Here is a 57,671-nt window from a genome sequence, read left to right as displayed (position 1 = left end):
AGATTCTGATGCGTACCCCCATTGAGGGCATGAATCGCTTGCCGCTTAACGGGGAGCAAGCCACGCTGCTGAAGCATATGCAAAATTTGACGGTGGGAATTACACGTTATGACATTCCCCCTTTCGGTATGCGCAACATACGTCATGAATTCGAGGGACTGAGCGCCGACTATCTCGGCCTGGTGTCCTGGCAGCTTAATCTGCCTGTGCAGGTCAAAATGTACGACTCGCAGGAAGAACTGTGGCAGGCGCTGGCGCGCGGTGATATCGATCTTATCCCCTCGGTCTCCGCCTTTGATGCCAACGACGCATTTGTCTTTTCAACGCCCTATGCCAGCGATAAACCGATTTTGGGGATTAACGATCGGGATACGCAGCCCCTCGCGGACGATCTTGCCAATACCGACGTCGCGATGGTCAGAGACTACCTGCCCCTGGCGCAGGTGAAAGCGGCCTATCCCAAAGCGCGCTTTCGCCTGTTTGACAGCTATCAGGAAGCGCTGAGCGCCGTTGCATTTGGGCATTCACGCGCCTATCTCGGTAATAGCTACTCGCTGAGCCGAAACTATTTAAACAATATTCATATCGAGCGCTTTTCCCGGCTTCCCAACCGTGAAGTGGGGTTCGCCCTGAGCCAGAATAATCCGCAGCTCAACCAGTTGATTAACGCAACCATCCGCGCGGTACCCGAAGAGGAAAAGCTGGATCTCTATCGACGCTGGCAGCCCGATCGGGTTGATATAGCGCAAGGAACCAAATCCCTGGACTTTACCGATCGGGAGAAAGCGTGGATCGCACGCCATCCTGTCGTGAACGTGCTTATCTACAGCCAGGACAATGCCGCGCCGGTCTCCTTTATCGATAACAAGGGCGTACTGCGCGGGGTGGTGGCAGATCTTTTTTCCGTGGTATCGCTGCGTACCGGATTGCGCTTTAGGTTTGAGACCGGCAATACCACCGATGATTTGATCGCGCAGGTCAGCCGCGGGCAGGCTGATATGCTCGCGTCAGTGACGCCGAGCGAGGTGCGCAAAGGTAAAATCCTCTTCACGCGGCCCTACTTACGCAGCGCGTTTGCCCTTGCGACATCGACCTCACGCAATGATATTAATACGCTGGCCGACCTGCGCGGCAAACGCCTGGCGCTGGTGAAAAACATCGGCGTGGAGCAACACGTGCGCGAACGTTATCCGGAGATCGAGATCGTTCATGTAGGTAATGAATCACAGCTGCTCTCCAGCATCACCAACGGTGATGCCGACGCCGCAGTTGGCATTCTGGTGATGACGGATTACCAGATCTACACCAACTTTCAGGATAAGCTGAAAGTGGTCTCGATCGTTGGCGAATCCCCCGCCTGGGTCTCCTTTGGCGTTGGCCTGGCCAGCCCGGAACTGCAGAGTATTCTGGATAAAGTCTTACTGAGCATCTCACCCATTGAGATGGAAAATCTGGCTAACCGCTGGCGGCCCAACGAGCTGGTGGTGGTCGACAGCTTCTGGTACCGCTATCGCGAAGTGCTGATTGCCACGGGCGTCTTTAGCGCCGTTCTGGTGCTGTTAGCGCTGGGATGGGCGCTCTATTTACGTCGGCAGATTGTGCGCAAAGCGGCGCTGCGCAGGCAGCTTAACGAGCAGCTCACCCAGCTGCGCGAGATGCTCACCGAGCGTGAGTCGTTGCTGGCGGAGCTGAGCGAGGCGAAAGATCGCGCCGAAGACTCTAACCGGGCAAAATCGGTGTTCCTGTCAACCATGAGCCATGAGATCCGCACCCCGATGAACGCCATCATCGGCATGCTGGACATCGTTCTGAAAAAAGGACGCCATGGTGAACACGATCTGCAGGCGCTGGAAGTGGCCTACGACTCGGCAGAAGGGCTGGTGGGGTTGATTGGCGATATTCTCGATATCTCTCGTATCGAGGGCGGGCATCTTGATTTCAACCCTGAGCCCGTACAGTTCGGAAAGCTCATCGACAACATGATGCGGGTGTTCCAGGGCGTGGCGGTTGAAAAGAATATCCAGCTCAATAAAGTCTTCCCGACTGAGGCGCTGCATGAGGTCTACGCCGACCCACTGCGTATTAAGCAAGTGCTCTCCAACCTGCTGAGCAACGCCATTAAGTTTACCGACCGCGGCAGCGTGACGCTGACCGTATCGCAACGCGAGGAGCCCGACACCGATAACATACAGTTTGTGATTGAGGTACAGGACAGCGGTGTCGGTATTGATGCCAGCCAGCAGGCCGCACTCTTCAAGCCTTTCAGCCAGGCGGACAATCGACGGGCGGGAACCGGACTGGGGTTATATATCAGCCGCACCATTTGCGAAAGCATGAATGGCACGCTTACGCTCACCAGCGAAAAGCATGTCGGTACCACCGTCAGGGCGACCTTCTCCCTGCCTAAAGTCACCCATGCCGTTACGCCCCGCGCCCAACCCGATGGAGAAGATGAAAAATTACCGGCGCTTAACGTGCTGGTGGTGGATGATAACCCCGCAAACCGTATCCTGTTAGCCAAACAGCTGGCATGGCTGGGGCAGCACGCCCATCTGGCTGCCGGTGGCGATGAGGCTCTCAAAATCTGGGCCGATACTGCCTTTGATGTGGTCATCACCGACTGCAATATGCCGGGCATCAACGGCTATCAGCTTACGGGCATGATGCGTAAGGCTGAACGTGAGCAGGGTCGGGAACCGACATGGATTATTGGTTTTACTGCTAATGCAATGCATGAGATTAAAGAGCGGTGCTTGCAGGCGGGAATGAACGATTGTCTGTTTAAGCCGTGCTCAATTGGCGATCTGGCGACGGCGCTGCGCAACAGGGAGCCTTAGGTTCTGACCGGCGGCGCTACGCTTGCACGGGCCTACAAAGAGGAGCAGGCCGGACAAGCGCAGCGCCATCCGGCCAGAAACGCGGCTTTCAGCGCAGAATCACAGCAGCTGGTCGTGCCAGAGGAACAGCTCCGGGTCTGTCTTAACGCCCAGCTTTTTCATCGCGGATTTTTTCTGGCCGCTAACCGTTTTGCGGCTCCGGCTGAACTTCTCTGAAATTTGCAGCACCGACATCCCGGAAAGGAAAAGGCGTAACACCTCCAGTTCCCGCGCAGAGAGTTGATCCAGACGGCCAATACCGTCGATGACATGCTGTTCATCTTCAACGTTACCGGGTGCAGACGGCTCGGAGATAAGATAAAACTCCTTCTCCATGCTTTCGGAGAGGCAGATATGCCCCGCCGCCACGCGGCGCACCGCCTCTACCACCTCCGAGGCGTCACGGCTTTTGCCGATATGCCCGCGCACACCGGCCTTCAGCGCCATACGAACAATGGCGGTATTTTCCAGCGTCGATGAGATCAAAATTTTCAGCCAGGGAAAATTGCTCATTAGCTGCTTAATCATCGGTAACCCGTCGATGTCTTCATCACCGAGTAAATAGTCGAGGATCAGCACATCTATACGGTTGGTACGTAAAAAATTAATCAGATCGATGCGGCTGGCAAAGCTGCCCTTCAGTTCGAAATCCGGCTCCTGGCTGAAAATAATCTCCAGCCCTTTGCGGACAATCGGATGATCGTCGAGTAAGGCGATATAAATTTTCTTTCCTGAATACTGATTCATCTGCGCTCTCTTTCTACGCCTGCTGTGTGGTTCATTATAAAAGGGCTAATTACTGCATTCTCAGCCACTGCAATAATGTTCCCGCACTGGCATAACTACGAAAAATTGCAGCGTAAGCGTCAAATCGGTTGGTGGCTTCTGCCACCTGGTTACCGTAATAATCACTTTCTGCACTCAGCACGTCCAGCAGGGTTCGTCTGCCAAGGTGGTACCATTGATCGAAGAAATCATGGCGAATGCGGTCGGATTCAAAGGCTAAGTCATGGTACAACTCAGCGCGTTCCAGCATGCTGCGGGCATCCTGATCCGCTGCGCGCACGCGGTTATCCAAATCGCGTAACTGTTTTTCAATGGTTTCTCTGCTGGCGTCCGCCCGACGCGCGGCAGAGAGTTCAGCGGCTCGCTGAGAACCGCCGCGGAAAATCGGCCAGCTCACGTTTACGCCCGTCTCCCAGGACTGTTCACGCCCCAGTTCGTCACGGCCGGTGCTTTTACCCACGTTCCAGGTCACCGTCGGGTACGATGCAGAGCGGGCAGCGTCCGCATCCGCCAGCGCCGACGCGGTTTCCGCCTTAGCCTGGCGAATCGTCGGATGGCTGTCGATGGCAGAGAGCTGCGTCGTCAACTCCCCCGGCTTAAGGTTCCAGACGGTCGCCGCAGGCAGAGGCACTTTTTTGTCCCCCAGCAGACGGTTAAGAGTGATTTCAGTATCACGTGCCCGAGAAACCGCCGTGTCCAGGGATGATTGCGCCTGAAGCAAGCGGCCCCGTGCTTGAGTCAGCTCGCTGCGGCGCCCCTGATCGACCTTCACGATCCCGTCCAGCATCTCAACCAGCTCACTCATCCGCGCCACATACTTTTGGCTCAGAGTGATGATCTGGCGCTGCTTGCTCAGTTCGACGAGTGCGCTACTCACCTGCCAGGCAATATCTTCGGCCTGGGCATTAACGTTATTTTTCGCCGCATCATGCAGCGCTTCACGGCTTTTGATCGTATTACTGGTACGGCCAAAATCGAGCAGTGTGGTTGCCATATTAACGCTGACGGCCGGACGACTGTCGCTGTAGCGACGTTCACCGCCACCAAACTGATAATTTTTGGACCGGGTGCTGACATCAATTTGCGGCCAGCGCTGACCTTTGGCTTCGTCAACGTTGGCTTCTGCCGCTTCTGTATTGTAGTTCGCGCCGCGCACTTCGGGGCTGATACTCAGCGCGGTATTTACTGCATCATTAAACAGAGCGCGGATCTCCCGTTCGCTGGGTGCCGGTGCCCTGGCCGTATTCTCACGTTTCGGCGTGGCGATGGCTTGTTTCGCCGGAGCCTGCTCCATTAACGGTGCAGCGGGCGCGGGCGGTGTGGAGGCCATCACCATGCCAGATTTTTCCACAGGGGCTGCGGGCGAAAAGGCTAATAAACCTTCATTATTTGCCGCAGTTTTAGCCGATGCCAGGCAAGCCGCGGCCGTCAGCATCGCCGCCAGGCGGTGCTGCATAAAAATAGAATAACTTTTCATATTAACGCTCGCGGAACGCTTCCTTCGCTTTGAAGATAGGTTTCAACAGGTAATCAAGAATGGTTTTTTCACCGGTGCGGATTTCAACCGTGGCAATCATGCCGGGAATGATAGGCAGGGATTTACCGCCTGCATTCAGCGTGCTGCTGTCGGTTAATACCATCACCCGGTAATAAGTGTCGTCGGGGCGACCTGCGGCGGCTTTGGCGTCATCCTTCAGCGTGTCCGGGCTGACCAGAGAAACGTGCCCTTTCAGGCCACCATAGATGCCAAAATCGTATGCGGTAATCTTCACCATTGCCGGTAAGCCGGCATGCAGGAAGGCAACGTCAGACGGTTTGATTTTCCCTTCTACCAGCAGCTGGTCTTCCAGCGGCACGATTTCCATAATGTGTTCGCCCGGCTGGATAACGCCGCCGATGGTGGTGACGCGTACGTTCTTCACCGTTCCTTTTACCAGCGCAGTGATGGTGGTCCGGCTCACGACGTCTGCACGCCCCGTCAGGCTCTCTTCAGCCTGCACCAGATCCAGCTCCTGACGAATCAGCTCGGCGTTGGCATCCGCCTGATAGCGGTTACGCCGCTCGACGATTTGCGATTGCAGTTCGTTCGCCTGACGACGCATACGCAGCAGCTCCACTTCCGAGAGAAGACCGCGCGCGGCCAGCGGCTCTGACATAGCAATTTCGCTCTGTGCCAGCCGATAGCTTTTCTCTAACGACGCCACACCCTCTTCCAGCGCCTGTTTACGGCTGTTGTAGGCGCGGGTTTCCAGGTCCACTTCGGAAGGATACTGTTTCACACGGTCGCTAAACGTCAGCGGCAGGCCGTAGGCTTCTGCACGCAGGCGGTTAACGGTCGCTTCTAGCGCCACCACTTTACGCAGCGTCTCCTGATAGCTGGATTGCGCGCGAGTGGGGTCGATTTTCAGCAGGACCTGCCCCGGCTCAACAATGTCCCCCTCGCGAACGTTCAGCTCTTCGAGAATTCCGCCTTCCAGACTCTGGATTATTTGCTCGCGGCTTTTCGAGACGATTTTCGCATCGCCTTTGGTGATCTCTTCTACTTTGGCGAAATGCGCCCAGGTTAAAAACCCGGCAAACACCGCCAGAATCAGCCATAGCACCAGACGCGACTTTGGCGTGGTCTGGGAGAACAGCGCCTCCTGAATATCACTCATCCAGGCGGCATCACGTGCGGATAATGCTTTGTTATTTTTACGTTTTATGAATTTCATGCGCTGGCCTCCACGGGCTGTTTTCCTGTAGCGGCTTTTGCAGGGGTACTGTCATTTGCTGGTGTACCGTTCAGTGCGGCCAGCACCTGCTGTTTAGGGCCATCGGCCACAATTTTGCCGTCATCAATAATCACCATGCGATCGACCAGCGCCAGCAGCGACGGGCGATGGGTCACCACCACCAGCGTGTGCCCGGCGGTCGCGATTTTCAGGTGCTGTAAGAAAAGAGCCTCCGTCTGGGAATCCATCGCGCTGGTCGGTTCGTCCAGCAGCAGCAGATTGGGTTTCGCCAGCAGCGTACGCGCCAGGGATACCAGCTGACGCTGACCACCTGACAAACTGTTGCCCTGCTCGCCCACTGGCATATGGATACCGCGCGGGTGACGCGCCGCAATCTGATCCAGCCCGGTCAAACGCAGAACCTGGAGAAATTCGTCAGAAGAGGCGTTCTGGCGGCCAATCATGATGTTTTCACGCAGCGTGCCGTAAAACAGACGCGCGTCCTGGCCTACAAAGCCCACGTTATTACGCCAGTCGGACGGCTCAATCTGGTTTACATCCAGACCGCTGCTGAATATTTGTCCTTTCACCGGAGTATAAAGACGCGCGATGATGCGCAGCAGGGTCGATTTACCGCTGCCGATTTTGCCCACAATCGCCACGCGCTCGCCTGGCTTGATCGTCAAATTGACGCCTTTGAGGATCTCCGGGTTCGGCTGCATCGGCGGTGCCGGGTAGGAGAAAGTCACGCCTTTAAGCTCAATATCGCCATTCAGCTCAGGCTGCTTGATGTAATCAATTTCGCTGCTGCGATCGGTCGGGTTTTCCATCAGCTTATTGAGCGAAGTCAGCGCAGCTTTGGCCTGCTGGAAACGCACGGCTAAGCCAATCACCTGGCTTAATGGTGCCGTTACGCGACCGGCCAGCATCACGGTACCGATCAGCGCGCCCTGCGTCAGGTTACCGGCGTCAATCAGGTATACGCCGGTGACAATCAGCATTACCGTCTGCAACTGTTGAAGGAAACTCACCGAGTTCATCGCCAGCGTAGAGTAATGTTTTGACGCCGCCGCGCTGGAAGATTGCATGGCGCTGAACTTTTGCCAGCGGCTCTGCATCCAGGATTCACCACCGACCGATTTCAGCGTTTCCATTCCTTCAATGGATTCAATCAATACGCCCTGCTTTAACGAGGCTTCCTGCAGGCTGGCTTTCATCACTTTCGCCAGCGGCCATTGAATAATCATGCTGACCAGCAGAATCATCGGCAGCATTAACAGCGGCACAATCGCCAGCGGGCCGCCAATAGCAAAAATAATGGCAATAAACAGCAGCACAAACGGCAGATCGGCGATGGCCGCAAGGGTGGCAGAAGAGACGAAGTCACGCACGGATTCAAATTCGCGCAGCTGGTTGGCAAACGAACCGGAAGAGGCTGGTTTATGCTCCATTTTGACCGCCAGCGACTGACGAAACAGAAGACTGCCGACAATCAGGTCCGCTTTTTTCCCGGCGGTATCGAGCAGGTGCGCACGCACGGTACGGGTGATGGCTTCAAAGACCATCGCCACCAGCACGCCAATCGCCAGCGACCAGAGCGTGGTAAACGCCTGGTTGGGAATAACGCGATCGTACACGTTCATGGTAAAGAACACGCTCGCCAGCGCAAGTACGTTCACCAGCACCGACGCCAGCGCCGCGCTGCGATAATAGCTGCGATAGCGCCACAGGGTGCTGAACAGCCAGTGGCCTTTCGGCTGCGGCGGCGCGATATCGCTAACCCGGCTGTCGATACGCGCAGTCGGTTTAGCCGCGATCGCGTAGCCAATATACAGCTCGTTGAGCGCTTCATGGTTCAGCTCAACGGGCTCGTCGCTCACATCCGGCACGATCAGGGAATAGAATAGATCCCATTTGTCTTCATCATTTTTACGACGCTCGCGCGCCAGCAGCACCATGCCACCTGCGCCTTTACGCAGCAAAATCATTGGGAAGATCTGCTCAGGCAGTTCCGCACTATTACGCTTGATGAGCCCCCCGGTTACACCGGCATTTTTGAGCGCATCAAGCGCTAAAGAGGGTGTAAGGAGTTGTTCGACAGGCAGGCCAGCAAGCAAAACGTCGTCGCTCTTACCGAGACCATAACGATCGCAGACCCAGGCAATACTTCTGAGCAGCGAGTCATCGTTTTGTCGGCCATCGCGAGCGGCAGCGTGCAGCTGTTCCTCCTGAATTTTAGCAGTTGAGGATTCCATATTACGCGTTTTCCTAGTTGATAAAGTTTATATAAATCAATCAACTAAATTGATTTATCAGAATGAATTAAGAATATTCTGTCACGCGGAATGGTCTTGCCTTAATGAGACCTGTCTCAATGGAACTGGTTATTTTTTGTCACGAATTAGGTTTTAGAGAGGATACGCGGGGGAAAGGATGCCCTCCCTTTACGGGAAGGCAGGGCTGAGAGATTATTTTTGCGCAGGTGCTGTCACGTTTTGATCGCCGCTTACGCGTACAACAACGCGACGGTTAGGCGCCTGGCAGGAGATCAACGCGCTCTTATTGGACGCATCGCAGTCATTAACCACCGGCTCATTGCTGCCAACGCTGGTCGCGGTCATCAGACGTACCGGAAGGCCGTTTTCAGCCAGCATAGTACGCACAGTCTGCGCACGTTTGAGGCCCAGCGCGTAGTTGCTGCGATCGCTGCCGATGGTATCGGTGTGGCCAATAACCTGAATCTGTTTCAGCTCAACGTTTTCACGTTTGATCGTCGCCACCAGATCTTTCACCGCCTGATGGCCCTGGGCAGAAACGCCCTTCACGCTGGACTGGCCAAAGCGGAACATCACATCGCCAGACAGGGTGTAATCTTTGTACTGCGGTGCAAGGTTTTTACAGGCCTCAACGCTTGAGGCACGGGACAGCACGTGGGTCTGCTCACGCAGGCCAGCGAGATCCTTTTCCGCCTGTTCGCGCGTACGCGCTTCCGGCGCCGCGTTCATGGTGGAGCTGACCCGCACGAAATAGGTTTGCCCCCCGCTCATTTCGACGTTGTAGCCCTGCTCTTTACCGCGATACTGCGGCGCATCATTCTCGTACGCGCCCAGGTTATGCTTGCCCGGCGCCAGACAGAAAACGGTATACCCGCCCGGGAGCAGTGCGTCATGGAATTCATTATCGACATAAATATGCGCCGCGCCGCCTGCGGTGTTGCTGGCGTCACGGTAGTAAACCACCTGTGTCTGCGTCTGGCCTACGGGAGCGACGGGCTGATAGGTCTTACCAAAATTCTCCGCCGCCAGCGCTGGGTGGATAATAAATGCGGAGGAGGTAAACAGCGCCGCGAATAAAGAGGTCTTGAAAAAAGTCATAAATCCTCCACAGGCCCCCTTTCGGGGGCCTGGAAAAGTTTAAGTTAGTGATTATTCACGTTGACGGTGACGCCGGTCTGTACCAGCAGTTCCACGTCCAGATTTTCCACCTGGTACACCTGGTACTCGACGCCAGACACCTTGACGTTACCTGCGCTGGTCCAGTTACCCGGATCGCTGTTGTCAGGCAGCATATCGCTCAGGTTCACAACGTCACCTTTGTTACCCTGGACCATCAGCTGTTTGTTGCCATCGACGACAAACAGGTCCTTCTCAGCGTGGGTCAGCACGTCGTTCACGTTGATATTCAGCACATCCGCTTTGCCGTTGTTCATATCAATCGTTGAAACCTGCTGATCTTTTCCGACCAGCTTGCTCAGATCGATGCTGTCCTTCGCGTCGCCCGCTAACATCAGCGTATGATTTACGGCATCATATCCTTCGGTTGCATGCTCAACGTGATCAACGCCTTTCTGCTCTGTCGGTGCATCCTGCTTAGACGCGTTATTATCTTCGTTCTGAGCCACAACTGGAGCTTTTGCCGGTTTGTTTTCCTCGCTGGCCACCCGCTGCTCTTCATGAACAGGCTGGGTGTTTTCCTCAACGCTGAAAGAACGCATACTGCGGGTGCCCAGCAGCCTGCCATCAACAGTGATTGGCACCGCGTTGTACGTGTGAATACTGGTATCAGAGGTATCCACTACGTTAAACACGGCGGCAAATCCAGGCCCGTTACCAGGGGCTGACAATCCGGTAGCACGCCACTGTGCCAACGTTAAGGTCACGGTCCAGGTACCGTCATCCAAAACGCGACCGGTTGTACCTGCCAGCGTCGAATTAGGCCCGCCTCTCAGACTGACAGTGTGACCCGGAATACCACCTACACCTTTAACGGTAATGACCTCTCCGACGACATCGAAGTAACCCCCACCGCTGACACTGGTGATCAGGAAGTTCTCTGGCGACCAGGTTTCCACGGTCACATAACGCTGTGCTCCTAACGCACTGCTGTTGCCTGCGGTATCAATCTGCTTGGCACGGAAATACCAGGTGCCATCAGGCAGTGCAGTCGGGATTTCCAGACTCCAGGTACCGTCTGCTTTGGCCGTGGTGGTGTAGATAATGTTCTTACCACCTGTCCAGCCTGCGCTGGTGGTTGGGCCTGCCAGCCAGATTTCGATCTTAGCCCCCGCTTCCGCACCGTTACCGGTGATGGTCGGACGGTTGTCGTTGGTCTTCTCTGCATCAGCCAGGTTACCAACCTTGCCGCCCGCAACGTTATCGACGACTGCCGTAATGACCGGTGCGGCCGCAACCGTATCAACCACAACATAGTGCTGGTTACCCAGACCGCTCTTATTACCCGCCTGGTCGGTCTGATTGGCACGGAAGTACCATGTTCCATCCTGCAACGCATTTGGAATCTCCAGACTCCAGGTACCATCAGCTTTGGCCGTGGTGGTGTAAACGAGGTTTGTACCGCTCGTCCATCCCTGGCTACCCTGGGCCAATACGATCTCGATTTTCGCGCCTGGTTCTGCACCATTACCGGTAATAGTCGGACGGTTATCGTTGGTACGCTCCCCGTCAACCAGGTTACCGACTTTACCCCCCGTCACGTTATCGGAGATTACCGTTACGCTCGGTGCAGCCACCACGGTATCCACGGTAATCGCGAAATTGGTCGAGTTCACCGAACGGTTTCCGGCTTTATCAATAGAGTAAGCCTGGAAGTTATACGTCTGGTTATAGTTGGTGGTCAGCGGGAAAGACCATTGTCCGTTCGCACCAGCCGTGACCGAACCATACACCCCACCGCTTGCCGGGTTGATGATATACACCACACTGCCCGCTTCCGCCGTGCCGCGTAAATCCAGCGTTCTGTCGTTGGTTACGCCACCATTACCCACCAGTCCGTTATACACACCACCCTGAACGTCATCCCAGGAGCCTGCGATCACCGGCGCGGCGTTAACCGTATCCACCGTAATCGCGAAGTTCGAGGAATTCACGGAGCGGTTTCCGGCTTTGTCTATAGAGTAAGCCTGGAAGTCATATGTCTTGTTGTAGTTGGTGGTCAGCGGGAAAGACCACTGTCCGTTCGCACCAGCCGTGACCGAACCATACACCCCACCGCTTGCCGGGTTGATGATATACACCACACTGCCCGCTTCCGCCGTGCCGCGTAAATCCAGCGTTCTGTCGTTGGTTACGCCACCGTTATCCACCAGACCGTTATACGCACCACCCTGAACGTCATCCCAGGAGCCCGTGATCACAGGCGCATTATTGACCGTATCCACATTCAGTGAGTAGGTCGCCGATTTGCCGGAAACGTTGCCTAAATCATCTTTGGCAATGGTGTAGAACATATGCGGACGGCCTGCTGCCGTATCCCCGACCGAACGCGACCAGCTCCAGTTACCGTTTGCATCGGCTTTCACTGTATCCAGCACGCCATCGTTATAGGCGTTGTAGATATAGATAATGCTGTTTGCTTCCGCGGTACCGCGCAGCTCCATACTGGCGTCGTTGCTCAGCCCACCGTTCGGTACCAGCCCATTGTAGATACCGCCTTCCACGTTATCGTACGCGCCCAGAATAACCGGCGTGGCCGCCTGCGTGTCGACTTCCAGACCGTAATGGTTGGATTCACCCGACACGTTACCCGCCTTGTCCTGCGCCTTCACATAGAAGTCGTACTTCGCATCCGACAGCACCGGCGAGGTCCACGCCCAGTTACCGTTTGCATCGGCGTACACGGAAGCGATCGGCTCTTTGCTGTCAGGGCCATAGATTTTCACCAGGCTGTCTTTCTCAGCGGTACCACGCAGCTCTGGCGTGGTGTCGCGTGAACGACCGCCGTCAGCGATCAAGGTGCCCGCATCGTCATACATACCCGTGATAGCCGGCGCGTTTGGCGCGACGGTATCAATGGTCAGATTCCACGGCGCCGTTGGTGCGCTCTTCACGCCGGTCGGGCTCTGGAATACCGCCGTCAGAGACAGCTCAGTCCCGTTGTTCTGCTGCGGCAGCGTAAAGTTCCAGGTATTCGCTGGCCCTACGGTGACCGAGTCAACCAGTCGGGTACCGTCGTAAATAAAGACCACATCACCTGCCACACCTTTACCGTACAGGGTTGGCGTGGTGTCATCGGTCACGGCCGGGTTGGCCAGATCGCCCTGGACCAGACCCACATCATCTGCAACACGATCCAGAGATCCTGTCGGCACGCGGGTGTCCAGCGTCAGCTCAAATGGTGCCGTCTGCGCGCTTTCACCTGCGCCAGCGTCTTCGCTCGCGGTGATCTTATAAAGTGCGTCCGCCGTCAGCGCCGGGCTGATGGTGTACTGCCATTCGCCGGTCACGGCGTCAGCACGTACGCTATCCATCAGTTTTCCATCGACATATACGTTCACCAGCGCGCCAGCCGTCGCACGGCCCACCACTGTTGGGGTCGTGTCGTCGGTGTGGCTACCGCTGCCCAGGTTGCCGGTGATGTCGCCCCGATCGTCCACAACGTGGCTGATGGAAACACCGTTACGGCTGGTATCCACGATAAAGTGGATAGGGTCAGAAACCGGCCCCACGTTACCTGCTTTGTCTTCGATAGAGACTTTCCAGGTATAGTCACCGTCCGCCAGCGCCGGAGCCGGGGTGTAGCTCCAGTTACCTTTTTCATCTACCGGTACGCGCACGGTAGTACCGTTACCCAGATCGATAATCGCGGTACCGTTCGCTTCACCTTTACCACGGTAGGTTGGGGTGTTGTCATCGGTGGTGTCGTCATTAGCGATGAGACCCGGCGTGCCGAAGTCGTCCCACAGCTCAATGCTGGTAGGTGCCAGCGGATCAACGGAATCAACAATAATCACCCACTCGCCGGTTTCCGGGCTGCGGTTGCCCGTCACATCTTCTGCAACCGCGCGGAAACGGTGCTCGCCCTGCGGCAAATCGCTGTCGAAGTCAATCGTCCAGCGGCCACCCGTTACTACGGCGCTGCCGATCGGATTCGGGTTTGTGCCGTCGTACAGATAGACCGTGGTGCCATCCTGTGCGGTACCGGTAATGGTCGGGCGCGCGTCGTTCGTGATGCCGCCGTTCTGGACCGTACCCACATGTGCGTCGACATCATCGATCACATCGGTGATTGCCGGAGCCGTAGGAATACCGCCCGCCAGCAGGTCAAATGAGAAGACGTCAGACGGCTCGGAACGCAGCCCCGCTTTGTCCTGTGCGACAACGGTGACATCGTAATGGCCATTGGCCATGCCCAATGGTGGCGTCCAGGTCCAGATCCCGGTAGAGGCGTCAGCAGTCGCAGAGTCAACGGTTTTACCGTTCACGATGATAAACACCAGGCTGCCCTTCTCGGCGGTACCAGTGAATTCTGGCGCGCTGTCGTCAGTAATACCGCCGTTATCGATATTACCTGTCTGCTGACCCGCGTCGTCAAACACGGTATCGATCGTCGGTTTTGCCGGCGGCTGCGTGTCGACGATAAAACCGATTGGGTCAGACGGTTCACTGGCGTTACCTGCCGGGTCACTGATCACCACCACGGCTTCATGCTCACCGTCTTTCAGTGGATTTTCCGGGGTCACTTCCCATTTACCGTCGTCACCGACAATCGCGGTTCCCACCACTTCGTCGTCAACAATCAGTTCAACGGTATCGCCAGGCACAGCGCCTTCACCGCTGAATACCGGCTGCGTGTCATCCGTGGTGTCACCGTTGTGAATAGGGCCGACATCCGGGCCCTTATCGTCCTCGACGTCGCCAATAATCGGTTTGTTTGGTGCTTCAGTATCAATCACCAGCTTCCACGGCGCGGTCGGGGCGCTTTCTACCCCGGTCGGGCCACGGAAGACCACGCTAACGTCCAGCGCAGTGCCGTTCGTTTGCTCAGGCAGGGTATATTCCCAGCTGCCGTCAGGGCGAACGGTGACAGAATCAATGATGTCGCTGCCGTTGCGCACGAACACGATATCACCCGGACGGCCGGTACCGTGCAGGGTTGGGGTGGTATCATCGGTCACGCCCGGGTTGGCCACGTCGCCCTTATAACGGCCTTCGTTATCTTCAATACGATCGAAGGATCCGGTCGGCACAACGGTATCTACCGTCAACAGGAACGGACGCGTTGGCGCAGGGATTTCGCCAGGGCCGCTATATTCACCTGCGGTGATTTCGTAGGTTTTACCCGATTCCAGCGCCGGGTTAATCTCAATCGCCCACTCGCCGGTTACCGGGTCAGCGGTCATTGATCCAACAGGTTCACCATCAACGTACAGGGTTACCAGAGATCCAGGCGTCGCCGTCCCCACGATAACCGGGTTAACGTCATCCGTGCTGCTTCCGCTTGCCAGCGGGTTGGTCAGCGTACCGGTGTTATCTTCGGCATGGCTAATGGAGACCGCGTTCCCCACCGTATCAATGGTGAAGCTGATTGGCGGGGTAGAGGGACCGCGGTTACCCTGCGCATCTTCCAGTGCGACAGACCAGGTATAAGACCCATCAGCCAGCGCAGGCGCAGGCGTCCAGCTCCAGATACCTTCTGAACTGACCGGTACGCGAACGCTCTGACCGCCACCGAGGTCGATCACCGCCGTCATGCCCGCCTCACCCTTACCGCTAAAGGTTGGGGTGTTATCTTCGCTCGGATCGCCGTTGTTAATTTCACGCGGGAACTGGTAGTCGTTCCACAGTAAAACGTCTGTCGGCAGCGAAGGCAGCGTCGCCATTGCGGCGATATTTTCAGTATTGTTGTTAGAAATAACGGTCTTTTTCATACAATTTTCCAAATGAATTCTGTTTATGTTCTGGTCGAAACGTTGTGGAGGTTCCGGTAAAGGAACCTCACTTTCCTGGCATCAATTAATGGTTCTGTAGCGTGACCGTGACTCCCATCTGAACGAGGATCTCGGTATTCAGGCTATCCATCTGGTAAGACTGATACTCCACTCCCCCAACATTCACCGTCCCGCCATCGGTCCAGTTACCCGGGTCCATACCGTTCGGCAGCAGGTCGCTCAGATTCACCGTGTCGCCCGCATCGCCCTTCACCATCATTTGGTTGAAGTCGTTGTCGTGGAACAGGTTCTGCGTGGCGTTTTCCAGCACATCCCCTGCACTCAACGTCAGGGTGTTGTTACCTGTTCCCGTAATGTCGAACACTTCCACTGACTGGACAGGGTGTGTCAGCGTGCTCAGGTCGAGATGCTGATCCGCCCCCAGCAGCTTCAGCGTGTCGGTACCCTCGCCGCCCTGAATCACCGCGCTGGTCAGGCTGGCCACGTCAGCAACCTGATACAGGTTGTCCGCCGCATCGCCGTACCAGACATCGCCCTGGTTATCCGCCAGGAATTCCCCTGGAGTGACGGTTTTCGCCGTGTTGCTTACCACCAGGTTATCGATGCTGAAACCAAACCCGGTGCTGCTCCCCAGTTCCTCATGGTGAATCTCCATCCGGTAAACCGGCGTATCATCCGGGCTGGTAAACGACACCGGGACGTTACGGTTGCCAATGAAAGCGTTCACTGGCTGAGAATCAATCTCATTGCCGTTGACGTCGTAGAACGTCACCGTCGTAGACGGACCGGCAAAACGCGGGTTGAAAACGAAATCGACCGTTTTAGCGCCGTACTGGAAGTCAACAAACATGCTGGCTGACATTCCGGTGTCAGTTGACGAACTGAATAAGTACAGGCTGTTGGTGCTTCCCGCCCCAATGACCATTCTGTTGAACTCATAATCCGCCGTGCCGGTATCCGCTGTGTGGGAGAAACGCATCCCGTGCACCCACGCCCCCGCATAAATGTCCGCAAACTCCGTATCGTCTTCGAAGCTGTTGGTACTGGTGAACGCGCTGGTGTGATAGCTGGAGCTGTTACCCGCTGCGTCAACAATCGCCGCGCCCACCGGAATATCGGTGTAGCCGCCCGGAGGCAGGCTCAGGGTCACGTTGCCGTTAGCGATGTCTGCCGCCGTCAGCGTATGGGTGACGGTAATGTCGCCGCTCTTCACCAGCACCGTATCGCCCTCGACAATCCCGCTGCCCGGCAGCGTTACCGTCACGTCGTTACCGCTGCGCACCACATCGGTCGGTGCATCCGGTGCCACCTGATCCAGCACCACTTTCTGTGAAGATTCGGTGTAGTTCCCGGCGATATCGACTACGCGCGTCAGTACAGTCCAGTCCGCGCTGTGCCCCTGGCCGTCGACAAACGCCCACTTATCGCCGTCAACCATTGCTTCAAGCCAGGTGTTCCCACCGTCAGTGGAAACCAGCACTTTGCCGCCCGCTTCCAGCGGAGCCGAGAGATGACCGCTGACCAGGCTGCCGGCCTGACCATTGTTAGTAATAAAGTCGCTGCCGCTGACACCGGAGTCCTGGGTCATTGCATCCACCACCGCGCTGCTTGTCGGCGCAACGGTATCAATGGTGATTTTCCACTCCGCGGACGGCGCGCTTCTTACACCGGTCGGGCTCTGGAATACCGTCGTCAGGGCCAGTTCCGTACCGTTGTTCTGTGCAGGCAGCGTAAAGTTCCAGGTGTTGCCCGGCCCTACGGTCACGGAGTCGAGCAGCGTGGTGCCGTCATAAATAAACACGACATCACCCGCGACGCCGGTCCCGTGCAGGGTTGGCGTGGTGTCATCGGTCACTGCCGGGTTCGCCAGGTCGTCCTGCATCAGACCTACGTCATCCGATACGCGATCGAATGAGCCAACCGGTACGCGGGTATCCAACGTCAGTTCAAACGGCGCCGTCTGCGCGCTGTCACCGGTGCCGGTATTTTCACTGGCGGTGATCTGGTACGTACCGTCAGTGGTCAGCGCCGGGTTGAAGGTGTATTTCCACTCACCGGTCGCCGGGTCAGCGATCACGGTGTCGACAAAATTACCGTCGAGATATACTTTCACTTCCGCACCAGGCGTCGCGCGGCCCACAACGGTTGGTGTCGTGTCATCGGTATGGCTACCGCTGGCCAGATTGCTCTTCAGTTCACCTTCATCGTCTTCCACGTGGCTGATAGACACACCGTTGTGGCTGGTGTCCACGGTGAAGTGGATCGGAGCAGACTCTGGTCCAACGTTACCCGCTTTATCTTCAATCGCGACTTTCCAGGTGTAGTCACCGTCCACCAGGGCCGGTGCCGGGGTATAGCTCCAGTTACCGCTGCCATCTACCGGCACGCGCACGGTGGTACCATTACCCAGATCGATAATCGCGGTACCGTTCGCGTCACCCTTACCACGGTAGGTTGGGGTGTTATCGTCGGTGGTACCGTTATCCGCAATAATTCCCGGCGTGCCGAAGTCGTCCCACAGTTCAATGTCCGTAGGTACCAGCGGTTTAACGGAGTCCACAATAATCACCCACTCCCCGGTTTCCGGGCTGCGGTTGCCCACGGCGTTTTCCGCAACCGCGCGGAAGCGGTGCTCGCCCTGCGAAAGAGCAGTGTCGAAATCAATGGTCCAGGTGCCACCCGTAACCACGGCGCTACCGACAGGTGCCGGGTTAGTGCCGTCATACAGATAAACAGTCGTCCCGTCCTGACCCGTACCGGTGATGGTCGGTTTGTCATCGTTCGTGATGCCACCCTGCTGTACGGTGCCGACATGGGCATCGACATCATCGATTACGTCCGTGATTGCCGGTGCCGGAGGAATGCCGCCTGCTACCAGATCAAACGCGAACGCGTCAGACGGTTCAGAACGCAGGCCGGCCTTATCTTCGGCAATCACGCGCACATCGTAGTGGCCGTTCGTCAGCGCCGGAGACGGCGTCCAGGTCCACTTACCTGTCGGGTCAGCGGTAACGGAATCCACTTCCTTACCGTTAACAATGATGCGCACCAGGCTGTTTTTCTCAGCGGTACCGGTAAAGGTCGGGGTTATGTCATCGGTGATATCGCCGTTGGTCAGGTTGCCAGTTTTCAGGCCAGCATCATCAAACACGCTATCAATCGTCGGTTTTACCGGCGGCGTAGTGTCTACGATGAAACCAATCGGATCGGACGGATCGCTGGCATTGCCCACCGGATCGACGATCACAACAACCGCTTCATGTTCGCCTTCCGGCAGCGGTTTCTCAGGGGTCACTTCCCACTTGCCGTCATCGCCGACAATTGCGGTACCCACCACTTCGTCGTCAATAATCAGACGCACGGTGTCGCCAGGCGTCCCCTTGTCGCCGCTGAACACCGGCTGGGTGTCGTCGGTGGTATCACCATCATGAATTGGCCCTACGGACGGCCCCTGATCGTCTTCGACGTCACCAATGATCGGCTTGTCAGGGCCCTGCAGATCCACGATGAATTCGAAATCATCAGACGGTTCGCTGGCGTTGCCTTCCGGATCGGTAACGATCACTTTCCCGGTGTGGCTGCCTTCCGGCAACGGTTTCTCCGGCGTTACTGCCCACTTGCCGTCGTCACCGACGATCGCAGTCCCCACCAGTTCATCGTCAACGATCAGTCTGACGGTATCGCCAGGCGTGCCGTTTTCACCGCGGAACGTCGGCTGCGTGTCGTCAGTCGCACCGCCGTTCTGGATTGGCCCCACAACGGTACCGGCGTCATCTTCCACTTCGCCGATGACCGGTTTTTCTGGCGTAACGATAAATTTGAAATCGTCAGACGGTTCGCTGTCGTTTCCGGCGGGATCGGTAATGATCACCTTCCCGGTGTGGCTACCTTCCGGCAGCGGTTTCTCAGGCGTCACTTCCCATTTGCCGTCTTCACCGACAATCGCGGTGCCGACCACTTCGTCATCAACGATCAGGCGAACGGTATCGCCAGGCGTAGCACCTTCCCCGCGGAAGACAGGCTGTTTGTCGTCGGTCGTATCACCGTTGTTGATAGGCCCTTGCTTCTGACCGACATCATCTTCAACCTCGCCAATAGTCGGCTTAACAGGTGCATCCAGATCCACGGTGAAATCAAACGAATCGCTCGGCGCGCTGGTGCGGCCATCCGGGCTTTTACCGATCAGCACAATGCTGTGATCGCCGTGTGCCAGCGGGGTTTCCGGCGTCCAGGTCCAGGTGCCGTCAGCGCCGACACGGGTTTCGCCGAGCTTGACGTTGTTTTCCCAGAATTCAACAATGTCGCCGGGCGTGCCGGTACCGCTGAAGGTCGGCGTGGCATCATCGGTTACGCCGTTTTGCGGGATCGAACCGGTTTTAGTACCGTAATCGTCATGCACGTCGGTCAGTTCAGGAGTCGTCACAGGCGCAACGGTGCTTTTTTTGTCACCGCCATCGTCACGGTTATGACGAATAATGGCGCCCAGGCCTACCAGCGCGCCGATACCTGCCAGCGCACCCAGCGCCAGCAGAGCAGGAGAAAACGCGGTGCCCGCAACGGCCAGACCGTCGAGACCTGCAATCGCGCCCGCGCCCAGCGCATGAGCGGAAGATTCGCCGTCCAGCAGGAATGCGGCTTCGTGGTCATTGTCACCCTCGGTGGCGATGTATTCATGCCATTGACCATCTTCGCCTTTACCGACCAGAGCGCCCGGGTTGTCGAAATAGTTTTCAATAATCAGCTGTGGCTGATCCTCATCAGTGCCTTCCAGCATGACGAACAGGTCTTTCCCTACGCGTTTCAGCGTAATGTTTTCTGGCGCGACGCCATTTTCCCCTTCAGCAAGAATGTATTTTGCATTTGGGATGGCTTTAATTTTGACAGCACTGCCAACCTTTTCACTGCGCAGAACGTCAGCTTTGACAATCGTATCTTTATCTACGACTGCAATATTTACCGGCTTGAGAGTCATGTTTTAATTCTCGTGTAAATAATCGATCTGTGTCCGCGCAACGCGCCAGACGCACTTCCATACGGGATACATTCCCTGGCTGACACCATCTTCCCGTCTGGCAAGTTTTGGCTTAATAAGACCTGTCGCAAACCGGTCTTATATGTCATTTAAGGGAAAGGTTCGGTAGAGAGGGAGTGAAGAAAATAATGGCAAAGATAAAGACAAGTCTTGGTTCACTTTTTTAGAGATGGATAGAAAATAATGTTTTTGTTACCCACTCAGGACAGACAGGAATGTCATGTAAAAAAGTCATTCTCATAGATTCCAGCCCACTGCTGCGCGCAGGTATCAAGGGCTTATTAACAGAACAAGATTATGAGGTTGTGGCACAATTTTCCGCTATAGAGGAATTGCACAGCGCATTACCTGCGTTAAATGCGGACCTGATTATCATGGAACATCTGCAACAAAGCGCTGAGGTATTTTCTTACCTGACGGAAATTAGAAAAACGCACCCGGATATTCGGATTCTGATCTTATCCTCGTCCTTCAGTGACTTTCACATACAGCTAAGCAGGCGGGCTGGCGCGGCTGGTTACATCAATAAAAATAGCTCGTTAGATAAAATAACCACTACCGTTAATAACGTCCTCTCCGGCGAGTATTGCTATGGCTCTGAGCTATGGCATCATCATGCCAGATATCCGCGGGATGCCTCGTTATTACTATCCCTGTCTCATATTGATATTTGTATTTTGCGCTACATTGCTGCGGGCTATAGCAACAAGATTATTGCCTCGATGCTGGACATGAATAATAAAAAGGTGAGCGCGTATAAGCAGCGTATCATGGCAAAATTTAACATCACCCGCCTGGCAGACCTGGTCGACCTGGCAAAACGGAATTATCTGTACTGAGCGCCGGAAGATGCCCGGAGAAGGGTTTGTTCGGGCTTGATGACATAAATCGTTGCAAAACGAATGCTCCGAAAAGAGTGATCTACCGCACATTTCCCTCCACATCTACCGAAGCGAATGTCTACGCTTATAGGACGCCCGGAGAAACCTGTCTTTAGAACACACAACCGGAGGTCCCTATCACCATGTTCAACCAGAAACTACAGGCTACCGAGAACATCGAATTCGAGATTGCAGAAGAGCTGCGCTACGAGACCGATCCCTGCGAGTTAAAACTGGATGAGATGATTGAGGCGGAGCCGGAACCCGAAATGATCGAGGGGCTACCCGCCTCCGATGCCCTGACGCCCGCCGATCGCTACCTTGAACTGTTCGAGCACGTACAGTCGACGCGGCTGTTCGCGGACAGCAAAACCTTCCCCGACTGCGCGCCGAAGATGGATCCGCTGGATATTCTGATCCGCTACCGCAAGGTCAGACGCCATCGGGATTTCGACCTGCGCCAGTTTGTGGAGAACCACTTCTGGCTGCCTGAAACCTACAGCACGGAATACGTCTCCGACCCCGGCCTGTCGCTGAAAGAGCACATTGATAGCCTGTGGCCGGTCCTGACGCGCGAACCGCAGGACCATATTCCCTGGTCTTCTCTTCTGGCGCTGCCGCAGGCCTATATCGTGCCCGGCGGGCGATTCAGCGAGACCTACTACTGGGATTCGTACTTCTCCATGCTGGGGCTGGCGGAGAGCGGCCGTAACGATCTGCTGAAGTGCATGGCGGATAACTTCGCGTGGTTGATCGAACGCTACGGGCATATCCCTAACGGCAACCGCACCTATTATCTCAGCCGCTCGCAGCCGCCGGTCTTTGCCCTGATGGTGGAGCTGTTTGAAGAGGACGGCGTGCGCGGCGCGAAGCGCTACCTCGACCACCTCAAAATGGAGCACGCCTTCTGGATGGACGGCGCGGAGTCGCTGCTGCTTAATCAGGCCTACCGCAGCGCGGTGCGCATGCCGGACGGTTCATTGCTGAACCGCTACTGGGACGACCGTGACACCCCGCGCGACGAATCGTGGATTGAGGACGTGGAAACCGCCCGCCACTCGGGCCGTCCGCCGAATGAGGTCTATCGCGATCTGCGTGCGGGTGCAGCGTCTGGCTGGGACTACTCCTCCCGCTGGCTGCGCGATCCGTCGCGGCTCGCCAGCATCCGCACGACGCAGTTTATCCCCATCGATTTAAACGCCTTCCTGTTTAAGCTGGAGAGCGCCATCGCCAATATCTCGGCGTCGAAAGGGGATAAAGAGACGGCCGAGCTGTTCCGCCAGAAGGCCACCGATCGCCGTGCGGCGGTGAACCGCTACCTGTGGGACGAGGAGAGCGGCTGTTACCGCGATTACGACTGGCGGCGCGAGGAGTTGGCGCTGTTTTCTGCCGCCAGCATTGTGCCGCTGTATGTTGGAATGGCGACGCATGAGCAGGCAGAACGTTTATCGGACGCGGTAAAGGCGCGTCTGCTGACGCCGGGCGGGATTCTGGCAACCGAGTACGAAACCGGCGAGCAGTGGGATAAACCCAACGGCTGGGCGCCGCTGCAGTGGATGGCGATTCAGGGATTCAAGCAGTACGGCAACGACTCGCTGGGGGATGAAATCGCCTGGAGCTGGCTGCATACGGTTAACCACTTCTACAAGACGCACCATAAGCTGATTGAGAAGTACCACATCGCCAGCAGTACGCCGCGCGAAGGGGGCGGCGGGGAATATCCGCTGCAGGATGGCTTCGGCTGGACGAACGGCGTGGTGCGACGGTTGATTGGGTTGTATGGGGAGCCTTGAGGGGGTTAGGGTGCGGTCTGGCCCCTCACCCCGGCCCTCTCCCCAAAGGGGCGAGGGTGTTCAAGTTCCCTCTCCCCTTTGGGGAGAGGGTTAGGGTGAGGGGTGGAAATTTTAACGAATCACCTCATAAATGGCGGTCTGAATAGACTGCCATTTTTTCGTGGTGGCATCCGGCTGTGACTGCGCGCGTCGCGTTGCCATCTCAAGATCGTGCTTCTGGCGCTTCACCACGGCCGGCACGGTGCAGAACGCTTTCAGATACTCTTTACGTATTGACGTCAGAGACTCGCCGTTCGACATGGCGTGGCTGAGCGTATTGATAAAACGACGACACGGCTTCTCTTCCGCCATGTTCTGCCGGTAGCGCAGCATAAGCTCCAGAACGTCGTCATAGCCTGCCGACATCGCCTCTTCGGTCCATGACAGCTTCCAGTCCATTCCACCCTGCAAAAAAAGCAGCGCCACGCGGGTATCGTTGCGGTTAATCGCCGAACGGAAATTATTATCGTCCCAGGTCACCCCCATGCGCGTCAGCGTCTCGCGCGAGGAAGGGGTTTCGCGCATCTCCTGCGGCGGAGCCGCCGCTTGCGCCGTATTTTCGGCCGCAGGCTGCGGTTTGCTGCTGGTCACCAGCCAGAAGCCGCCTACCACGATGGCAATTACCATCACGCCTACCGCTCCCCACAACGCACCGGAGATAAGCTGCTCACGCTGTTCGGGCGTGCGCGGCGCGCGCTGGGTCGGCTTTTCAATCGTGTCGCGGACTTCAAACAGATCCCCACCGGTGACCCGATCCATTTTTTGCGCTTTTTCCCAGAACGCGTGCAGCTCGCTGGCATCCACCGCCATGAATCCGGCCGGGTTGACGCGCGTTCTCCCCTCTTCGAACGCGCGTTGAACCGGACGGGAGATCTGCATGTAGTAGTTATCCAGCAGCTGAATTTGCGCCGAACTTAACGTTTTCTGCACCGTGATGCTGTTGCGGATTTGTCGAATGTCGTCGAGGAAGGTTTGCAGCGTTTTGCGCGGCTCCACCAGCAGCGTCAGCATGGACGGGTCGTTAAACAGCGAGGCGTAATAGCGGCTGAACTCTTTTTTATCCACCAGCATCTGCGCCAGTTCACTGAACATCATGCCGCTCAGGACATCGTTGATTTCGCCATGCTTCAGCCAGCGCCGTACGCGGTCAGCGTTAAATAAGGTTTTAAGGTGGTTATTGAGCCGCACCTGATCGGGCCAGGCCTGATGAATGAGGCCTTTAATCATTAACTCAATTGCGCGTACCTGCTTGTGCGCCTGCTGTTGCTGAAGCTCGCTACCCGGCTCCAGCTCGGTGCTGTAGGTCAGAAGCGGCTGCTGCAGACGAAGATGTTCCAGCGTAGTCACAAACCGCATTGCCGCAATAAGCTGGTTTTCACTGACATCCTGCCCGCTTTCATACTGCGGGACGCGCTGCTGCAGCAGGCGCAGCTGCAGCGTAAATTCCGACATCTCGGCATCATTCAGGTTGAGCTTCTTCGCAACCGTAGCCCATCCCCCGAGGCCTAAACGCGCGCTGTCCAGCTGTTCCAGAAACCAGCGTGGATCTTTTCCCTCAGAAACATGTACATTCAGAAGAAGCAAGATTTCCACCGACGCCTGGCGAATGACCGCCAGACAGTGTTCAAACTGTTCGCGGATATGATGTGATGTGCTGAGAGTCATTGTTTTCCTTAAGCGACAACGAAGACATCCGGAATGGGCACTAATGGCCGTTTTTCTTTTTATTTATACGCGCTTAACCATACCTGACTTTCTGTTGAAATAAAGTGACAACCCTAAAATCATTTAAAATGTTTCAGGAGAATCTTAATGCCAGTATTAATGACCTCACGCCTGAACTGCTCCCCCTTGCAGGAGCAAGACTGGCCCTTTTTTCTGGCGTTGCAGCAGCACCCCGAGGTCATGCGCTTTGTGGCGGAGAACCGCCCCGTCGCGGCGATCCGCGAGGCGTTTGATTCGCGCCTGACGCCCTGGACGCCAGGCAGCGCGCACTGGCTGTGCCTCGTCGTCCGTGACGCCTTCTCACAGGCCCCGCTGGGCGTTACCGGATATATTCATCGGGAAGAAGATTGCGCCGAAGTGGGCTTTCTTTTTGCCCCCGAGGCGCAGGGCAAAGGTTACGGCTTTGAATCCCTGCTGGCGCTTTGCGATTACGCCTTTCATCAGGGCGGTATTCGTCGGCTCACCGCCACCGTCACCGCGGGAAATATCGCCTCCAGGCGCCTGCTGGAAAAAGCCCGCTTCCAGCTTGAAGGCGAGCTTCGCGAAAGCTATTACCTTTCCGGTCGCTGGCAAAATGACTGGTTATTTGGGTTATTACGACAGGAATACCTGAACAATAATTCCTGATCAATAGCCATTTGGCGGATATTGCTCGTCCCTTGATTCCTCTACAGTATCGCCATTAAGAGGAAACGAATATGAACGGTCATGCGCTGAATATATCTTCTGCCGCCATAGAATTAATAAAGAAACATCAAGGGCTTTCACTGGAGAAATATCGTGATGAAAAGGGTTTATGGGTTATCGGCTATGGGCATGTGATCCGCGAACGGGAAACTTTTCACGGCCTTATCACGCCTCTTCAGGCGGAATATTTACTCCATGAAGATATTCAGCTGTGTGAAACGCTGCTGCGGGAAAAATGTATACATCCATTAACCCAGCAGCAGCATGACGCGCTGGTACTGATGATAGTGAGTTTCGGCGTGACGTCTCCACTCCCGAAAGCGCTGCTTCAGGCCGTCGCCCGGGTGTAGTACATGGCTGCCTGGGTTCGGTTTTTCACCTCCAGCCGGCGAAAAAGCGCTTCCAGATGCGCTTTTACCGTGGCCGCACTGATGTTGAGATTGCGGCCAATCTCTTTGTTTGATTCCCCCGCCGCCAGCAGCTTCAGAACCTCACGCTGACGCTCGCTTAAGGAAAGTAACGCCTGCGCTGACGATTGCTGGCTGACCCACTCACCGGGAAAACAGACCATCCCTCTGGACACGGAATCCAGCACGGCGGCAAACCGCTCAGGGTTGGCGTTACGGGGGATAATGGCCATCACGTTTCGCTGCATGAGTTGTTCAACCCATCGGGTCTCTTTTTTTGCCAGAACCATCATCACCCGTACCGACGGGAAGCGATGCATGATTTCGTCCAGGAAAGAACTGCCCTCATCCTGAATTAAATTGCCGTCAATCATGACGATAGCAGACGGTGACGCGGATATTTGCGCCCATAAATCGTCTGCCTGACAAGCCCCCGTTATATTTATTCCCGGAATTAATTTCCGCAAACCGTGTATCGCTCCATGAATAAATATCGACTGCCTGTCAAACATGATTACTCGCATCGTATTTCTCCCTCTGAGAATAGCGAAGGGGGATTCTACAGAGGCGCTATTTAAGAAAAAACTCAATGAATGGAGAGGTTACAAATCCGCCAGTGGTTTTTATATTTACCCGCATTTTGACACATCCATATTAAGGATTTCCTTAAGGGGTTCCCTCCCCTTAACAGCAGACATCACAGGAACATACCGCCTGACACTTCAATACGTTGCGCATTCATCCAGCCCAGCCTATCGCTGAGCAGCGCCGCAATGGCATCGCCGATATCGTCCGGCAGCCCTACCCGCCCCAGCGCCGTCTGCGACGCCAGCATCTGGTTAAGCTCTGCGTTGTCGCGCACGCGTCCACCGCCAAAGTCGGTTTCGATCGCGCCTGGTGCGATAATATTGACGGAGATACCGCGCGCGCCAAGCTCCTTCGCCTGATAGCGGGTGAGCACCTCCATCGCCCCTTTCATGGCCGCGTAGGTTCCTGAGCCTGGCTGGGTGAAGCGGGCCAGTCCGCTGGAGACGTTGAGGATCCGGCCCCCATCGTTAAGCAGGGGCAGCAGGCGCTGCGTCAGGAAGAAGGGCCCTTTGAAGTGGATGTTCAGCGCCTCATCAAACTGGGCTTCCGTCGTTTCGGTATAGGGTGCGTATAAACCCGTCCCGGCGTTGTTTAATAAATAATCAAAGGTTTCGCGCTGCCAGACGTTCTTCAGGATCTCCTGAAGCTGTTGAGCAAAACTCTCGAAACTTGCGATATCCCCGACGTTGAGCTGTAATGCCGCCGCCTTGACGCCTTTTTCCTGAATTTCGTGCACAACTTCCAGCGCTTCCTGCTGGCCACGATTGTAGGTCAGGATAATTCCCGTTCCGTCTGCCGCCAGCTTCAACGCAGCGTTTTTACCCAGGCCGCGGCTACCACCCGTCACTAATGCGATACGTTCAGTCATCATAAACCTCGTTTTGGCTGTTATGGAGATTGAGAAAGAGCTTATTAGGTGATAGAAGATCAATAAAGATGGGTAATAACGCTTCACTGTTTCAGTGCAAACAACAATGAGCTTCATCTATGGATAAAATTCACGCAATGCAGCTGTTTGTTCGCGTCGCGGAGCTGGAGAGTTTTTCCCGCGCGGCAGAGACATTAACGCTGCCGAAAGGCAGCGTTTCCCGGCAAATTCAGGCTCTGGAAAACCGGCTTGGCACCCAGCTACTGCACCGCACCACGCGCCGCGTCAGCCTGACGCAGGACGGCATGGTCTATTACGAACGGGCAAAAGACCTGCTGGCGAACCTGGATGAACTGGACGGCATGTTTCAGCACGATCCCTCCAGCATCAGCGGAAGGCTGCGCGTGGATATGCCCGTTGGCGTTGCTCGAAATGTCGTCATCCCCAAACTGCCTGCGTTTTTACAGCAGTATCCGGGTATCGAACTGGAGCTCAGCAGCAGCGATCGTCTGGTGGATGTGATCCGCGAAGGGTTTGATTGCGTCGTCCGCGTGGGTTCCCTGAAGGACTCAGGGCTGATAGCCCGTCCGCTGGGCAAGCTGTCGGTGATCAACTGCGCCAGCCCGGATTATCTGGCGCGTTTTGGCTACCCTGACACGCTGGACGATTTAGGCTCGCACGCCGTGATTCATTACGCCGCGATGCTGGGAAGCCGCCCTCAGGGCTTTGAATTTTATAACGGCAGCACGACCCAGTGGATAAAAACGGGCGGGGTGCTAACCGTCAACAGCACGGAAACTTATCAGGCCGCCTGCCTTGCCGGGCTGGGGATCATTCAGGCCCCGCGCGTTGGGGTGCGAGACCTGCTGCGCGGGAAGAAACTGATTGAGATCCTCCCGCAGTATCGCGCGGAACCGATGCCTGTCTCCCTGATTTACCCCCACCGGCGCAACCTCTCTCGCCGGGTTCATCTGTTTATGGAGTGGCTGACCGAACTCACAAAAGCTTACGTGGATTAGTCGCAAGCTATAATTCAGTAACATCCAGCCAAACGAAAAAGGAAAAGACGCGTGACGCCGGAAAATAACCCGCAACGACCCACCCAACATTTAGAGTATGAACCCATCAAGAAGATGGAAACCGAGCCAGAAGAGGCTAAAGCCCCCGGTACCGCCAGCAAGGCGCTGGGCACCGTCACCAGTCTGGCGGAGAGAATTCAGCAGTTTCCCATGGTTGCGCATCTGATACGTGCGACCGAGCGCTTTAATGACCGCATGGGGAACCAGTTCGGTGCCGCGATCACCTATTTTTCGTTCCTGTCGATGATCCCCATCCTGATGGTGTCATTTGCAGCGGCCGGTTTTGTGCTCGCGTCGCACCCGACGCTGCTGCAGGATATCTTCAATAAGATCCTGAATAACGTCAGTGACCCGACCCTCGCCACCACGCTGAAAAGCACCATCAATACCGCCGTGCAGCAGCGTACCACGGTAGGGATTGTCGGTTTGCTCATCGCCCTTTACTCCGGCGTTAACTGGATGGGCAACCTCCGCGAAGCTATTCGCGCCCAGTCGCGCGAGGTGTGGGAGCGTAAACCGCAGGATCAGGAGAAAATTTGGGTTAAATATTTCCGCGACTTTGTTTCGCTGATTGGCCTGCTTATCGCGCTCGTCGTCACGCTCTCCATTACCTCCGTGGCCGGCTCCGCGCAGCAGATGATTATTTCTGCGCTCTATCTGGATTACATCGAATGGCTGAAGCCCGCCTGGCGCGGCATCGGGCTGGCGATTTCCATCTTCGCCAACTACCTGCTGTTCTTCTGGATTTTCTGGCGCTTGCCTCGTCATCGCCCGCGTAAGAAGGCGCTGCTCCGCGGCACGTTGATTGCGGCAATCGGCTTTGAAGTGATCAAGATCGTGATGACCTACACCCTGCCGTCGCTGGTGAAATCCCCATCCGGCGCGGCGTTTGGCTCGGTGCTCGGACTCATGGCCTTCTTCTACTTCTTCGCCCGCCTGACCCTGTTCTGCGCGGCGTGGATTGCCACCGCCGAGTACAAAGGCGACACGCGAATGCCCGGAAAAACACATCGCTAACCCCGCTCTCGGGCTGATATTTCAGCCCGACTCATCATTTCAGCATATAAATCCAGTCCGTAACTTTTATTTAACCGAAAACCAGTTTTATCCACCAATATTTAAAAACTGTGAAGCATTTCATGGAAGCATTTTGGCTGGCCTGAACATTATCCGCTTTTTGTTGCTTTTATAACCGACAGGCGGCTTTGTTACAGATTGAAATGTCGCTTTTGCTGTGCGTAATATGGCCTTTCGTTCGACAAAAAATAAGAAAATATTATGCAATCAACAGCCACAACACTCGACTCTGGTGCGGAAAACGTCCCGGTAAACTCGCGCAATAAAGTTGTCGTCGCATCGCTGATTGGCACCGCCATTGAGTTCTTCGACTTTTACATTTACGCCACCGCGGCGGTCATCGTTTTCCCGCATATTTTCTTCCCGCAGGGAGACCCGACGGCGGCAACGCTACAGTCTCTGGCAACCTTTGCTATCGCGTTTGTGGCGCGTCCGATTGGCTCCGCGCTGTTTGGACACTTTGGCGATCGTATTGGGCGTAAGGTCACCCTGGTGGCCTCGCTGCTGACGATGGGCATCTCCACCGTGGCAATCGGCCTGCTGCCGACCTACGAAACCATCGGCATTCTGGCGCCGGTCCTGCTGGCGCTGGCGCGTTTTGGTCAGGGTCTGGGGCTGGGCGGTGAATGGGGCGGCGCGGCGCTGCTGGCGACCGAGAACGCCCCGCCGCGTAAACGCGCGCTGTACGGTTCATTCCCGCAGCTTGGCGCGCCGATTGGCTTCTTCTTTGCTAACGGGACCTTCCTGCTGCTCTCCTGGCTGCTGACGGACGAACAGTTCATGAGCTGGGGCTGGCGTATTCCGTTTGTCTTCTCGGCCGTGCTGGTGCTGATTGGCCTGTATGTGCGTGTTTCCCTGCATGAGACGCCGGTGTTCGCAAAAGTAGCCGCGGCGAAAAAACAGGTAAAAGTGCCTCTGGGCACCCTGCTGACCAAACACGTGCGCGTGACCGTGCTGGGCACGTTTATCATGCTGGCGACCTATACGCTGTTCTACATCATGACGGTCTACTCCATGACCTACAGTACCGCCGCCGCGCCGGTTGGGCTGGGCCTGCCGCGTAACGAAGTGCTGTGGATGCTGATGATGGCGGTGATCGGGTTTGGCGTGATGGTACCGATTGCCGGCCTGCTGGCGGATAAATTTGGTCGTCGCGCAAGCATGATTACGATCACTACGCTGATCATTCTGTTTGCTCTGTTCGTCTTCCCGCCGCTGCTGAGCTCAGGTAGCCCAGCGCTGGTGATGGCGTACCTGCTGATTGGCCTGAGCCTGATGGGGCTGACCTTCGGCCCGATGGGCGCGCTGCTGCCGGAGCTGTTCCCGACGGAAGTGCGCTACACCGGCGCGTCGTTCTCCTATAACGTCTCGTCCATTCTGGGCGCGTCCGTGGCGCCGTATATCGCCACCTGGCTGCAGGCAAATTACGGCCTGTTCTACGTGGGGGTTTATCTGGCGGCCATGGCGGCGCTGACGCTGATTGCGCTGCTGCTGACGCATGAGACTAAGCATCAGGCGCTGTAATTTATTGCGGCCTGATGCCCTCACCCCGCCCCTCTCCCACAGGGCTGAGGGATCCCCAGTAATTTCTCTACCCGAAGCGATGAACGTTGCTTCAGGAAAATGAATGGCTTGCAGCGACGCCCTGGTCCGGCTGTAAATCGCTGAGGCGTTTCCTGCAGGCCGGGGCGAGGCGCATGGATGCGCCGAGAGGGCGGGCTTTACATGGACGTTACCTCCGCCCGTCCCCGATAAGCCGAAAGGAATAAGCCGAGGGTACCGCGAAGCGGCGATTTACCGCCGGGAGCCCGGGTCGCCAGGGTGGTGGCGACTGAGCCACCCTGGCACGTTCACAGGTATTGTCGTAACAGAGTAGCAAGGAACGTAAAGTGAACGGAATGACCACTACCGCCGTATGTGCCCCTCACCCTAACCCTCTCCCCAAAGGGGCGAGGGGATTGTTCACTGCACGCATTAATTTGTGGGGATCCCTCTCCCACAGGGAGAGGGAGAAAGGGAGCTACTTCTTCATCTGCGACAAAATCGTCCGGCACTGATTCGCCTCGCCTTCTGACGGCGAAATCAACGCCAGCAGCGCAGCGGCCGGGGTAACCAGCGTCGCGAGGGCTGCGGCCACCGCGCCACGCGCAATCAGCGGCCCGGGCTTGACGCCCGCCTGCGGATTTTTAAAGGTCCCGCGCACGTAAAGCGGCGAGCGCAGGGTAATAATACGAATCCCCTTACTTTCCGGATCGATGGTCAAATCCAGCTGCTCGGAGGCCATGCTGGCGGTGCCGGTCACGTTAATCACCGCGTTTTCCGTGTCGAAGGCAAAAATCTGCGGGCGCGCCACGCCGTTAACCAGATCCACATTTGCTGCCGCGCAGTTCACCCGCACCTCGTCATCGCCAAAGATTTGCCCGATGATAAAGTTACCGACGTTCAGCCCCAGGATCTCCATCAGGTTGCGGCTGACCAGACCGTCGTTCATCAGCAGCTTCAGGTTACCGTTGCCGCTGCCCAGCAGCGCCGCCACGGAATTTCCCACCCCGCGAATGTCCGCATCGCCGTTCATTTCACCGAGGGTTTTCTGCATCAGCTCTACGTTCGGCATCAGCTCTTTCAGCTTCAATCGACGGGCCTGGATCTCCGCTCGCCCCTGCATCGGCTTCTTATCGCCTTCCAGGTGAATGTTGGAGGAAATCGTCCCGCCCGCCATGCCAAACTTCAGCGGCTGCAGGCGCAGGTCGGCATTTTTCAGGATGATATGCGTCGAGAGATCGCTCAGCGGCAGCGTGCTGCCATGCTCAATCTTGCGTCCTTTGAAGCGCACATCTGCATCCATCACGTCCCATTTGTCGGTTTCAAAGCGATCGTAAGGCAGCACTTTGCCCGCAGGCTGAACGTCCTTTTTGACCTCTTTTGACTTTGTCCCCTTGCCCGAATCCACGCCTATCAGCGGGCCAAGATCGGCCAGACGCAGCTGGCGGGATTCGACATCCCCTTCCAGTTTGGGCCGAGGTTTCCCGGTGGTGTAGGTCAGCGTGCCGTGAATATCGCTGTCGCCGATGCGGCCGTTGAAATTCCGGTAGTCAAAAACGGACGATTTTTCGCTATCGATTTTGGCAACCAGATGCCCGTCCGTTTCGAACGGCGGGGTGTCGGGCAACAGTACGCCGGTCAGTTCATACAGTTCACCCAGCGAGTCACCGGCGAACTTGAGCTGCAGATCGACGCCTCCCATGTTCATCGGGTCGTTCACCGTCCCCACAAACGCCACGCGCGTATTCCCCGAGCGGAAATCCGCCTGCACCGGGAACGGCGTGCCTTCGCTCCGGAGCGCCAGCATGCCGCCTATTTTCCCTTTCCCGGTCAGCGGCTGGCCGTTGTAACGCCCTTTTGCCGTCAGGCCGAAGACATAATCACCCGCTTTGGCGCTATCGCCTTTCGCTTTGTTGCCCGTAACTTCGCTAAACGGCAGCGGTTTGCCCAGCGGATCGACCAGGATCTCCACGTCCGCCTTGCTGACCTTATCGTCGATGGCGATCCGCCCGCGATCGAAAAGAATATTGTCCAGACGGAATGACCACGACGAGGGCTGGGCATTCGGATCTTTTTCGCCGTCGCTGGCAAGGTTAAACGTCCAATTATTGTTTTTTTCAGAGAGGCGGATCAGACGTGCATCGGGCTGCTGGAGCTTGATCCACGGCAGATAGACGGTTTTGGTCAGGAGCGCTAACGGCGCCAGCGTGGCTTCCACGCGCGGCAGATGCACCATGGTCACTTCGGGGATATCCGGCGGGTTGCCGAGAATAATGTCGTCGGCGTGGACGTGCGGCCAGGGGATCCAGCTTCGCCAGCCGGTCTCCTCTTTCTGACGCTCCCATACCACACCCAGATCGCCGCGAATGGCGAAGGGACGGTTCAGCTCAGTTGAGACTTTCTGGTTGATGGTCGGCTTAAGGCGGTTCCAGTCAAACGTCGCGATGATGACGACAACGATCGCGATCAACAACAAGAAAATCCCTGTAATCCAGGAAATGACCCTGGTTGTTTTTGTCATTTTTATCCCCTTTCCTGATGACCTGTCCTGTAAAACTATAGTCCAGACAAAGGGAAGCGGGGTTATCAGAGGGTCGTTCTGACGCTTTCGAGGCGATCCATCGGCACGGGACGAGAGAGGAAATAGCCTTGCGCCGCCGCTGCGGGAGAGTTTTGCACATCACGCCACTCTTCCAGCGTTTCTACGCCTTCAACGATCACGCCCTGGCAATAGCGGTTCATCAGCTGCAATAACAGCGTAAACAGATTCCGCCCTTCCGGGGTCTGGCGCAGCATGATGAACAGATCGCGGGCCACCTTGATGTAGTCATAGCGCACTTCGCTGAGGGCCGAGAAGTTCGCCATACCGGTGCCAAAGTCATCCAGCCACAGCGGGCCAAATTCACACATCGACGCAAACGAGGAATCCTGAGGCAGGCGCACGTGCTCCACCAGCTCAAAGCGCAGCCACGGCAGGGTGGCGATCAGCTCCTGCAGCTTCGCGTTCTGGCGCAGCGCCAGCAGAGTTGGGCCATCCACGTTAACCGAGGCAAGGATAGTATGCTGCTCGAAAAAGGCCTGTTTCGTCGCCAGCATACGGAGCTGCTCTTCCAGCACGTCCAGACGCTGGCGAACGGCAACTTCGGCAAAATAGCGATCCGGCGCGATACGCTGGGAAGGGTTTGACGGGTGCGTGACGACGGTCAAAATCTCAATTGCCATCAGCCGACCGTCCGTTCGGTAGATCGGCTGATAAGTGTACGCACGCTCGCATTGCAGCCAGTAGCGATGCTCCTGCAAGTTCTCAATACTTGCTTCAGGCGTAGTGCTCAGCCGCTGGATAACCTGCTCTGACTTCATTTCAGATGTCCTGTTGTTGGGATGGCCTTTCTGGACTCGTCAATGGGTTATCGGCCCGACAATTGAGAACTTTATGTTCAATTCACCGCGAAAATGAAATTAAGATGACAGAAATTTGCCGGAACACGCGCTGGCTCAAATAAAATAATGGAACGTCGTTTTAATATAGTTGACCATCTAATTCACTCAGCGCACACTGCTGAAAATTCTTCTGTTCAGGTTCACGACTATGTCCAAAAAAATTGCCGTGATTGGCGAATGTATGATTGAGCTGTCACAAAAAGGCGCGGAAGTCAGCCGCGGATTTGGTGGCGATACGTTAAACACCTCGGTTTACATTGCCCGTCAGGTTGCGCCTGAGGCACTCACCGTGAACTACGTCACCGCCCTTGGTACGGACAGCTTCAGCCAGCAGATGCTGGAAGCCTGGCAGAGTGAACGTGTAGAAACCTCGCTGATCCAGCGTATGGAAAACCGCCTGCCAGGGCTATACTACATCGAAACCGACAGCACCGGCGAACGCACGTTTTATTACTGGCGTAACGAAGCGGCGGCCAAATTCTGGCTGGAGAGCGATGCTGCCGCAGCCATCTGCGAAGAGCTGGCGACGTTTGACTATCTCTATCTGAGCGGCATTAGCCTGGCGATTTTAAGCCCGACCAGCCGCGAAAAGCTGCTCTCGCTGCTGCGCGAATGTCGCGCCAACGGCGGGAAGGTGATTTTCGATAATAACTACCGCCCGCGCCTGTGGGCCAGCCGCGAAGAGACGCAGCAGGTTTATCAGCAGATGCTGCAGTGCACGGACATCGCCTTCCTGACGCTCGACGATGAAGACGCCCTGTGGGGTGAAAAGCCGGTAGAGGACGTGATTGCCCGCACGCACGCAGCAGGCGTGAGCGAAGTGGTGATTAAGCGCGGCGCGGAGTCGTGCCTGGTCGCGATTGCGGGTGAAGCGGTGGCTGAGGTCCCTGCGGTGAAGCTGGCCAAAGAGAAAGTGATTGATACCACCGCGGCGGGGGATTCCTTCAGCGCGGGCTACCTGGCGGTACGCCTGACCGGGGGAACTCCGGAAGCGGCGGCACAGCGTGGGCACCTGACGGCCAGCACCGTGATTCAGTATCGCGGGGCGATTATTCCGCGCGAGGCGATGCCTGTTTAAGTAAGGTGCGGGCTGATGCCCTCACCCTAACCCTCTCCCTGTGGGAGAGGGAATGTTTAAGCATTACTGCCCCTGCGGAATATCCGACGCGTCCTGGTGTAGATCATCAGCCGTTGCCGCCTGCGCCGGCTGCGACGCGGTGGCCATAATGGAATCCCAGGTCTTCTGAAGTTCCTTCATGTCATATTCCGGCTCGCCTTTCGGCTGCAGAAGGATCAACGCCATATCCTGCGACAGCTGCTGACGTAAATCCTGATTCAACATATTCACGGTCAGACCGTTCAGGAAGTCCTGACGCAGCTTCTGGTACTGTTCAGGCGCAATGTCGACAACCTGATTCTGCAGAGAGCGAATACGCTGGCTGATCAGAATGTCAGTATCGGCGCGAGCGTAGGTGGCAAACAGCTTCTGCAGCTCCAGTTTTTTCTGGGCTACCAGCGCGTTGAACTCCTCTTCAGAGAGCCCCTCTTTACGCACTTTTGCCAGCTCTTTCGCCACCACGCCCAGATTCGCATTTAGCTTATCGCCCGGCGATTCAACGTTAATGGCACATTGCGCACGCTGGAACAGCACGCGGCAGTCAAAGCCAAGGCCAATGTTCTTAACGTTGTTTTTGCTGAGCGTCTGCTGAACGTGCCAGAACAGCGCTTCACGCGCCAGATCGGCACGCCAGTAGCGCAGCAGCGCCGCGGACTCGCGAATAGGCTGCCAGGCGTTATCCCACATCACGGAGAGCCGGTCCTGGCGCACGGTGTCCGTCATAATACTGACGGGCTCGGCGCGCAGCGGAGAGAGCGTCGGGACAGGGGCTGGCGTTTCGCGTTTGCCCTTCAGATCGCCAAACGCTTTGTTGATCTGCTCAACCACCGCGCGGCTGTCCACATTGCCGACGACGATCAGCGTCATCGCGTCCGGGGTGTACCATTTCTGGTAGAACGATTTTACCTGTTCGACGTCCACCGGCTGCTTCAGCGGCTCCGCCGGGTCGTGCCCCAGCAACGTTGAGCCTTTCAGACGGTAGCGCCACCAGCCCTCTTTGGTATCCGCAGGCCAGGTCGCCACCATGTCGCTGTTACTCAACGCGTAGTTCACGGTGTCCGGCGTGATCGCCAGGTTGCCAGAGGCATCGGAGAGATAGGTAAGGGCTTCTTTAAGAAGGTCGTTACGGTTATTTGGCAGGCTCAGGTTAAACATGGTGTAGTCATAGGAGACCACAGCCGGAGGAAGGGGGCGTTTCGGATCGATGGCCTGTTGCCACAGCGAACGCACCTGTACTGCCTGCAAGCTGCCGCTCTGCGTGAGCGCCAGACGGGGAATAAAATGGCTAAAACCGGTTTGCTGAGTGCTTTCCGTAAGGGAACCGGTATTAACGGACAGACGGATTTCAATACGATCGCTGGGACGCTGTGGAGTAGATAACACCTGCCACTGAAAACCGTTCGCTAACGTGCCTTGTTGCCAGGCCGGGTCTGGCTGGAGCGCATCTGCCTGCACATAACTGGCTGCTGCCATCATCAGCAAACCGCCGGTTAAGAGTCGAATTTTTGTGCCCTGCATGTGAACCCCTGATCAACATTCCTGGTTAAAAAGAGTGTCTCGCGACGCGCTTCACTCTAAAAGATGACGATGAAAACACGTCGATTAGACCGCGCGTTCGGCAAAACGTCACGGTCCGAAGTGAAATATACCCAAAAAAAATCTTGTCGAATTATGACAGGTATGAACAGTTATTATGCGCAGGAGCCCGCATCCCGACAAGGGAATGCGGGCAATTGTGACAAGATTAGGAGGTTAAACCAGGATTTTTGCTATCAGACGCGCGATTATTCAGCGTATCGTTGAGCTTCTTGTGATCCAGCTCTTTCACCCATTTCGCGACCACCACCGTTGCCACGCCGTTACCCACCAGGTTGGTGAGGGCACGCGCCTCAGACATAAAGCGGTCAATACCAAGAATTAGCGCCAGACCCGCCACCGGCAGATGCCCCACCGCAGAAATGGTGGCCGCCAGCACGATAAAGCCGCTGCCCGTCACGCCCGCCGCCCCTTTAGAGGAGAGCAGGAGCACCACCAGCAGGGTGATTTGATGGAAAATATCCATATGGCTGTTGGTCGCCTGGGCGATAAACACGGCCGCCATCGTCAGGTATATCGAGGTACCGTCAAGGTTGAAGGAGTACCCCGTCGGGATCACCAGGCCGACCACCGATTTACGGCACCCGAGCTTTTCCATCTTATCGAGCATACGCGGCAGCGCCGATTCTGAAGAGGAGGTCCCCAGAACAATCAGCAGCTCTTCGCGAATGTAGCGAATGAATTTGAAAATGCTGAAGCCTGTCGCACGGGCGATGGAGCCCAGCACCACCACCACGAAAAGAATACAGGTGATGTAGAAGCAAATGATCAGCTGGCCCAGCTGCACCAGCGTGCCAACGCCATACTTGCCGATGGTGAAGGCCATCGCACCGAAGGCGCCGATCGGGGCCAGGCGCATGATCATATTGATGATGCCAAAGATGACCTGCGAGAAGCTTTCAATCACGTTGAAGATAAGCTGGCCTTTGCTGCCCAGACGGTGCAGGGCGAAGCCAAACATCACGGCAAACAGCAGCACCTGCAGAATGTTTCCGCTGGCGAAGGCGCCGATGACGCTGCCGGGGATGACGTCCAGCAGGAAGGCCACCACGCCCTGATCCTTGGCCTGTTCGGCATAGACCGCGACCGCTTTGGCATCCAGCGTAGAGGGGTCAACGTTCATACCCGCGCCAGGCTGCACCACATTGACGATGACCAGACCAATTATCAGCGCAAGGGTACTGACCACTTCAAAGTAGAGAAGCGCCACTGCACCGGTACGGCCCACCGCCTTCATGCTTTCCATGCCAGCGATGCCCGTTACCACCGTACAGAAGATCACCGGGGCGATGACCATTTTAATGAGCTTAACGAACGCGTCGCCAAGCGGTTTCATTTGCGCGCCCAGCTCCGGGTAATAGTGACCCAGCAGAATACCGATGGCGATGGCTGTCAGGACCTGGAAATAAAGACTTTTGAAGAGTGAGGTTTTCATAGGGTGTCCTTGGGAAGAAAAACCACAGGCTTTGTAAGGTTATGGTTAACCTGCGGCTCTAAAATAACACCCGTATAACAGGACAGAAATAAACTCAGTTCAAATTTGAAACACAAATGTTAAGAACTTTGAACTGGCTCGCACAAGCCAGCAACAAAATTACACTTTTGCGTTATGGTCAGCGCCAGAAAGGTATCGCTGCTCGAAGACATCCGGCGGCACCGCGGGGGCAAAAAGGTAGCCCTGGCCGCTCTCGACGCCCGCCTCTGCCAGCCAGGCGCGTTGCGCTTCGGTTTCAATCCCCTCGGCAATAAGATGCAGGTTGAGGCTGCGCGCCATCTGGACGATGGCCTGCACCAGGCTGCTGTCCTCCGGCAGCCCGTCAACAAACGATTTATCGATTTTGAGCACGTCCACCGGCAGGGTTTTCATGTGCTGAAGCTGACGCAGCCCGGCGTATCCCATGCCAAAATCGTCCAGCGCGATGCGAATGCCGGCATTGCGCAGCGGCTTCAGGATGGCCACCGCGTCGTTAGGATCGTCAATGCGTCGGCTCTCCGTCACTTCCAGCGTCAGCGTATCAGGCTTGATCCGGTAGCGGTGGATCAGCTCCAGCATCTCGGAGACCATCGTCGGATGCATAAGCTGCAACGCTGACAGATTGACCGACAGCGGCAGCGTTACGCCGCGCTCCTGCCAGGCGGCAAGCTGGCGGCAGGACTCCTCCAGCACCCAATAGCCTACGGTAACCATCAGACCGCAGGATTCGATGCGCTCAATCAGCCCCTCCGGCAGCTCCCATGAGCCATCCGGCTGCTGCACGCGGAGCAGCGCCTCGGCGCTTTTTACTTCCCCCGTCTGTAAATTCACCTGCGGCTGTAGCCAGAGGGCGAACTGACGGTTGTCCAGCGCGGTCAGGATATCGCTCTCTTCCGTCAGGCGCTGCTGCGCCTTTTCCATCTGCTCCGGGTCGAAGAACTGGATCTGATTTTTCCCTTTGCGCCGGGCGGTAAACGCCGCCGAGAACGCGCGGCGGTACAGCTGCTCCGCCGTTAAATCACCGTAGAACATGGCGATACCGATACTGGCGCTTGGACGAAGCTGGATACCCTGAACGGGCAGCCGCTCATTTATGACAGTGAGTACTTGCTGACCTAATGTGATAGCGTGCCACGGCTCTTTCACGCCGTTGGCTATCACCACCAGGTCGTAACCGCTGACCTGCGTCAGCACCATGCGCGGGGCAAGGACGGACTTCACCTTTTCCACCAGCGTCAGCAAGAGCATTTCACGCTGGCTCTCCTTGAGCACGCCCGCCGTGTCCTGCAGGGTTTCACAGGCAATCACCATCAGCGCCGTGGTTTGCTGCCGCGCAACGGTCTGCTCCAGCATTGCCATCAAAAATGCTTTATTAGGTAATTCCGACACCGGGAAGCGCGTGGCGCTGTTGTTTAGCTCATCCTGATGACGCTGGATGCGCTGCTGGTTGAGGTTGTAGCTGCGCACCAGCATCCCGATCTCATCGTCTTGATGCAGGCGCGGCAGCTCAAGCTGGTGCCCCAGCTGATCCTGCGGCGTAAGCCCGTTCAGTTCGCGGGCGATACGGCGCAGCGGGTGGACAATGAGGCGGTTTATACACCACGTCAACGCTACGCTGATGATAAGGGTCATAAGTAAGCAAGTGGTCACTAACGTAACCACCCAACTCATGACGAATTTATACATCCGGTACGAGTCCGCCTGCAGGACCAGGTAGGCCAGCGGCTGCGGATTAGCAGGGCGTTCAAGCGAATAGACAGGCAGAGAAATTTGCACCGGCAGCTCAAACAGGCGCATCACCATCATCGGGACGGGACGCTCCGGGATAAAGCTCATCCGCAGCGCCTGGAACTGGTTGGGCAAGACGACATCGGCGCGGCTAACGACGCCGGCTGGCTGAATGCGTTTTAGGATGGTTTCCGCTTCGGGAATATCCCCTTTCAGGATCGAGGCGGAGAGCGGGCCGCGCACCGAGCGGGCGATACTTTCTAACTGCGAAGCCGTGTTATAGCGATTCTGCTGTACGGAATGAAACAGCAAAATTACGCAGAAGAGCAGTACAAACAGCATAGTGACGGCTGAGACCATCGCCATTTGTTTGATCGTTAAGGAACGGCTGACACGCAAAATGACTCTCCACAAAACTCGAAGCGCAGGGCGCGCCAGGGTGTAAACCTGGCGCGCCTGAGTATACCCGATTGCCGCGCTATTAAGAGAGACTTACAAATGGATTAAGGAAAATCCGATTACCAGTCCGCGTAAGGAATAAGCGGCTGCGGCGGTAAGTCCATATCGCCCTGCCAGCCTGCAGCAGAGTAACGCACATAAATCAGCGCATGGCTTGGGGTATAGTCTTTCGCTTCCTGAATGTCCACGCCCATGCCCACAAACCAGTTGGAGGTGACCCGGCGTTCGATAATCGCCCGCGCGGTATAACCCGTCCCGGAGGAGGAGCTGCCGGTTTCCATCGCGCCACGGTCGGTATAGCGGCCTGGCTCATCGGTCGGGATCAGGCTCTGGATCGGGTAACGCAGCTCGTCTTTGGTTTTGGAGTGGGACCAGGACACCGAGCCACCCAGCTCCCAGGACCAGTTTTCCGTGCGCTTACGCCAGGTCACCGGCAGCGCGAAGGAGACATACTCCTGCGGGCTGTAGTAGCCGCCCTGGCCGAGGGAATAGCCGCTCAGATCTTTATCGTAGTGCCAGAGCATATTGGAGACGCCGACCGACAGACGCTCGTTATTTTTATTAATGAGCTTGTAGTAGTAGCCCGTCATCCAGCGGACGCGCCAGTTATCTTCCACATTTTTACCGGTCAGCGTTTCCGCGTTCAGGCTTGACCAGACGCCGTTCGCCTCGCCTTTATCATAGCTGATGCTTACCCCGCCGCCCGTCGCGCGCACGCCGCCCCAGGTTGTGCCGGTATTGGTATCTTTTTGCCCGGCGAACGCCAGCAGAGAGCTGGAGATAGGCCGACGATGGGCGTTGACGGTATAGCCAATGGGGCCTAAATCGCTGCTGTAGCTGATACCGCCCACCACGTCGACGACGTCGAAGCCCATTGGCGTGGTACCAATATCCATCGCCCAGGTTTTATTCTGCCAGCCGACGGCGACGCTGGCGCCGCTGTCGCTCTGGCTGGTGTTGCCGCTACACGGCGTGTCGTAGCAGGTCCCCCATTTAGGGTCGTAAGTGCCGTTATTGTTATCAAAGGTGCCGGCGTCCATGTTGACCAGATCGCTTCTGAAGAACATGCGCCCGTCAGAGAGCGGGGCATCTACCTGGAGCATGGTGGTATGCGCTTTCAGGTCGGAATAGCCGCCCGTGCCGCTGGAGCCCCAGTAGTCGTGCTCGAGCGTGACGTTAACATCCTGCTGACGGTACAAATCACCGGCGTCACTGCGCACGCCGCGCTTCAGCCAGTCATCTTTTTCATCGTTACGCGTCAGACGGGTGAAACTGTCATTGTCCACCGGACGCGTCGTGGTGATGCCGGAGGACACCATCGCATCTTTATACGTCTCCAGCGCCTGCTGCGGCTGGCCGTTTTGCGTCTGGAAGCGGGCAGCATCACGCAGCACCAGCGCGCTTTCCATGGAGGCGGGCTGCGATTTGGCCTGCGGAATAATTTTGCTGAAGGTCTGTTCTGCGGCAGCGGAATCGCCCAGGCCTGCCTGCGCCATCGCGATCCGGCGCTGCATATTAAGCGACAGCGGCTGGCCGTTTTGCCCGGCGGGCAGTTTCGCGAGCTCTGCACGGGCGGCCTCTTTGTTACCTTCCGCGCTGTAAATCTCGGTCAGACCGAGGATCGCGTCCTCGTTCTGCGGCTCACGCTGCAGGACGGCGCTGTACGTCGTTTTCGCCGCGTTCAGATCGCCACGCTGCTGCGCCCAGTCCGCCAGGGTCAGGTCGATGCGGGTGGAGGCAGGCTGCTGACGCAGAAGATTTTCCGCCTCCTGCTCTTTGCCGCTGTCGCGCAGGCGGTTGGCGGTCTCCAGCACCTGGTTACTTTGCAGACGGTCGGCAAGTTCCTGAATATTGCCGTTCCACTGGCTGCGCGGCAGGGTATCCAGATGCGCCAGCGCGGCCCGGTCCTGGTCGTTTCCGGAAAGATAGAGCCCGTTGGCATAGACCTGATCCGGGTCAGACGGTTTTTGGCTGGCAAGCTGGCGCATCAGGGTATCCGCCTGGCTGCGCTGGCCCGCGCTGTAGAGATCGCGCGAGAGACGATAGGTTATCCAGACGTCGCCGGGCGAGAGCGCCAGACGGCGACGCTGAATTTCTGCCGCCTGGGCGTATTTCCCCTGACTCTCCAGCTGTTCAGCCTGGGCGGAAAGCTGCTCGTTAGTCAGGCTACGCTCAATATCATCAATGCTCCGGCGCTGGCTGGCGGAGAGCGACTGGATAAACTGCGAGGCTTTCTCCGGGGACTGCGCGCGGTAAACATTGGCAAGGCCACGAACCGCATTGCTGTTGCCGCTGTCCATCCGCAGCGCCTGACGATAATAACGCTCCGCCGCGTCGTTATCTTTACGCGCGGCGGCGGCATCTCCCAGCCCCAGCACCGCGTAGCTGTCGGTATTGTCGACGTTGCGCGCCTGCTGATAGTAACGCTCCGCCTGCGCCGGGTTATTCGCCTTCAGCGCCCCATCACCCTGCTGGATCAGCAGCCAGTAGCGGTTAACCTTCAGCAAGCTGTCCCATTTCCCGCGGTTATCGCTCTGCGGATCGAGGGCAATCGCCTTTTCTAACTGTGCCACCGCGCGGGCGCGGTCACCTTTCTGGGAATAGGCCTGTCCCAGGGCTCCCACAGCTTCACTGTCGGCATGGTTGGCGCTGACGGCTTTTTGCAGCTCCGCCACCGCCTTACCTCCCTGCCCGGCATCCACCGCCGCCAGCCCTTCCGCTTTCGCGCGAAACGCCGGATCGGCGAGCTGCTTTTGCTGCGCCTCAAGCTGGGCGCGCGCCGCCGCGACGCTATCGCCGTCGCTGAAGACGGTCAGGTATTTTTGCAGCGCGGTGACGCTGGCGCTGCTGGCAGGCTGGTCTTTGATCTGCTCATACCACATATCAGACGCCTGGCTGCGGCCGCCGGTAGATTTAGCCATCTCCTGAAGCACCGCAAAGCCTTCATAGCGGCGTCCGTTCTGGAACAGAAGCTGGGCCAGCGTGGTCTGCAGCTGGGTATTCCCTGGGCTGCTGCTGTTTATTTTTTTCAGCTGGTTAATGGCCGCATTGCGACGGGCAGGATCTTTCGCCACCACATTCCAGTATTCCGTCGCCACGTCGCCACCCGGCGGGTTGCCGTCAAAGAGCTTGTCATAGGCGGCTATCGCCTCCTGCGTGTGCCCTGTGGTGGCGAGTAAGCGCGCCTGCTGAAGCTGCTGGCGGCCATCCGGGGTGGAAAGTAGCATCGTATTGCGTGAGGACTGGTAAGCGCTGGAGTCCGGGGCCATCCCCTTCAGGCGATCCAGCTCTTTTTGCGCGCCGGCGTTATCGCCCTGGCGCAGCAGGTAGCGGAAGCGGGCGGCAATAACGTCAGGGTTGTTCGGGTCGATCAGCTCAAGACGGTAGAGCGACTGACGAACCAAATCCTCACGATGGGTCGATTCGCCCAGCCGAACCTGCTCCAGCAGCTGTTTCTGCTGCGGAGAGTTAACGGCCTGCGCCAGCGGCATCAGTGCCAGCCCAAGCGATAGAGTGAGTAGATTTACTGTGAACTTGCGCATTCCTGGCCCCAATCCGGTATTAATTCACCCTTAGCGGTGAAGCGAAAACGATGCTGATCCCATCCCTGACCAAAAAGAGTCAATACATAGCTGTAGTAGGCATTGTTATCGGGAAAATGGTCTGCCACGCGCTGGCGCTGAACCGCCTGGGCATCGCGCTGCTGTAAAAACGGCAGCATCGCGGCAGAGAACCCGACCGGGCCATTGCCGGTGTGTTTACCCGTCGCCACATCCACTTTCTCCGGCGGCACGCCCTGTTTGATTGTCTTTGCCGCCATTGGCTGGAAGCGCGTAAGCAGCCGGGCCTTTTGAGGATCTTTATCGCTCATCATGCCAACCCAAAGATAGACACGGATGGCGTCATAGCCCCCCTCCAGCGTTTTATCCTGCTGTAGCTGCCAGCCTTTGTTTTCCTGATACTGCACCCAGTTTGGCGAGAATCCCTTCGGCGCGCTTTCCAGCAGCAGCCGCAGATTGGTTTCGCGCAGCGTGGTCCACGGGGCACCGTAGCGGGTGAAGTAGCTCGCTAGCTGTGGAGGAAGGTAGCTGGGGTTAAAGCGCCAGGCGTTTTCATCGGCAAAGCCGACTTTACCGGGAAGCAGCATTGAGCCGAGCCCCGGCACTTTTACCACTTCCTCGCTGGCAATGCGTTTTAGCAGTGCCTTGCCCGTTTGGGTATAGCCCGGGTCTTTCCATAGCCGGCCCGCTTCCAGCAGCGACCAGGCAATCCAGACATCGGCATCTGAGGCGGAATTGGTATCAATCACCCCCCAGTTTTCTTTGTCTTTCTGCCCCCAGAGCCAGGCGGGCAGACGATCGTTGAGATTGCCGCTGGCAAGGTTATCGCGCGTCCACGCCAGCAGCAGGTCAAACGCCTTGCGATCGTTAGCGGCCAGGGCAAAGAACAGCGCATAGCTTTGCCCTTCCGACGTCGTAATTTTGCGCGTGTCGCTCGGATCGATGACGCGCCCGCCCTCGCTGATGTAACCCTTTTTAAACTGCTCCCAGGCAGGCCAGGTGCAGGCGGCGCGAAGCGGGATCGCCGCCAGCATCAACGCTGCGACTAAACACCAGCGAAAGGCTTTCATCACGTCTTACTCATCCGGGTTAAGGCGACGACGGCTGATGATGCGCAGCAGACGCCACAGCACCCATGCCAGCAAGACCACGCTGACCGCAGCCAGGATGGCGAGCAGAACCGGATGGTTAGACAGCGCATACCACAGGCGCTCGAACCACGGCAGATGGCCGACGTAGTACACATCACCCACACGCAGGCTGTTGACGCCGGACTCGCGGATCACCGACACAGAACCAAACATCGCAGCACGTTTACCGCTGTCGTTCATCGCGGTATTCAGCAGTTCATAGCCACGCGGGCTGTCCGCCAGCAGGGCTATCACGCTACGCTGGTCGTTGTAAGGAGACTGGAAGCCCACCACCGCAGCCATTGCCCCCTGAGAGGTTACGGCCGTCTGCGCGCTGGCCTTGCGGTCGTTCACGTCCGGCATAATGCTCGGGAACTCGGTCTGACGCAGCGGCGTGTTAACCCAGGACTCGGTGGCTTTTACCAGCAGATCGATACGTTTTTCATCCTTCAGTTTATCCGGGATGGTGCCGATCACCATAATGTCCGCATCTTTGTTCTGGATCTGGCTGCCATCGTCCGTCAACGTGACGTTAATTGCCGGCAATCCGGTTTGCGCGCCGACGGTTGCCATGGTGTCGAGCAGGGTGGTCACCTGGCCTTCGTTTGGCGCTTTTGGCATCACCACAATGGATTCAGAGAGATCGGCCATGCGGCTGAACGGGAAGCCCGCGTTAGCAAAGGCGCGCAGATCCGGCATCGCCAGGAAGTGATAGTACTTCGAGAAGTCGATGGTCGATTCATCGCCGATCACAACGTGGTTCTGTACCGGCTGGAAGGTGATGCAGTTCTCCACCGAACCGCCGGGCATCGGGTTCATGTACTGGAAATCGAAACGCAGCTGGTTGATTGCGCCAAGCTTCAGCGCCGGAATAGAGACGTCCGTTTTACCGTCCAGCAGCCCCTGCAGCACCGGCAGGCGGAGCATCAGACGGTTAGTGTCCTGGGTACTTTGCAGGCTGAACGATTGCAGGAACTGGTTGTTCAGGCTGATATCCATGCGCGAGCTGTCTTTCGTCGCCGGCGCGGTATAGCGGTAGTTGAGATTGATATCAATGCCGTTGGTGCGCAGCAGGTACAGATCCGGCGGCAGGTTCAGCGACAGGCTAATCGGCGATGGCTCAAGGCCGGAGGCCTGCAGCTGCTCTTCATAGGTTTTCAGTTCACCAAACGTCACGGCGCGGTCGGTACGCACCCAGTTTGGCGCGTCATAAGGTTTACGCGCCAGCAGCGGCTTAACGTCGTCCACCACCACGCTATTGCCGCGGAAAAGGACGTTGCCCTGGGCAATCGCCTTCGCGGCCTGGACCAGATCTTTATCATCACGACCAAAGACCACCAGCAGCTTCACGTACGGGTTATCCGGGTGGCTTACCATCTCAATGGTTGGCGCTTTGACTTCCGGGTGGTCGCGCAGGAAGCCTGGACGCTTCGCGTTGGTTGCAAAGACAATCGCGTTTCTGTCCGGCATTTTGTCATACATCACCGGGAAGTTCTGACCGCGCCAGCCGGAGCGGGAGCCAAACCAGGAGGCCACAATGGTCGCCGCCAGCTGCTCGGTCACGTCAGGGGACGATGCAAACACCATCGGCAGCGTGAGCGGACGGTTATCGCGCGGGTCGAAGAACGGAACCGGGAACGCCGACAGATCGTTTTTCAGCGCCAGCGGCTGGTAGGTCATCTGCAGCGAGGAGTTACGCCCGACGTCCAGCCACAGCGTGTTGCTGGCCGGGTTTTCACAGACATCGCGGTAGTGGCCAACAAACTCCAGACGGATACGGTTAAAGTCGGTGATGAACAGCGGGTTAATCGGCACCTGCGCCTGCGTTTTCTTACCCAGCTGCTCTTTGGTCACCGGCAGAACGTCCATCAGCTCATCGTTGAGATAGACCTTCAGCTGAGACTGCGTCGGCAGCAGGGAGGGTGACGGGGTGTATTCAAGGTTCAGTACCGCATTCGAAACAACCTCATCGCTGCGCATACCAAACTCAATGCTGCCGTTAGGGTTGACGCCGCGCAGCACCATGCTGCCCGGCGGCGGCGCGATTTGCGCGAAGGTCAGCTTCACGTCCCGCGACGGCACATTATCCGCGACAACGGGCGCGTTAGCCCCGGGCACGCCCGGCATGACCTGCCCGATGACCGGGTTCCCGGCCGGCAGGGTGTTCCCCTCCGTTGGCTGGTTCGGAATGACGTTTTCTGTTTGACCGGGTGCCGCCGTGACAACCGGATCGGTTGCCTGCGCGACCACGGGTACCGTCGGCGCAGGCGTAGCCGCTGCGTTACCGGGTGCTGCGTTAGCCATTGTTGCGGGGAGGGCACTCACTCCCATTGCCACTGCACATAACCAGGAAAGTTTTGTTTTCATCGCGTTATCATCATTGTTGAGCCATAACCGGGTCCGCCTGCTTCGCCTCATCCCGTTCAGGACGACGAGGAATAAACGACACGACCCAGGAAACCAGCGAAGTAAGTGACCGGAAAATTAATTTCACCGACGACGGGGCAAATTCTGCAAGGTGACGATAGCCACGGAACCCCAGCTTCAGAATATCCAGCAGGCTTTCCAGAGGTTTATCTTCCGGGAAGCTGTCCTGCCAGAGAGCCCATGTATCCGCACGGGCAAACGTACACTGCACAAAATCAATATGTTGCTTTTTGGTCAGCGGCATCAGCTGCAGACCCACCTCACTGCCTGCCACACGCACAACCTGCGTCGGGAAGACGTACTCCTGCTGGCCGCGCTTAAGCAGCAGGTTAACCTTCTGCCCTTCCAGCACTTTCGCCTGGCCGTTGATTTTGATCCCCAGACCACCGTCAGAGAAGTCGTGCACCGTACAGGAGAAGAGGTGACCATCTTCACGGGCGATTGCCGCAGGCATGCAGATTTCAACGCGATGCGCGCGACGAACCTGTTTACTCTCCACCGACACCGCCACCGCGCCGCCGAGGATAATCAGGTTGTAGAACACCCAGGCCATACTCACGAAGACGGTCAGAATTTCGTTTTCCGGGCCGTAGAAGTAGCGCCAGATACCGGCGATCACGCCGACAATATTCAGCAGCACGAGGAAGATGTACGGGCGGGAGATCACCCAGTCGACGTACTCCTCTTCCACCAGACCACCCTTCGCGGTGACGTTGAATTTCCCTTTATGCGGGTTAATCAGCGCGACCATCGTCGGCGGCGCGATGTACCACGCCAGCACCGTTTCGTAGATTTCACTCCAGAACGAATGGCGGTATTTGCCCTGAATCTTCGAGTTCGTCAGGCTCGCGTGGATCATGTGCGGCAGAACGAACAGCGCAATCATCAGCGCGGGGGCGTAGATGATATAGGCGTGAAGGAGCAGGAACGCCAGCGGCGCGGTCAGGAAGATCAGCCGCGGGATACCGGACAAGAAGTGGAACATGGCGTTGACGTAGCAGAGACGCTGCGCCAGCTTGAGCCCTTTGCCTATCAGCGGGTTATCGAGGCGGAAAATCTGCACCATGCCGCGCGCCCAGCGAATACGCTGGCCAATGTGCGCCGAGAGTGATTCCGTCGCCAGACCGGCGGCCTGAGGAATACGCATGTAGGCAGAGGTATAGCCCCGGCGGTGCAGGCGCAGAGAGGTGTGCGCATCTTCGGTCACCGTCTCAACGGCAATACCGCCAATTTCATCCAGCGGCTTACGGCGGATAACCGCACAGGAGCCGCAGAAGAAGGTGGCATCCCACATGTCGTTCCCGTCCTGCACCAGTCCATAGAACAGCGTGCCTTCGTTCGGGGTTTTACGGAAGCGGCCAAGGTTACGTTCAAACGGGTCCGGCGAGAAGAAGTGGTGCGGCGTCTGCATCATTGCCAGCTCTTTCTCTTTCAGGAACCAGCCCATGGTCATCTGCAGGAACGAGCGCGTCGGCACGTGGTCACAGTCGAAGATCGAGACGAACTCACCGGTGGCATACTTCAGGGCGTTGTTAATATTCCCGGCCTTCGCGTGCTCGTGAGTCGGACGGGCGATGTACTCGACGCCGACCTCTTCCGCAAACTGGCGAAACGCCGGACGGTTGCCGTCATCCAGGATCCAGACTTTGAGCTTATCTTTCGGCCAGTCGATGCCCAGCGCGGCATAAATGGTGTTTTTCACCACGCTCAGATCTTCGTTGTAGGTCGGGACGAAGAGATCGACAGTCGGCCACTGCGTAGTGTCTTTAGGCAGCGGAACCGGCTGGCGGTTGAGCGGCCAGATCACCTGGAAATAGCCCAGTACCAGCACTATCCACGCGTAGGTCTCAGCAAACAGCAGCACCAGACCGCACACCAGGCTGACCGGATCGTCCCAGTTCAGCGTTGAGGTGTAACGCCACCAGATGTAGCGGCAGGAAACCGTCAGCGACAGCACAATCAGCATCAGCGCCGAGAAGCGGCCCGGAATACGGCGAACCAGCAACGCCACGCCCCACAGCAGGATCAGGAAGGTGAACTGCGCCAGGGGGTTGAAAGGTTGCGTAATACAGACCAGCGCCAGAATGAGCGAGAACACGACAATCACGCCGAGAATAAAACGCCGTAAGCCCGGGTGGAGGTGCCCGAGCTCTTTATGGTTATCCAGATGGCTGGTCTTATCGCTGACGCTATTGGGCAGTTTATCCAGCCACTGGTGATAGCGTTCGCGTAACTGCTGTACACGGGAATAGCTGCGCCAGTGCGGCGTTATTTTCTCCGTTCGGGATGACGAGATCGCCAGCCAGACGGCCTGAATAAGATAGCGCGCCGGATCCAATGGCCGTGGCCGGTCGGAGTTGATGTGTGGGTATAATTCGCCGCGGCGCGCACGGATTCGCTGCCAGCGCGGGTGTTCAAGCGGAATGAACGTCCAGGCCAGAATCAGCCAGAAACAGCCGAGCGCGGCGCTGAATGCCGGAGCACCATGCCGGCGAAAGTGCCGGTAATGGTCGCTCAAACGCGAACTGACCGGCGGGATAAGAAGCCAGCTGGCGAGTCGACTCATACCGAACTCCCTGCCGGCTCCGCCTTGCTGGCGAAGTTCAGCAGACACCAGTTAGCCAGCGTCAGGATCTCTTCTGCTGCCAGCGAGTCGCTGCGGTATTCACCGAGCGGCTGCTTGGAGGCAAGGCATTCCGCCATTCCCTCATCCCGATGAATCACAATGGGGAGCAGGCGGCGCTGGCTTTGCAGCCACACCTGATAAAGATCGTCCTGAATCTGGCTACCGATACGTAAATCGTTAATCAGGAGATGCGCGTTCTGAGGCAGCCCCTGCTGATGCAGGCGAATATGGCAGTTCGCATCGACGTTCACGATGGAAAGCACATGGTCGCACTGGGCGATGAGCTGCCGGGTCAGCGTCCCGGCGCCGTGCGGCAGATCCAGCAGGATCCACTGGTAGTGACCCTTTTCTTTCAGGCTCTGCAGCGCAAGCGTGAACTGCGAAAACAGACGCTGATAGGCGGCTTCATTCTCGCGTTCTGTGGTGGTCAGTTGGCCAAAAGGCAATAAATCCAGCTGGGAGGTATAGCGCAGACCCGCATCCCGCCAGTCTTTGTCATCAAGCAGCGCGCGGGCCCAGCCCTCTTCGCGAGTGAAATCGACGTTGAACGACATACGCAGCAAATTATCGGCGCAGGCGTCAATCACCAGCACCGATTCACCTAAAAGCTGTAATGACCACGCCAGCGCCGCGGTAACAGATGTGGTACCCACACCGCCACGGACGCCCTGTAATCCGAGTATGGCCATCAATGGCTCCCTTAATGTTGATGGGCGAATTCAGCTAATAACGGCCAGCGTTTAATAGCCGCGGCCAACTGTTCCCGCTGGGAAATATCGGTGTAATCTATTTCAGGTAGTGAAAAGGCCTGCGCAAGCGCCAGAAAATCGTTTTGGAATGTGTAACCCAGAGTCGAGTCGACTGGGGTTCCAGGTTCGTTATTATCCATTCTTATTCCATCCCTTTGAGGAAAAACGCACGCTCGGAAGTTGCGGGGCGTCCTGCCCCGACAAATTTCATTTACATGCTAAATCTGATGTTCTTTAATTTCAATGTTAGGTTTATTTCTATGCTTTCGCTAGTAAACTGAGATACAGGCAAATTAGACGAAAAGAGGGACATCGTGGACTCCATATTTTCTATTGGCATCCAGTCATTATGGGACGAATTGAGCCACATGCCAGTCGGTGGAGTCTGGTGGATTAATACGGATCGTAATGAAGACGCTATCAGCCTGGTAAACCAGACAATTGCCGCTCAGGATAAGGATTCCCGCGTGGCCGTCATTAGCATGGGCGAAGAGCCAAAGAAAATTATTACGCTGGAAAGTGACAGCGGCCCCCAGAAAGTACGTTTGTTTTCCATGTCAGCGGAAGCGGATAGTCTATACTTTTTGTCCCGCGACGTTCAGTGCTCTATTGATCCGGATCACTACTTAGTGATTCTTAAATGCGCAAATAACATACTGCAAAATATTCCTGCTGAAAAACTGCTGCCGTGGCTGGAAAAAATCAATAAATGGGCCAAGTTTCAAAATTGCACGCTATTGGTCGTCAACCCCGGCAGTAATAATGACAAGCTGTTCTCACTTTTAATGGGTGAATATCGCTCCCTGTTCGGACTGGCAAGTCTTCGTGACCAGGCAGGCAGCTATCTCTACGATATTGCCTTCTGGTGCAATGAAAAGGGCGTAAGCGCCAGGCAACAGCTGACCCTTAAACATATTGAGGGGAAATGGCACCTGGCACAGCAGGAAGAAACCGTGGTGCAGCCGCGCAGCGATGAAAAGCGCATCCTGAGCCATATTGCGGTTTTAGAGGGCGCGCCCGCGCTTTCGGAAAACTGGTCGCTGTTTGAGTCTAACGAAGCGCTTTTTCATGAAGCCCGTACCACTCAGGCAGCCACCCTTGTTTTCTCGTTGATGCAAAATAATCAGATTGAGACGCTGGCGAGACAAATTCACACCCTGCGCCGCCAGCGCGGCAGCGCGTTAAAAATTGTGGTGCGCGAAAATAATACCAGCCTGCGCGCCACCGATGAGCGTCTGCTTCTGGGCTGCGGGGCAAATATGGTTATCCCCTGGAATGCGCCACTGTCACGCTGCCTGACGCTCATTGAAAGCGTTCAGGGCCAGCAGTTCAGCCGCCATGTACCGGAAGATATCTCCACGCTGCTCTCCATGACCCAGCCTATGAAGCTGCGTGGCTACCAGAAATGGGATACGTTCTGCGATGCCGTCGGCAACATGATGAGCAACACGTTACTTCCGGCAGACGGGAAAGGGGTTATGGTTGCCCTGCGGCCGGTCCCGGGCATTCGCGTTGAGCAGGCGCTAACCTTATGCCGCCCGAACCGTACAGGTGACATCATGACCATTGGCGACAATCGCCTGGTGCTGTTTTTGTCGTTTTGCCGGGTCAACGATCTTGATACCGCGCTTAACCACATCTTCCCCCTGCCTACCGGCGATATTTTCTCGAACCGTATGATTTGGTTCGAAGATAATGCTATTAGCGCAGAGCTGGTGCAGATGCGCGCGCTCCAGCCTGAACAATGGGTTAAACCGCTCGCAATCACGAGCGATGTAAAACCGATCCTCAACGCCAGACATGACGGACACGTCTGGCGTCGGGTTCCGGAACCCCTTCGCTTATTAACTGAGAATGGGGAGAACGCATCATCATGAATATCAGCGATATCATTCAACTTGTCGTATTCTGTGCGCTGATCTTTTTCCCGCTTGGCTACTATGCGCGCCATTCCATACGCCGTATCCGTGATACGGCCAGAGTGATGTTTGTAAAACCTCGCTATGTTAAACCAGCCGGAACACTGACACGGGCATCACACGTCAAGGCAGACCGTAAACATGACTAATTCTTCCTATACCGCTTCGTCACCCTCGCCGCTCTGGCAATACTGGCGCGGCCTTTCCGGCTGGAACTTCTACTTTCTGGTGAAGTTTGGTCTGCTTTGGGCAGGCTATCTGAATTTCCATCCCCTGCTTAACCTGGTGTTTATGGCCTTCCTGCTGATGCCTTTGCCGAACATCAGGCTGCATCGGTTACGCCACTGGGTGGCCATCCCCATCGGCTTTGCGCTGTTCTGGCACGATACCTGGCTGCCTGGTCCGGAAAGCATAATGAGCCAGGGATCGCAGGTCGCGGGCTTCAGTGCAGACTATATGCTTGACCTGGTTGAGCGTTTCATTAACTGGCAGATGATTGGCGCCGTCTTTGTCCTGCTGGTTGCCTGGCTGTTCCTGACTCAGTGGATCCGCGTCACGGTGTTTGTCGTCGCCATTATGATCTGGCTGAACGTTCTGACGCTGGCGGGGCCAGGCTTTTCTCTGTGGCCTGCCGGCCAGCCGACGACAACGGTGACCACAACGGGAGGAAGCGCAGCGGCTACCGTTACGACGGCAGGCGATACGCCGGTGGTGGGCGATATTCCAACGCAGACCGCACCGCCGACCTCCACCAATCTTAATGCCTGGCTCTCCAGCTTCTATACCGCTGAAGATAAGCGACAGACGAAATTCCCGGACGCGCTGCCAGCCGATGCGCAGCCGTTTGAGCTGCTGGTGATTAACATCTGTTCCCTCTCCTGGGCCGACGTGGATGCCGCCGGTTTGATGTCTCACCCGCTGTGGTCCCACTTTGACATCCAGTTTAAAGATTTTAACTCTGCCACCTCGTACAGCGGCCCGGCGGCAATCCGCCTGCTGCGAGCAAGCTGCGGTCAGACATCGCATAAAAACCTCTATCAGCCCGCCGGCAACCAGTGCTATCTGTTCGATAACCTCGCGAAGCTGGGCTTTACGCAGCACCTGATGCTGGGGCATAACGGCCAGTTCGGTAACTTCCTGAAAGAGGTACGTGAACAGGGCGGCATGCAGGCGCCGCTGATGGATCAAACCGGTCTTCCCGTTACGCTGCTGGGCTTCGACGGCTCGCCGGTTTATGACGATACCGCCGTGCTGCAGCGCTGGCTGCAGACCATCGAAAAAGACAGTAATCCGCGCAGTGCAACGTTCTATAACACCCTGCCGCTTCACGACGGTAACCACTTCCCGGGCGTGAGCAAAACGGCGGATTATAAAGTGCGGGCGCAGAAATTCTTCGACGAGCTGGACGCGTTCTTCACGGAGCTGGAAAAATCTGGCCGTAAAGTGATGGTGGTAGTGGTACCTGAGCACGGTGGCGCGCTGAAAGGCGACAGAATGCAGGTATCTGGCCTGCGCGATATCCCAAGCCCGTCCATTACCAACGTGCCTGCAGGCATTAAATTCTTTGGAATGAAGGCTCCGCACCAGGGCGCACCGATTGAGATTACCCAGCCAAGCAGCTATCTGGCGATTTCAGAACTGGTTGCCCGCGCTGTTGACGGGAAGCTGTTTGTGGAAGATAGCGTGAACTGGGATCAGCTCATCAGCAACCTGCCGCAAACGGCAGAAGTTTCCGAGAACGCCAACGCGGTGGTGATTCAGTATCAAAACAAACCGTACGTTCGCCTGAACGGCGGGGACTGGGTACCGTATCCGCAGTAACTGATTTACCCCTCACCCTAACCCTCTCCCCACAGGGGAGAGGGGATAGTCAGAGCGTTATTATTGCGCTGAAATCCGCACCAGCAGGTAGCGCAGACGGATTTTCGCATCGTTCACTCCATCCGGTTATTCGGCGCTTCGCAGGGAAATCTCACCGCCCACCCAGGGCTTGATCGCGCCATCCTGCTCCAGAAGCAGCGCGCCCTGTGCGTCAATGCCGCGGGAAACCCCGTAGATTTCTTTATCACCAATCAGCAGCTTCACCGGACGGTTGATGAAGTTATCCAGCTTTTCCCAGCGAGACAGGAACGGTGCCAGGCCTTCCTGTTCAAAAAGCGTGAGTGAGCTGCGCAGCTCTTTAATCATGCGCACGGCAAGGGTGTTACGATCGATAACGATCCCCGCCTCCTGGAGATTGGTCCAGGCCTGATTCACCACGTCGTTCTGGACAGTACGCATCACCATATTGAGCCCCGCGCCAATGACAATTTGCGCCGCATCACCGGTTTTGCCCGTCAGTTCGACCAGAATACCGGCAAGTTTACGATCGTTGAGGTACAGATCGTTTGGCCACTTAACGCGCACCCGATCGGCACCCAGATCGTGCAGCACTTCCGCCATGACGATACCAATGACCAGACTGAGGCCAATGGCTGCGGCAGGCCCCTGCTCCAGACGCCAGTACATAGACAGGTAGAGATTGGCGCCAAATGGCGAGAACCATTTGCGGCCGCGACGGCCACGACCAGCCTGCTGGTATTCAGCAACGCAGGCATCTCCGGATGAAAGTTCACTCAGCCGATCCATAAGATACTGGTTCGTCGAATCAATCACCGGCAGCACCGCAACATTGCCGTGTCCAAGCTGGCTGCGGATGATGTCTTCATTCAGCAATTGAATGGGCTCCGGCAGGCTGTAGCCTTTTCCCGGCACCGTGAACACATCGACGCCCCAGTCGCGGAGAGTCTGAATATGCTTGTTAATGCCGGCACGGCTCATGCCAAGCTGCTCGCCCAGCTGCTCGCCAGAGTGAAACTCCCCGTCAGCAAGGATGCTAATCAGGGTTAACGGAATGGTATTGTCCTTCACGCAATGGTCTCCACGGCATTCACTTCACCTGAGCGACCAATGAAGCGGACTTCTGGCTCCAGCCAGACGTTAAACTTTTCGCCCACACGCTGACGAATATAATGCGCCAGCTGTACAACATCATCGCTGGTCGCATCGCGTTGATTAATCAGTACCAGAGCCTGCTGCTGGTGAACGGCAGCGCCACCTATGGACGTGCCTTTTAACTGGCATTGATCGATCAGCCAGCCTGCGGCCAGCTTCACGCTGCCATCTGCCTGAGGATAATGTGGCGCAGTGGGCCATCCCTCAAGGAAGGCTTTTGCATTTTCGCTGCTAATAACCGGGTTTTTGAAGAAGCTTCCTGCATTTCCGTTTACTTTCGGATCGGGAAGTTTGGTCATTCGCATATGGCAAACTGAGTCAAATACGTCGCGGGGGGTGACGGTAGCCGGATCGAGCCGCGTTAAATCACCGTAGGTCAGCACCGGCTGCCAGTTCTTTGGCAGACGCAGGCCTACGGCGACAATCACGTAGCGATCCTGATATTCATGCTTGAAGATACTGTCACGGTAGCCAAAACGACACTGCTCTGCCGTTAAGCGCTTAGCCGTTCCGGTCGCCAGTTCTATGCAGTCGACATATTCACAGACATTTTTCAGCTCGATGCCGTAGGCACCGATGTTTTGAATGGGTGACGATCCGGCGCAGCCTGGGATCAGTGCAAGGTTTTCCAGACCCGGCATCCCTTTTTCGAGGGTAAATTGCACCAGGTGATGCCAGTTTTCTCCGGCGCCCACGTGCAGATGCCAGCTATCGGCGCGCTCTTCCACATCAATGCCCATGATGCGGTTAACGATCACCGTGCCCGAGAAATCGTCGAGAAACAGGACATTGCTTCCTTCGCCCAGAATCAGTACGGGTTCGTTATTTTCTTTCGCGTTTTGCCATGCATCCAGCAGCTGCTGTGTAGTATCGGCACGTACAATTTGGTTAGCATTACGTTGAATGCCAAAGGTATTCCAGGGCTTAAGGGAGTGGTTCATAGACGCTATCCTGATGCAAAAACGCAGGTAGTTTACCGTATAAGCAGGGCGTTGGGGGATTAGTTTGTGCAGGGCAGAAACGCAAAAAGGCCATCCTTGCGGATGGCCTCTTCACTTGTTTGATGCCTGGCAGTTCCCTACTCTCACATGGGGAGACCCCACACTACCATCGGCGCTACGGCGTTTCACTTCTGAGTTCGGCATGGGGTCAGGTGGGACCACCGCGCTA

At 56.6% G+C, this 57,671-nt stretch carries 35 protein-coding genes and 1 rRNA gene (1 of these 36 running past the window's edge); 12 read left to right on the top strand and 24 right to left on the bottom strand.

The features are described from left to right. Window positions 1–2,837, top strand: partial view of a transporter substrate-binding domain-containing protein gene (locus UTO39_RS21175; protein ID WP_320728026.1) — the 3' portion only. 37 nt of this gene lie to the left of the window's left edge; 2,837 of the gene's 2,874 nt are visible here — the last part of the coding sequence; its start codon lies beyond the left edge, outside the window; the stop codon is at window positions 2,835–2,837. 99 nt (window positions 2,838–2,936) lie between these two features. Here UTO39_RS21175 and UTO39_RS21170 read toward each other — a convergent pair whose 3' ends face one another. The 7 genes from UTO39_RS21170 to UTO39_RS21140 all read right to left on the bottom strand — a co-directional run bounded on the left by UTO39_RS21170 (window position 2,937) and on the right by UTO39_RS21140 (window position 20,535). Further along, window positions 2,937–3,623, bottom strand: coding sequence for a response regulator transcription factor (locus UTO39_RS21170; protein WP_320728025.1), 687 nt, complete (start codon window positions 3,621–3,623; stop codon window positions 2,937–2,939). Between the two features lie 49 nt (window positions 3,624–3,672). Then, the gene (locus UTO39_RS21165) at window positions 3,673–5,139 is read right to left on the bottom strand and encodes a TolC family protein (protein WP_320728024.1); all 1,467 of its coding nucleotides are present in this window, start codon (window positions 5,137–5,139) and stop codon (window positions 3,673–3,675) included. 1 nt (window position 5,140) lies between these two features. Further along, window positions 5,141–6,376 (bottom strand): HlyD family type I secretion periplasmic adaptor subunit, encoded by a 1,236-nt coding sequence (locus tag UTO39_RS21160; RefSeq protein ID WP_320728023.1) that lies wholly within the window; start codon window positions 6,374–6,376, stop codon window positions 5,141–5,143. After that, entirely contained in the window at window positions 6,373–8,631 is a 2,259-nt protein-coding gene (locus tag UTO39_RS21155) for a type I secretion system permease/ATPase (RefSeq protein ID WP_320728022.1), read from the bottom strand. The genes UTO39_RS21160 and UTO39_RS21155 overlap by 4 nt, the downstream gene beginning before the upstream one ends. 213 nt (window positions 8,632–8,844) lie before the next feature. Beyond that, window positions 8,845–9,750, bottom strand: coding sequence for an OmpA family protein (locus UTO39_RS21150; protein WP_320728021.1), 906 nt, complete (start codon window positions 9,748–9,750; stop codon window positions 8,845–8,847). Between the two features lie 44 nt (window positions 9,751–9,794). Further along, window positions 9,795–15,542, bottom strand: coding sequence for an Ig-like domain-containing protein (locus tag UTO39_RS21145; RefSeq protein WP_320728020.1), 5,748 nt, complete (start codon window positions 15,540–15,542; stop codon window positions 9,795–9,797). Between the two features lie 85 nt (window positions 15,543–15,627). Next, window positions 15,628–20,535, bottom strand: coding sequence for an Ig-like domain-containing protein (locus UTO39_RS21140; protein WP_320728019.1), 4,908 nt, complete (start codon window positions 20,533–20,535; stop codon window positions 15,628–15,630). A 275-nt stretch (window positions 20,536–20,810) separates the two neighbouring features. Between UTO39_RS21140 and UTO39_RS21135 the strand changes: the two genes are divergently transcribed. Both UTO39_RS21135 and UTO39_RS21130 read left to right on the top strand, forming a co-directional pair. After that, window positions 20,811–21,434 carry a response regulator transcription factor gene (locus UTO39_RS21135; RefSeq protein ID WP_320728018.1) on the top strand — a complete coding sequence of 208 codons (624 nt, stop codon included), beginning with the start codon at window positions 20,811–20,813 and terminating at the stop codon, window positions 21,432–21,434. Window positions 21,435–21,619: 185 nt separating this feature from the next. Then, a complete protein-coding gene (locus UTO39_RS21130) occupies window positions 21,620–23,269 on the top strand; it encodes an alpha,alpha-trehalase (RefSeq protein ID WP_061096807.1) in 1,650 nt (549 codons plus the stop codon). Between the two features lie 111 nt (window positions 23,270–23,380). Here UTO39_RS21130 and UTO39_RS21125 read toward each other — a convergent pair whose 3' ends face one another. Beyond that, window positions 23,381–24,973, bottom strand: coding sequence for an STY4199 family HEPN domain-containing protein (locus UTO39_RS21125; protein WP_266179779.1), 1,593 nt, complete (start codon window positions 24,971–24,973; stop codon window positions 23,381–23,383). A 147-nt stretch (window positions 24,974–25,120) separates the two neighbouring features. Here UTO39_RS21125 and UTO39_RS21120 point away from each other — a divergent pair, with 147 nt between their 5' ends. Together UTO39_RS21120 and UTO39_RS21115 are read left to right on the top strand one after the other, a co-directional pair. After that, window positions 25,121–25,660: a GNAT family protein gene (locus UTO39_RS21120; RefSeq protein WP_320728017.1), complete on the top strand. Its 540-nt coding sequence runs from the start codon at window positions 25,121–25,123 to the stop codon at window positions 25,658–25,660. A 71-nt stretch (window positions 25,661–25,731) separates the two neighbouring features. Continuing rightward, on the top strand, window positions 25,732–26,070 hold the full coding sequence (locus tag UTO39_RS21115) for a lysozyme (protein ID WP_061096804.1): 339 nt from the start codon (window positions 25,732–25,734) through the stop codon (window positions 26,068–26,070). Here UTO39_RS21115 and UTO39_RS21110 read toward each other — a convergent pair. Both UTO39_RS21110 and UTO39_RS21105 read right to left on the bottom strand, forming a co-directional pair. Beyond that, window positions 26,049–26,651 (bottom strand): response regulator transcription factor, encoded by a 603-nt coding sequence (locus UTO39_RS21110; protein WP_061096803.1) that lies wholly within the window; start codon window positions 26,649–26,651, stop codon window positions 26,049–26,051. The genes UTO39_RS21115 and UTO39_RS21110 overlap by 22 nt on opposite strands. A gap of 173 nt (window positions 26,652–26,824) precedes the next feature. Then, a complete protein-coding gene (locus UTO39_RS21105; protein WP_061096802.1) occupies window positions 26,825–27,583 on the bottom strand; it encodes an SDR family NAD(P)-dependent oxidoreductase in 759 nt (252 codons plus the stop codon). 119 nt (window positions 27,584–27,702) lie between these two features. On the opposite strand from UTO39_RS21105, the gene UTO39_RS21100 reads away from it, so the two are divergent. From UTO39_RS21100 to UTO39_RS21090, 3 genes are all read left to right on the top strand, one after another. Continuing rightward, entirely contained in the window at window positions 27,703–28,602 is a 900-nt protein-coding gene (locus UTO39_RS21100; RefSeq protein WP_061096801.1) for a LysR family transcriptional regulator, read from the top strand. A 51-nt stretch (window positions 28,603–28,653) separates the two neighbouring features. Further along, window positions 28,654–29,679, top strand: coding sequence for an inner membrane protein YhjD (gene yhjD, locus UTO39_RS21095; RefSeq protein WP_151413438.1), 1,026 nt, complete (start codon window positions 28,654–28,656; stop codon window positions 29,677–29,679). A 261-nt stretch (window positions 29,680–29,940) separates the two neighbouring features. Then, window positions 29,941–31,263, top strand: a complete 1,323-nt coding sequence (locus tag UTO39_RS21090; RefSeq protein WP_028014749.1) for an MFS transporter — start codon at window positions 29,941–29,943, stop codon at window positions 31,261–31,263. A 496-nt stretch (window positions 31,264–31,759) separates the two neighbouring features. Here the strand turns inward: UTO39_RS21090 and UTO39_RS21085 are convergent, their stop codons facing one another. Together UTO39_RS21085 and pdeH are read right to left on the bottom strand one after the other, a co-directional pair. Further along, on the bottom strand, window positions 31,760–33,802 hold the full coding sequence (locus UTO39_RS21085; RefSeq protein WP_320728016.1) for an AsmA family protein: 2,043 nt from the start codon (window positions 33,800–33,802) through the stop codon (window positions 31,760–31,762). A 65-nt stretch (window positions 33,803–33,867) separates the two neighbouring features. Next, window positions 33,868–34,641 (bottom strand): cyclic-guanylate-specific phosphodiesterase, encoded by a 774-nt coding sequence (gene pdeH, locus UTO39_RS21080; RefSeq protein WP_266179786.1) that lies wholly within the window; start codon window positions 34,639–34,641, stop codon window positions 33,868–33,870. Between the two features lie 229 nt (window positions 34,642–34,870). Here pdeH and UTO39_RS21075 point away from each other — a divergent pair, with 229 nt between their 5' ends. Next, window positions 34,871–35,800: a sugar kinase gene (locus tag UTO39_RS21075; protein ID WP_320728015.1), complete on the top strand. Its 930-nt coding sequence runs from the start codon at window positions 34,871–34,873 to the stop codon at window positions 35,798–35,800. Window positions 35,801–35,863: 63 nt separating this feature from the next. On the opposite strand, the gene UTO39_RS21070 is transcribed toward UTO39_RS21075, so the two are convergent. The 9 genes from UTO39_RS21070 to bcsR all read right to left on the bottom strand — a co-directional run bounded on the left by UTO39_RS21070 (window position 35,864) and on the right by bcsR (window position 51,728). Then, entirely contained in the window at window positions 35,864–37,357 is a 1,494-nt protein-coding gene (locus tag UTO39_RS21070; RefSeq protein WP_320728014.1) for a pitrilysin family protein, read from the bottom strand. Window positions 37,358–37,583: 226 nt separating this feature from the next. Continuing rightward, a complete protein-coding gene (locus UTO39_RS21065) occupies window positions 37,584–38,870 on the bottom strand; it encodes a dicarboxylate/amino acid:cation symporter (RefSeq protein WP_028014754.1) in 1,287 nt (428 codons plus the stop codon). 159 nt (window positions 38,871–39,029) lie between these two features. Next, window positions 39,030–41,036: a biofilm formation regulator HmsP gene (gene hmsP, locus UTO39_RS21060; RefSeq protein ID WP_320728013.1), complete on the bottom strand. Its 2,007-nt coding sequence runs from the start codon at window positions 41,034–41,036 to the stop codon at window positions 39,030–39,032. 119 nt (window positions 41,037–41,155) lie between these two features. After that, on the bottom strand, window positions 41,156–44,638 hold the full coding sequence (gene bcsC, locus UTO39_RS21055) for a cellulose synthase complex outer membrane protein BcsC (RefSeq protein WP_320728012.1): 3,483 nt from the start codon (window positions 44,636–44,638) through the stop codon (window positions 41,156–41,158). Next, window positions 44,620–45,726, bottom strand: a complete 1,107-nt coding sequence (gene bcsZ / locus UTO39_RS21050) for a cellulose synthase complex periplasmic endoglucanase BcsZ (RefSeq protein WP_320728034.1) — start codon at window positions 45,724–45,726, stop codon at window positions 44,620–44,622. The genes bcsC and bcsZ overlap by 19 nt, the downstream gene beginning before the upstream one ends. 6 nt (window positions 45,727–45,732) lie before the next feature. Continuing rightward, the gene (bcsB, locus tag UTO39_RS21045; protein WP_061096792.1) at window positions 45,733–48,153 is read right to left on the bottom strand and encodes a cellulose biosynthesis cyclic di-GMP-binding regulatory protein BcsB; all 2,421 of its coding nucleotides are present in this window, start codon (window positions 48,151–48,153) and stop codon (window positions 45,733–45,735) included. 10 nt (window positions 48,154–48,163) lie between these two features. Beyond that, window positions 48,164–50,779: a UDP-forming cellulose synthase catalytic subunit gene (gene bcsA, locus UTO39_RS21040; protein WP_320728011.1), complete on the bottom strand. Its 2,616-nt coding sequence runs from the start codon at window positions 50,777–50,779 to the stop codon at window positions 48,164–48,166. Then, a complete protein-coding gene (gene bcsQ / locus UTO39_RS21035) occupies window positions 50,776–51,528 on the bottom strand; it encodes a cellulose biosynthesis protein BcsQ (RefSeq protein ID WP_061096790.1) in 753 nt (250 codons plus the stop codon). The genes bcsA and bcsQ overlap by 4 nt, the downstream gene beginning before the upstream one ends. 11 nt (window positions 51,529–51,539) lie before the next feature. After that, window positions 51,540–51,728, bottom strand: a complete 189-nt coding sequence (gene bcsR, locus UTO39_RS21030) for a cellulose biosynthesis protein BcsR (protein WP_061096789.1) — start codon at window positions 51,726–51,728, stop codon at window positions 51,540–51,542. 174 nt (window positions 51,729–51,902) lie between these two features. Between bcsR and bcsE the strand changes: the two genes are divergently transcribed. From bcsE to bcsG, 3 genes are read left to right on the top strand one after another with little or no spacing between them, the layout of a single operon-like run. Continuing rightward, window positions 51,903–53,465 (top strand): cellulose biosynthesis c-di-GMP-binding protein BcsE, encoded by a 1,563-nt coding sequence (gene bcsE, locus UTO39_RS21025; RefSeq protein ID WP_320728010.1) that lies wholly within the window; start codon window positions 51,903–51,905, stop codon window positions 53,463–53,465. Then, entirely contained in the window at window positions 53,462–53,656 is a 195-nt protein-coding gene (bcsF, locus tag UTO39_RS21020) for a cellulose biosynthesis protein BcsF (RefSeq protein WP_072201618.1), read from the top strand. The genes bcsE and bcsF overlap by 4 nt, the downstream gene beginning before the upstream one ends. Continuing rightward, window positions 53,649–55,328 carry a cellulose biosynthesis protein BcsG gene (gene bcsG / locus UTO39_RS21015; RefSeq protein WP_320728009.1) on the top strand — a complete coding sequence of 560 codons (1,680 nt, stop codon included), beginning with the start codon at window positions 53,649–53,651 and terminating at the stop codon, window positions 55,326–55,328. The genes bcsF and bcsG overlap by 8 nt, the downstream gene beginning before the upstream one ends. Window positions 55,329–55,454: 126 nt before the next feature. On the opposite strand, the gene birA is transcribed toward bcsG, so the two are convergent. The 3 genes from birA to rrf form a co-directional block, all read right to left on the bottom strand. Beyond that, complete coding sequence (birA, locus tag UTO39_RS21010) at window positions 55,455–56,417, bottom strand: bifunctional biotin--[acetyl-CoA-carboxylase] ligase/biotin operon repressor BirA (protein ID WP_320728008.1); 963 nt, start codon at window positions 56,415–56,417, stop codon at window positions 55,455–55,457. Beyond that, window positions 56,414–57,442 carry a UDP-N-acetylmuramate dehydrogenase gene (gene murB / locus UTO39_RS21005; RefSeq protein ID WP_320728007.1) on the bottom strand — a complete coding sequence of 343 codons (1,029 nt, stop codon included), beginning with the start codon at window positions 57,440–57,442 and terminating at the stop codon, window positions 56,414–56,416. Before murB ends, birA begins: the two co-directional genes overlap by 4 nt. A 124-nt stretch (window positions 57,443–57,566) precedes the next feature. Then, window positions 57,567–57,671 (bottom strand): 5S ribosomal RNA (gene rrf / locus UTO39_RS21000); the annotation flags it as partial.

Source organism: Enterobacter sp. 118C5 (genome assembly GCF_034107645.1).
Taxonomy (GTDB): Bacteria; Pseudomonadota; Gammaproteobacteria; order Enterobacterales; family Enterobacteriaceae; genus Enterobacter; species Enterobacter nematophilus.
Note: the sequence above shows the minus strand (reverse complement) of the source record. Positions and strands in the feature narration are given on the sequence as shown.

Coding starts and splice junctions, on each gene's coding strand:
- UTO39_RS21085 (WP_320728016.1), bottom strand. CDS start 33,802: ATGACAAAAACAACCAGGGTCATTTCCTGGATTACAGGGATTTTCTTG.
- murB (WP_320728007.1), bottom strand. CDS start 57,442: ATGAACCACTCCCTTAAGCCCTGGAATACCTTTGGCATTCAACGTAAT.
- UTO39_RS21120 (WP_320728017.1), top strand. CDS start 25,121: ATGCCAGTATTAATGACCTCACGCCTGAACTGCTCCCCCTTGCAGGAG.
- bcsQ (WP_061096790.1), bottom strand. CDS start 51,528: ATGGCCATACTCGGATTACAGGGCGTCCGTGGCGGTGTGGGTACCACA.
- UTO39_RS21135 (WP_320728018.1), top strand. CDS start 20,811: ATGTCATGTAAAAAAGTCATTCTCATAGATTCCAGCCCACTGCTGCGC.
- UTO39_RS21155 (WP_320728022.1), bottom strand. CDS start 8,631: ATGGAATCCTCAACTGCTAAAATTCAGGAGGAACAGCTGCACGCTGCC.
- UTO39_RS21090 (WP_028014749.1), top strand. CDS start 29,941: ATGCAATCAACAGCCACAACACTCGACTCTGGTGCGGAAAACGTCCCG.
- UTO39_RS21165 (WP_320728024.1), bottom strand. CDS start 5,139: ATGAAAAGTTATTCTATTTTTATGCAGCACCGCCTGGCGGCGATGCTG.
- pdeH (WP_266179786.1), bottom strand. CDS start 34,641: ATGAAGTCAGAGCAGGTTATCCAGCGGCTGAGCACTACGCCTGAAGCA.
- UTO39_RS21110 (WP_061096803.1), bottom strand. CDS start 26,651: ATGCGAGTAATCATGTTTGACAGGCAGTCGATATTTATTCATGGAGCG.
- bcsG (WP_320728009.1), top strand. CDS start 53,649: ATGACTAATTCTTCCTATACCGCTTCGTCACCCTCGCCGCTCTGGCAA.
- UTO39_RS21075 (WP_320728015.1), top strand. CDS start 34,871: ATGTCCAAAAAAATTGCCGTGATTGGCGAATGTATGATTGAGCTGTCA.
- bcsF (WP_072201618.1), top strand. CDS start 53,462: ATGAATATCAGCGATATCATTCAACTTGTCGTATTCTGTGCGCTGATC.
- UTO39_RS21150 (WP_320728021.1), bottom strand. CDS start 9,750: ATGACTTTTTTCAAGACCTCTTTATTCGCGGCGCTGTTTACCTCCTCC.
- UTO39_RS21160 (WP_320728023.1), bottom strand. CDS start 6,376: ATGAAATTCATAAAACGTAAAAATAACAAAGCATTATCCGCACGTGAT.
- UTO39_RS21105 (WP_061096802.1), bottom strand. CDS start 27,583: ATGACTGAACGTATCGCATTAGTGACGGGTGGTAGCCGCGGCCTGGGT.
- bcsR (WP_061096789.1), bottom strand. CDS start 51,728: ATGGATAATAACGAACCTGGAACCCCAGTCGACTCGACTCTGGGTTAC.
- bcsZ (WP_320728034.1), bottom strand. CDS start 45,726: ATGAAAGCCTTTCGCTGGTGTTTAGTCGCAGCGTTGATGCTGGCGGCG.
- UTO39_RS21125 (WP_266179779.1), bottom strand. CDS start 24,973: ATGACTCTCAGCACATCACATCATATCCGCGAACAGTTTGAACACTGT.
- UTO39_RS21100 (WP_061096801.1), top strand. CDS start 27,703: ATGGATAAAATTCACGCAATGCAGCTGTTTGTTCGCGTCGCGGAGCTG.
- UTO39_RS21130 (WP_061096807.1), top strand. CDS start 21,620: ATGTTCAACCAGAAACTACAGGCTACCGAGAACATCGAATTCGAGATT.
- bcsB (WP_061096792.1), bottom strand. CDS start 48,153: ATGAAAACAAAACTTTCCTGGTTATGTGCAGTGGCAATGGGAGTGAGT.
- UTO39_RS21065 (WP_028014754.1), bottom strand. CDS start 38,870: ATGAAAACCTCACTCTTCAAAAGTCTTTATTTCCAGGTCCTGACAGCC.
- UTO39_RS21145 (WP_320728020.1), bottom strand. CDS start 15,542: ATGAAAAAGACCGTTATTTCTAACAACAATACTGAAAATATCGCCGCA.
- UTO39_RS21070 (WP_320728014.1), bottom strand. CDS start 37,357: ATGCAGGGCACAAAAATTCGACTCTTAACCGGCGGTTTGCTGATGATG.
- bcsA (WP_320728011.1), bottom strand. CDS start 50,779: ATGAGTCGACTCGCCAGCTGGCTTCTTATCCCGCCGGTCAGTTCGCGT.
- bcsC (WP_320728012.1), bottom strand. CDS start 44,638: ATGCGCAAGTTCACAGTAAATCTACTCACTCTATCGCTTGGGCTGGCA.
- UTO39_RS21140 (WP_320728019.1), bottom strand. CDS start 20,535: ATGACTCTCAAGCCGGTAAATATTGCAGTCGTAGATAAAGATACGATT.
- UTO39_RS21115 (WP_061096804.1), top strand. CDS start 25,732: ATGAACGGTCATGCGCTGAATATATCTTCTGCCGCCATAGAATTAATA.
- UTO39_RS21170 (WP_320728025.1), bottom strand. CDS start 3,623: ATGAATCAGTATTCAGGAAAGAAAATTTATATCGCCTTACTCGACGAT.